A 40,494-nucleotide genomic window follows, 5' to 3' on the forward strand; every position below is an offset into this window, starting at 1 on the left:
ACCACCCCCGCGCCAGTGCTGGGTTTGCGTACCGCCAGTTATTGCACTGAAAACGAGGGGACCCCGTCTTCGGCTACAGCAAGCTCACGCTGGACATGTGCGACCTGGGCGAGCGCTGCGGCAAGCATCGCGTGGCGCGGTTGCTCAAACTCGAAGGCCTGCGCTCGTAGACGGGCTGCGGCCACAGGCCTGGGATGCGAGGGGGCAAGCCCGCAGTGGTTGCGCCAAATCACCTGCAGCGCCAGTCAAGGTAGCCGAGCCTAACCAGTCCTGGGTCACCGACATCACCTACATCCGAACCCACGAAGGCTGGCTGTACCTGGCGGCTGTGGTTGATCTGTTCTCGCGCCAAGTAGTGGGCTGGCCTATGGGCAGCCGCATTGACACGAGCCTAGTCCCTCGATGCACTGCTCATGGCACTATGGCACCGCCAGCCGCATGCGCCGATCATGGTCCATTCCGATCAGGACTGCCAGTTCTCCGGCCACGAGTGGCAGACCGTCCTGCGCGACCATAACCGGGTCAGCAGGAATCCCTGGTGGAAAGCATATTTCGTGGCAGGACGCGGCTTGATTACAAATCTGTCATATACAAATTTCGTCGGATTTTAATTGATGCAACTCAAGTAGACGAGGATTTGCGCCGTTAATCTACCCCAGCGGCGACGAAATTTATGGATCACTCCCAACCCGACAAACACACCGGGGCGCTCCTGCTAGCCAACCTTTCAACCGCGGATGGGGTACCGGGAAGCCCCCGCGCGAACCGGGCGCTGCATAACAGCAGATCACGAACGGATGCACATGCAAGACCATCGAAACCATCTCCTAACGCATCGCGCCCGTCTGCACCGCGAGGCCGACGCAGCGTTCGCGCAGTGGGCCGCCGGATACGGTGTGATCCAGCACTCACCACAGACACAGTTGCGCATCTTCGAGATGGCGCAGCTGCTGGTGGCGCAATGCCGGGCCGCTTCGCCAGCGGACGTCTATCACCTCCTACGCGCCGCAGACTGCGTCGCGTCGGCGGCCATGTGGCTGACAGTTCATATGACCTACGCCCAGCGGGTACGGTGGGACGGTGCCCCTCTGCAACCCGACGAGTACAAGCAAACGCCTGAGGGTCATACCGGTGGGTCGCTCAACATGGTGCCTGCCTACGCCGGCTACCTGGCGGCGAACTCGTTGACCGGCCATACGCGCGGCTGGATCATGGGGCAGGGCCACAGCGTCGCTGGCGTGGAGGCAGTGAATCTGCTGGTGGGCAACATGCTGCCGGTCCAGGCGCAGCGATACGACGTAAGCGATGCCGGCCTGACGCGCTTCGTGGGCGATTTCTATTCCTATGCCATCGGGCCCGATGGGCGGCCGGAATCCCCGCTGGGCAGCCATGTCAACGCTAGTACAGCCGGTGGCATCTCCGAGGGCGGCTATCTCGGGTTCGCCGAGCTGCAGTACGTCCACATCCCGCTGCCGGGCGAGCGCCTGGTGGCCTTCCTGAGCGACGGCGCCTTTGAGGAGCAACGGGGCAGCGACTGGGCGCCCCGCTGGTGGCGCGCCGAGGACAGCGGCCACGTGGCGCCGATCATGATCCTCAATGGCCGTCGCATCGAGCAGCGCAGCACACTGCAACAGCAGGGCGGCGTGCAGTGGCTGAAAGACCACCTGCGCCTGAACGGCTTTGACCCGATGGAGATCGACGGCACCGACCCGGCAGCTTTTGCCTGGGCGATCTTCACGATGGAGGATCGCCTCGATGCCTGCACCGAGGCCATCCGCACGGGTGCCGGCGGCTACCCGGTACCGTTGCACTACACCATTGCGGAAGCCCCGAAAGGCTACGGCTTTCCCGGCGCTGGTTCCAACGATGCGCACAACCTTCCGCTCGGTGCCAACCCCCGGGTTGACGCGGGGGCTCGCGCGCTCTTCGAAGAGGGGTCGAAGGCGTTGTGGGTCTCACGCGAAGACCTAAGCTCCGCCGCAGCGGTTTTGAATCGGCATGATGAGCAGCGTCGGGTGCGCGAACGGGATCACGCCTTCGCCACACGCAACGTGCCATTCCCGTCTCTTCCACCTCTTGCGTCGCTCGCGCCCGGTGAGCGCGAATGCTCGCCGATGGAGGGGATCGACCAGGCGTTCACGGCGCTGGTGGCCGCCAACCCGCAGCTGCGGGTGCGGGTTGGTAACCCGGACGAGCTGCGCAGCAACCGCATGGGCCGCACGCTCGACCTGCTCAAGCACCGCGTCGTGGCGCCGGAGCAGGGCGTGGCCGAGTCCATTAGCGGGTCCGTGGTCACCGCCCTCAACGAGGAGGCTGTGGTCAGTGCGGCCCTCGCCAACAAGGGGGGGCTCAATCTGGTCGTTTCCTATGAGGCCTTCGCAGCCAAGATGCTGGGCGCTCTTCGGCAGGAAATCTTGTTTGCCCGCCAACTTGCGGATGCAGGGCGTCCCCCCGGCTGGGTGTCGGTGGTGGTGGTGGCTACTTCTCACACGTGGGAGAACGGCAAGAACGAGCAGTCACACCAGGATCCTTCGTTCGGCGAGACGCTGCAGGGCGAGATGAGCGACGTCTCCCGTGTCCTGTACCCGCCGGACTGGAACACGGCCCAAGTCGCCTTGCAGGCCGCCTACCAGACGCACGGCCAGTTCTGGACGATGGTCGTGCCGAAGAGGGCGTTGCCGGTCTGGTTCTCTGCGCAAGAAGCTGCGCGTTTGGTGCGCGATGGCGCCCTGTGCATCCGACCCGCACCCCAGGCACGCATTCTGTTCACTGCTGTCGGTGCCTACCAGCTGGGTGAGGCTCTCAAGGCCGCCGAAAGGCTGGAGCAGCGCGGCGTCGCGGCTGCCGTGAACTACATCATCGAGCCCGGGCGTTTCCGCGTCGGTCGGGACGCCCGCGAGGCTGCGCACCAGAGTGCAGCGACCGGTGCACTTTTCCCTGCTACGCAGGATGTGCGCATCTTCCTCACGCATACACGTCCGGAAGCTCTGGTTGGTTTACTGCGGCCCCTTGACACCGGCGCGCAAACGACTCGCGTGCTCGGGTACGTGAGCCGCGGCGGGACGCTGGACGTTGCAGGCATGCTGTTCGCGAACCGAACGACATGGGCCCACGCGGTTTGTGCCGCATCGAAAGCGGCAGGTCTGGAAGTGGAACGGCTGCTCGACGCGCCGGAATTGCAGGCTGTCCGAGGCAGCGGCGATCCCCGGATCATCATGAGTTCTTACTGATCGAAAGGAACAATATGCGAATTACTTTCCTGGGTGCCGCGGGCACTGTCACCGGATCGAAATACCTGCTGGAGCACGGGGGCAAGCGCGTGCTGGTCGACTGCGGGCTGTTCCAGGGCTTGAAGCAGCTGCGGCTGCGCAACTGGGATGTCTTCCCGCTGCAGCCTGAGACGATCGATGCTGTCGTGCTCACCCACGCGCACATCGACCATAGTGGTTACCTGCCCGCACTGGCGCGCCAGGGGTTCAGAGGCCCGGTGTTTTGCACCGAAGCCACGCGCGACCTCTGCGCGTTGCTGCTGCCGGATTCGGGGCACCTGCAGGAGGAAGATGCGCTCTACGCCAATCGTCGCGGTTTCTCGAAGCACAGTCCGGCCCTGCCTCTTTACACGGAACAGGACGCCCGCAAGACCTTGCGCCTGTTCCAGCCTCAGCAGTTCGACGCCGAGTTCGAGCCGGTCGAGGGGCTGCGAATGCGTTTCTCGCTCGCCGGCCACATCCTTGGTGCCGCCAGCGTTCATGTGCAGTGGGGTTCAGGGTCGTTGCTGTTTTCGGGCGACCTTGGGCGCGACGAGGACGTCGTCATGCGGCCGCCGGAGTCACCGCCTGCGGCGGACTACGTCGTCATGGAATCGACCTATGGCGACCGATCGCATGAGAAGGAAGATCCCGCCACTGCTTTTGCAGAGGTGATCAACCGCACTGCAGCGCGCGGAGGTGTGGTCATCGTCCCCGCCTTTGCGGTCGGACGAGCGCAGTCACTCATGTACGTGCTGGCCACCCTGAAGCGCGAAGGCCGCATTCCAGACCTGCCGGCTTTCCTTAATAGCCCGATGGCCGCCGATACGACGGAGCTGTACCACAAACACCGTTCGCAGCACCGGTTGACGCCCGACCAGTGCCGGATGATGTGCACCGCAGCCAAGGTGGTGAACTCTGTGGAGGAGTCGCGCAAGCTGAACGACATGCGCTATCCCGCCGTCATCATTTCGGCCAGCGGCATGGCCACCGGCGGGCGCGTAGTGCACCACCTGAAGGCGATGGCACCGAACCCGCGCAACACCATCCTGCTGGCCGGCTATCAGGCTGCCGGGACACGTGGCGCAGCGCTCGTTAACGGCGCAAAGCAGATCAAGATTCACGGCGACTACGTTCCCGTTCGCGCGGAAGTCGCTAGCCTGGGCTCCTTGTCCGCACATGCTGACCGGGAGGAGCTGCTGCGCTGGGTGGGACGGATGCCGCAGCCGCCCAAGCGGGTGTTTGTCACCCACGGCGAGTCTGTCGCTGCCGACAGCTTACGCCTCGCCATCCAGGAACAGCATGGCGGGGCATGCACTGTCCCGGAGCATATGCAAGCCGTGGAGCTGGGATGAACGCGCTGGCTGCCCATCTGCCGCATGGCGCGGGGCTGATCGCACGCCGCGCGGGGATCCTCACGTACCAGTCGCCGGTTGTCTACATGCGGGTCGACTGCGAAATCTGCCGTTCGGAAGGGTTCGAGGCCCAGACGCGCGTGGAGATCGAATGGGATGGTCGAACGGTCATCGCCACTGTGCACCACGTGGCCGCTGAATGGCTAGGCCACGGAGAAGCGGGCCTGTCGGAGCCTGCCTGGCGGGCTCTCGGCCTCTCTGGGGGCGAGATGCTCGCTATCCGCCATCCCCCGGTGCTCGAATCCGAGCGGCATATCCGCGGCAAAACCTATGGTGCGCCGCTGGACTATGAGAAGCTCAAAACCATCATGCTCGATGTGGCAGCTGGCCGGTTGTCCGACCTGCACCTGGCGTCCTTCGTCACCGCCACGGCGGGTGGCCGGATGTCGCACGAGGAGACGGTCGCCCTCACCCGCGCCATGATCGACGTCGGCGAGCGGCTGCACTGGCCATTCTCGCCGGTGATGGACAAGCATTGCGTTGGGGGGCTGCCTGGCAACCGGACGACGCCGCTGGTGGTGGCCATCGTCACCGCCTGCGGTCTGGTCATGCCCAAGACGTCCTCCCGGGCCATTACCTCTCCGGCGGGTACCGCGGACACCATGGAAACCCTGGCGCCAGTCAACCTGGATCTGCAGGCCATGCGCCGGGTGGTCGAGAAGGTCGGCGGTTGCATCGTCTGGGGAGGCTCCGTGCAGCTGAGCCCGGCGGACGACGTGTTGATCCGTGTCTCGCGTCCGCTCGACCTCGATGGCGCCGCGCAACTGGTCGCCTCTGTGTTGTCTAAAAAGGCAGCGGCGGGGTCGGAGCGCGTGCTGATCGATATTCCGGTCGGCCCGACGGCCAAGGTTCGATCCGAACAAGCGGCAGATGAACTCGGCGACCTCCTGAAGCATGTCGGCGAGGCGGTAGGCTTGCAATTGCGTGTCGTCCGCACCGACGGCACGCAGCCTGTCGGTCGAGGCGTCGGTCCCGCCCTAGAGGCGCGGGATGTCCTCGCCGTCCTGCAAAGGGGCTCTGCAGCTCCGGCAGATCTGCGCGAGCGGGCGTTGCTGCTCGCCGGACACCTTCTGGAGATGGGCGGAAAAGCCGGCCCCGGTGCGGGCTATTTGCTTGCGCAGCAGGCGCTGGACAGCGGGCAGGCCTGGACCCAGTTTGTTGCCATCTGCGAGGCGCAGGGTGGCCTGCGCCAGCCGCCCGTGGCACCGCACATGCGACCGTGCCTTGCCGGTGTAGCGGGCGTGGTTACCGCCGTCGACAACCGGAAGCTGGCGATGGTTGCCAAGTTGGCAGGAGCGCCAGGGGCGCCGGCCGCAGGCATCACGCTGGAAGTGAAGCTCGGGGATCGGATCGCGCGCGGCCAGCCGCTGTTCCACGTTCATGCCCAGACCACCGGAGAGCTGGAGTACGCGCAGTCCTATGCAAACCGCCAGCAGGGGCTGGTCACCATCAAGGAAACAGCATGAACATGATCATTCTTCCCGCACCTGGCGCCGAGCAGGCGGCGGCCGATCTCGCGGTGCACCTGCAGGCCCTGGTCGGCCGAGTGGAGGCGCGTCACTTCCCCGACGGCGAGTCCTACCTGCGGCTGCACGACGATCTCTCTGGTAAGGACGTTGTGGTCGTTGCATCCCTGCGCGACCCAGATCCGCAGGCGCTGCGCCTGTGGTACCTGGCGCAGACCGCCCGTGAACTGGGCGCCAGCCGGGTCGGTATTGTTACTCCCTACTTGCCCTATATGCGCCAGGACAAGCGCTTCCAGCCAGGCGAGGCCGTAACTTCCGTGACCTTCGCTCGCTTCTTGTCGCAGGCGTTCGATTGGCTGGTGACGGTTGATCCGCACCTGCATCGCCGCGCCTCGCTCGACGAGGTGTACTCGATTCCGGCCGAGAACGTGGCCAGTGCACCTGCGATCGCGCGCTGGGTGGCCGCCCACGTCCCAGAGCCGGTGATCGTTGGCCCAGATTCAGAAAGCGAGCAGTGGGCCAGCGACGTAGCTGCTCGCGTCGGCTGTCCATTCATTGTCCTGTCCAAGCGCAGGCTCGGTGACCGTAGTGTCGAGATCAGCGTACCCAAGGTCGAGGCACACGCAGGCCGCCGTCCTGTGCTGATCGACGACATCATCTCCAGTGCACGCACGATGGCTGTGGCTGTGCGGCAGGTGCGATCGGTGTTCAAGAACGATCCCGTGTGCATCGGCGTGCATGCGGTGTTCGCCCTAGATGCAATGCAGCTGCTTGAGGACGCCGGCGCGGCCAGCGTGGTGACCTGCAATACGCTGCCGCATCCGAGCAACGGCATCGACGTAATGGGCGACGTGGCCCAGGCCGTTCGTGCGCGAGTAGGCAGCGTGTCGGGATAGCCGGATCAAGACGCTTATTTCAGCATGCACCGGTCAATTCATCACGCGCTTGGCGCGCATCGAACGCCCAGGCTTTTTCTTCGTGACAAGTTGGGCTTGGCTGCACGGGGTCTGATGGCTTGGGGGAGCTGCGGTACCGCTGACGGCGACCGTCTAGTCGCTCAGGAAACCTGGCGCGAACTGCGAGCGTGGGACCGGCTCAATGATGAGGCGCTCTACCCATTTCATCGACTGCTTAGACCCTCTTTCTCAATGCACCACACATCAAACTGCGAGCTGACCCCGTTCGAGCGTCTCAACCGCGATTGCTTCTGCCTTAGCCTGGATCCAGCGGCGCTGGCGGCCGCGCTCGACGCCGAGCTCGGCTCCCCGAGCTTGTCGCAGTTGGTGCGGGAGCGATGCCCTTACTTGTTTGCCGCGCAACCAGTCTTTGTCGCACGGCCCCCGCTGGAGCGCATGGCAAACGTCGTGCGGGCCATCGAGGCGGTAGTGGCACTCCCGGCGTACCGGGAACAGGTTCTGGCGGATGCCCCAGCCATTGCGCACATTGGCGCAGGTGGCGCGCAGGGTGTGTTCTTCGGCTATGACTTCCATCTGGATCGGGACCGTCTCGGCCTGATCGAAATTAACACGAATGCGGGTGGTGCGATGTTGAATGCAGTGCTGGCTCGCGCTCAGCGCCGCTGCTGCCAGGCTGTGCAGGCAATGGCACCCGACGGCGCCAGCGTCACAACATTCGAACAACGGCTTGTAAACATGTTTCGCCGTGAGTGGCGACTGGCGGGCCACTCTCGGCCGCTCGCGTCGATTGCAATCGTGGACGAGGCACCGCAGCAGCAATACCTGTATCCAGAATTCCTGCTATTCCGGCAGCTTTTCGAGCGCCATGGACTGCAGGCCGTCATTGCCGATCCGTCTGAACTGGCATGCCGCCACGGCAGGCTCTGGCACGGCGAGCTGGCTATAGACATGGTTTACAACCGAGTCACGGATTTCTATTTGGATCTGCCTGCTAACGCCGTGTTGCGGCAGGCGTGGCAAGAGCAGGCGGCAGTTCTCACGCCCCATCCCCAAGCGCACGCGCTCTACGCCGACAAACGACGTCTGGCGTTGTTCAGTGACGACGCTGCGCTGCGGGCCTTGGGCGTTGCGGACGACGACCGGCTGGTGCTGCTGGCGAACGTGCCGCGCACCGAAGTGGTCGATGCAGCGCATGGCGACAGGCTGTGGGCGGCGCGCCGGAGCCTGTTCTTCAAGCCAGCGGCGGGCTTCGGTAGCCGCGCCGCGTACCGGGGGGACAAGCTCACGCGCCGAGTCTGGGAGGAGATCATGGCGGGAGCCTATGTGGCACAGGCCTTTGTGCCTCCCGGCGAGCGCGTCATTCCGAATGAGGGAGGATCGCAGTCCATGAAGTTCGATTTGCGCGGCTATGCCTATGCGGGAGGCGTGCAGTGGGTCGCGGCACGCGTGTACCAAGGGCAAACCACGAACTTCCGCCAGCCGGGCAGCGGATTTGCTCCCGTTTACACCACGGTGGATGCATCCGGCCGCGGAATGGGCGAAGCGGACGGCGAATTTGCCTCTTACGTGTTCCTGCTCGACGAGGAGGGCGAGGTGCATGCCTTGCCGCATGTGTTGTATGTGGCGCTCGCCCGGGGTCAGGCCTTGGCACCGATGTTGGCGGACCGTACGCTGCGCCTAGCGGACTGGTATGTCCGGCTCCAGGCCGGCGGGGAACCGGGGGCGGTGGTCAACGAGACCTATGGGCTCGTTCGCTTCGACGGCGAGGGGCACTTCAATTTGGAGGTTGCCCCAGGGGACAGCGCGTGGCCGACTCCTGCGGAGCGTAGACGAATGCAGGAACTGCTGCTGTCGTGAGCAGGCATCGAACGGCGCCCCAAAATAACCGAGCGGAGTTGAAGCCGCTTGACCTTCCCACGATGGTAAGCCCGAATATGTCGTTTCGGGGGGCGGGCACAGCTGCTGCTCACAAGCCAGCCAAGAATATTTTTCGCAATATACAAACCGTAATCCAAGGAGCTTTCCATGACTTCCGCCAACATCCTCGCCGTTGCCCTGTTCACATTCTCCGCAAGTGCGTTCGCCCAAGCCACCCTGTCACACGGTGGTCCCGAGCCCCAGCCCAGGCAGCTGCAGGAGTCGGCGGTTTCCGAGCCGCATCAGCACCGCTACGTATATATCGGTAGGGACCGCATCAAGACCCACCTCGACCGCCCGGCCGATAGCTCGGGCTCGCCCGACCTGCAACCGCAAGATCAAGCGTCCCCGTCCGAATCGAAGGAATACGAGTACGTGACGATTGGGCGGGACCGGACCAGGGTCCGTGTGCCCCGTCGGGCTGAGCGGTCTGGCAGCAACGCTGAGGCGATGGGTATCTCGGGAGAAACATCTGCGCCAGCCGCGCCGCTTACCCGCGATGAGGACCTGAAGGGCGGCCCGAACTAAGCGGCCAAGCAGCAACCATAGTGGCGCAGCCGTTCGCGGAATAGGGTTCAGAGCGCCTGGAAAGCTGCCGCCGCCAAGCCGACGAGGGCTATCACCACATAGCCCGCCGCCACCCGGACACCCACCGCGCGGCCGGCAATGGTCCAGGCGAGGGTCGCCTTGGTGAGCATGTTGGCAGAGACGGCAAGTAGGATGGCGATGGCAGTAGTGGCAGCCGGGAGGTCGCCCTGCGCCAGCATCTGCACGCTGGAGACCAGGATGGCATCCACGTCAGCCAGACCGGAGACGAATGCGACGGCGTACACGCCGGCCGTGCCAAGGGCCTCGCGCGCGGCCCGGGCAGCCACGGCTACCACGCCGAGCACGACGCCGAATCCGAGCGCCGTGGGCAGGTCGAAGAGGCGGCGCGAGGCCTGCTGTGTGGCCGGACCGCTGGCTTGCCGGCGGCGCCATTGCCATCCCGCAAAGAGGAACGCCGCCGCGGCGAGCAGCACCAGGAACAGGCCCATGCGAGGCGCGAGACTGGGCTGCAGGACGGCGACGACCACGGCCATACGCAGGAACATCACGCCGCAGGCAGCGACGATCGCCGCGGCCACGGGCACATGCCAGCCTGGTTGGTTCCTTGCGGTCCGAGCAAGCGCCAGCGTCGCAGCGGTGGAAGACGCGAGGCCGCCCAGCAGTCCCGTCCAGAGCAACCCCTGTTGCTCCCCCTTGAGCCGCACCGCCACGTGGCCGAGCAGCGACAGCCCCGCGATCAGGACCACTGCGAACCACAGCTGGTAGGGGTTGAGGGCAGCGTAGGGCCCATAGCCCCGGTCCGGGAGCAGCGGCAGCACCACGGCGGTGAGCACGCCCATTTGCAGGAGGGCATTCAGTTCGGCCGGCTGGATCAGGCGCAGCCAGCGGTGCAGCACTGGTTTCAGATCGAGCAGCAACGCGACGACCACGGCCGCCCCCACGGCGAGGATGGCCTGACCGCTTGCGGCCAAAGCGCCCAGACAGAAGGTGGCCATTGCTGCGACAGCTGTCGTGATGCTGAGGGTGCCGGAGGCCTCCGATGCACGCCTGAAGGAAACGGCAAACAGCAGGACGATGCCGAGCAGGCCGGCGGCAAGAAGTAGCTCGGGGTTTGAGGAGAGCAGAGCGAGAAGCCCGCCCAGCAAGCCGATGAGGGCGAATGTTCGCAGCCCCGCGACGCGACCGCCCTCGGGCAAATCGCGGTCGCGCCAGCCGCGCTCCAGCCCCACCAGCAGCCCCACGCCGAGCGCGCCGCCCAACGCTTGTGCGGCGCTTCCAAGTTTGATGAGATCCGGGTTCATTGATGGTGAAGTGTCGGCTGCCATTGTCCAGGTTGCGCAGCACAGTCAGTCAATGTCACGCGAACGGGATTCAAGCACTGCCATTATCATCGCGCGCAGCCCCTCGTTTGGCCATGCACGCCTTGTCCCGCCTGTCGAAGATCAACATGGATCTAGAGGGCACTTGGGGTGGCTGGCTCAGATCGTTGGCATGGTGTGCATGCTTCCCACGATTTCACGGAGTTCCTTATCGATGTGCTTTTCAGCGACCGCCAGCCTGACAGCCGGTACTTTCCTCTTGGGCGTGGGCATGATGACCACGCGCATGGCCCGTACCGGTGGAGAGCGGGCTTATGCGGCGATCCCACTGCTGTTTGCCATCCAGCAGCTTACAGAAGGCGTGGTCTGGCTCAACTTCGGCTGGGGCATTGACGCGGTGACAGCAGCGGCGACACAGCTGTATTCCTTCTTCTCGCACGTGCTCTGGCCCGTATACGTGCCTGTTGTGGCATGGCTGATCGAGCCTGACCGCAACCGGCGACGCGTCCTGGCCGTCATCTGCCTCGCCGGGCTCGGGGTCGGGGCATACCTGCTGTACGCGATGTTTGCCTACCCCATCGTCGCCACCCCGGTTGGAGGCCATATCGACTACGCATCCCCACATTTCTACATCGCAGCCTCCATGGGCCTTTATCTGACGGCGACGACCGTAAGCCTGATTCTTTCAAGCCACCGCTGGGTCAAACTGTTCGGCGTGCTTTGCCTCGGGTCGGCCGTAGCGGCGTACGCCTTCTACGCCCACTGGTTCATCTCCGTCTGGTGCTTCTTCGCGGCGGCAATGAGCATCGTTGTTGCACTGCATCTGATCGCCGCGCGAGGCGAAACCTCTGCCTTGGTGGAGAACGCTCGATGACTGTTCGCCGTCGAGTCAGTTCAAAACCGGGGCGATTCAATCGCGTGGAGATGTTCCCGTTTACTTCTTGACCACTGTGACCTGGCCCTTCATGCCTGCGTCGTAGTGGCCCGGGTAGAGACAGGCAAACTTGACTTCGCCAGCCTTCGTGAACTGCCAGATGATCTCGCCTTGCTTGCCCGGGGCGAGAGACACCTTGCTGGGCTCGTCATGTTCCATATCCGGGAATTTCTTCATGGCCTCGTAGTGTTCCTTGATTTCGGCATCGGTCCCCAGGCTGAACTCGTGCTTGACCTGGCCGCTGTTCTTGATCACGAACTTGATGGTCTCGCCCTGTTTGACGGAAATTGCTGCAGGCGCATAGCGCATGGTGTCGGCCATGTCGACATGGATGGTGCGGCTGACCTTGCTGACCTTGCCGGGCTGACCAATGGCGGATTCATCGCTGCCGTGGCCACCGCCGTGGCTGCCAGCTGCAAAGCTGCTCAAAGATAGAGCAGCGAGGGCGGAAGCTGCGATCAACGAAAGAGTGCGTTTCATAGATACCTCGTGGAGTGAAATTGTGGAAATCGTTGTTAGTGCCCGCCATGGGACGAAGGCTTTTTGACTTTGACAACCGTGTCCGTTGCGGACCTGTTTTTGCGCGGCATGGACTGGCCTCCCTCGGCCTTGAAGCGTGCCGGCTCGGCCACGGGCCCGGTGTACTCGTAGGCAACAGTCCCCTGTGGATGTTTGTACCAGCCGGGGTTGGTGTAATCGCCCGGTTTTTGGTCTCGTCGGACCTTGACAACGCTGAACATTCCGCCCATCTCTACCGAGCCAAAAGGACCGTCACCGGTCATCATCGGGATCGTGTTGTCAGGAATCGGCATCTCCATTTCGGTCATGTCCCCCATCCCCCGCTCGCCCATCACCATGTAGTCCGGGATAAGGCTGTTGATTTTTTTCCCTACTTCACGGTGGTCCACACCGATCAACGTGGGAAGGTCGTGCCCCATGGCGTTCATCGTGTGGTGGCTCTTGTGGCAATGAAAAGCCCAATCGCCTTCCTCGTCGGCCAAAAACTCGATCTGGCGCATCTGGCCCACGGCCATATCGGTTGTCACCTCATACATGCGAGTGCTTTTTGGGGTAGGACCGCCATCAGTACCCGTGATCAGGAATTCGTGCCCATGCAGATGCATCGGATGGTTGGTCATCGTCAGATTGCCCATCCGAATGCGCACCTTGTCGTTCAGACGCACATTCAGGGAGTCGATACCGGGGAAGATGCGACTGTTCCAAGCCCAAATGTTGAAGTTGGTCATCTCTGCGACCTTGGGCGTAGCCGCCCCCGGCTCGATGTCGTACGCACTCAGAAGGAAGCAAAAGTCTCGTTGCACCTCATCAATGAGCGGATGCTTTGTCTTCGGGTGGGTGATCCAGAAACCCATCATGCCCATGGCCAGCTGCACCATTTCGTCGCCATGCGGGTGGTACATGAAAGTGCCCGGGCGCCGCGCCACGAACTCGTAGACAAAGGTCTTCCCGGCAGGAATGGCAGGCTGTGTGAGGCCTGTGACTCCGTCCATGCCATTGGGCAATCGTTGCCCGTGCCAGTGAACACTGGTGTGCTCGGGCAGCTTGTTGGTCACGAAGATGCGTACGCGGTCACCCTCTACAACCTCGATGGTCGGGCCAGGGCTCTGGCCGTTGTAACCCCAAAGGTGCGCCTTGAACCCGGGGGCCATTTCGCGCACCACAGGTTCTGCTACGAGATGGAATTCCTTGACACCTTGGTTCATGCGCCAAGGCAGCGTCCACCCGTTGAGCGTGACCACGGGGTTATACGGCCGCCCGGAATTGGGAACCAGGGGCGCCATGGTGTCGGGACCCGTCTGAAAAACCGGCTCTGGCAAAGCCGCCATCGCCACCCGGCTCACACTTGCTGCAGCCACGGCCCCGCCGGCAATGCCAGCAAAGCGGAAAAAGTCTCTTCTCGAACTCATTTAGATTTCCTTTGGGGATCAGTGACCTTGGCCAGACTCCGCAGCGGCTGGACCGCCGGAGACACCGGCGCTGATGGGCTTGCCGATGAGAGAGGCCTGAAGTGCGGCGTCCGCCTGCCAGAACTGTTGCTCGGCGTTCAGAGTCGCCATCACCGAGTTCACCTGGTCGCGGGAGTCGGCCAGCAACTCGAAGACGCTGATCAGCATCCCGTTGTAGCGAAGCTGGTTTTCTTCGGAGATGGTTTTTCTCAGTGGGATCACCTCGTCGCGGTGGTGGCGCGCGATGTCATACGCCGTGCGGTACGCGGAGTAGCTTTCACGCAGGTTCGACCCCGCCGCGCGAGCAGTCGCTTCCAAACGGTTGGCTGCTGCCAGGGTCTGAGCGTTCATGGCGCTGCGCCGCATGCCACCCCAGTCAAAGATCGGTAACTGCAGGCTGATCTCGAAGCCGCGCCGCGTTGAGTGGGTGTTCTCAGCAGCGTCGAAGACCGAGTCGCGCCGGACTCCCAGCTCGATATCCGTGAACGTCGCAATCGTGTTCCAGCCCTGGGCGCGGGCAGCTGCGTCATAGTCTGCCTTCGCGATTTGCAGGTCCAGGCGGCCTTTGGACGCCTGGCGGCCCGCGTCCGTTGGAGACAGTGGTTCCTTGGGCAGCGCGGGCAGGCGCTCAGGCAACTTGAGCTGCTGGGCTTGACCGTCGTCCAAGCCCAGCAATCGGACAAGTTGCTCACGGGCCGCCGTGACCTGGTGCTGAGCACTGGCCAGTTGGGTCGCTGTGTCGGCATAGAACGCCTGCTGGCGTGCGCGATCGAGCTTGTTGAAATTGCCCACCGCCTGCATGCGCTTGGCCAATTCGGCGCTGGCCTGGGCGCTGGCGAAAACTTGCTGTGTGTAGGTCAGGGTTTGTTGCGCCGCGACGGCGCGTACCCAGGACTGTCGCACCTGTGTGACTTGGTCCACCACATCGCTACTCAGGCGCAACTGGGCCTGCTTGATGCGCCGCTCGGCGATGCCTTTGCGCGTCGGCAAGGTCAGCAGGTCCAGCAGTCCGAAGGACAGCAGGCGCCCGATCTCCGTCTCATCACCCAGGCGCACGCGCTCAAGGTTCAAAATAGGGTTTGCAATGCGGCCGGACTGGGCTGCCGTTGAAGCGTCCGCCCAGTTTTGGGCCACGATGGCCTGCATGGACGGGCTATTGACCAGCGCGAGTTGCACGGCATCCGTTTGTCCGAGCGGCTTGGCCAGCAGATCCGAAGCGCGCTGGCGCAAGGCGTCACGCTCGTTCTGGCCACGGGCCAGGTTGAGCTGGCCATCCGTGAAACTGCTTGCCGCTGCGTTGGCGCTGGAGAGGTTTTGCTCCAGATTCACGCTGGCGCAGCCAGACAGCACCGCAATAGCGGCCACGGCGATCGCTATTTTTGCGCGGGGCAGGTGCAATAGGCGGCTCATTGTTTGCCCCCGTGGTGCGCGTCGTGGTCCCGGGCGGGTTGATCCAGCCCGGTCGTGGGTGCCGTCTGGCGCATCTCCTTGGCGTAGGCGCGCCATCCGCCAATCTCGCCCACCGTGTCGTTAGCCGCCTTCCAAGGCTGGACGGATTGATCTTTGTAGGCCTCGTAGTCCAGCAGTGTCGATCGGTACGAAAGCGGATAGTCCACCTTTTCGGTTTCGTCCTCTGGCATCTGTGCGAACGCAAGGGATGGCGCGGCTACCGCAACAGCCAACCAGTATCTTGAGATAAATCGTAAAAGCCGATGATTTTTCATAGTTTGCGATATGTTTTTGACTTGTGTCATTGTGCGAGCCCGTAGCTTTCAAAGACGGAACGGTTTCATTACATCTTTGTCATGCACAAGAAAGCTAGAGATCTGCTGGCGCGCCTCCTGCCAGACGCAGTGTGTTGATTTCCACGCAGAAGTGACCCACTAACCCCCAGGATTTCCATCTAAATCTGACCCACGTACTAACCCTAACCTGCTGCTTTGTTGAGCAGCAGGAGACCAGGAGTGATAGACGTGGCAACACTGAGTGTCATCAGGCGCTGGGCCCTGCGAGAGCAGCTGTCCATCAGGGAGATCGCCCGCCGCACGGGCCTCTCGCGCAACACCATCCGCAAGTACCTGCGCGCAGGCGAGGCCGAGCCGCACTATGCCAAGCGGGTCAGCCCTTCCAAGCTCGATCCCTTTGCCTTGAAGCTCTCGGGCTGGCTCAAGACGGAAGCTGGCCGATCCCGTAAGCAGCGGCGTACCGTCAAGCAGATATACGCCGATCTGCAGGCGCTGGGCTATACCGGCTCCTACAACCGGGTCGCGGCCTTTGTCCGCCTCTGGCAAGAACAACGCCTGGTGGCCCAGCAGACCACCGGCCGCGGCACCTTTGTGCCTTTGGCCTTCGGCCCCGGCGAGGCGTTCCAATTCGATTGGAGCGAGGACTGGGCAGTGCTCGCAGGTGTGCGCACCAAGCTGCAGGTGGCTCACTTCAAACTCAGTCACAGCAGGGCGTTCTACCTGCGCGCCTATCTTCTGCAGACGCACGAGATGCTGTTCGATACCCACAACCATGCGTTCGTCGTGCTGGGCGGTGTGCCCCGCCGAGGCATCTACGACAACATGCGCACCGCTGTAGACCGGGTGCGCCGTGGCAAGGAGCGCGACGTCAATGCGCGCTTTGCGGCCATGGTGAGTCACTTCCTGTTCGAGGCCGAGTTCTGCAACCCGGCCTCGGGCTGGGAGAAGGGCCAGGTGGAGAAGAACGTGCGCGATGCCCGCCATCGCCTGTGGCAGGTGGTGCCGCCATTCCCAAGCCTGCCCGATCTCAATGCCTGGCTTGAGGAGCGCTGCGTGGCGCTGTGGCACGAGATCGAGCATGGCAAGCTGGCTGGCACCGTCGCGGACGTCTGGGCCGAGGAGCGGGCAGCCTTGATGCCTGTGCCCCGGCCCTTCGATGGCTTTGTGGAGCACACCAAGCGCGTCTCACCCACCTGCTTGGTCCACTTCGAGCGCAATCGCTACAGCGTGCCGGCGCCGTATGCCAACCGGCCTGTGAGCCTGCGGGTCTACGCGGACCGCCTGGTGGTCGCTGCCGAAGGCCAGATCATCTGTGAACACCAGCGCCTGATCGAGCGCAACCACCATGGCGCTGGGCAGACCGTCTATGACTGGCGCCACTACCTGGCGGTGCTGCAGCGCAAGCCCGGGGCATTGCGCAATGGCGCTCCCTTCCAGGAACTGCCAGTGGCCTTCAAACGGCTGCAGACCGCCCTCTTGAAGCAGCCCGGTGGCGACCGGGAGATGGTGGAGGTGCTGGCACTGGTGCTGCATCACGACGAGCAGGCCGTGCTCGCCGCAGTGGAACTGGCCCTGGAGTCTGGGGCTGCCAGCAAGACCCATATCCTGAACGTGCTGCACCGGCTGCTGGACGGCAAGCCCGCTCCAGCACCGGTCACATCGCCCCAGGCCCTCAAGCTGTCTGTGGAACCCCAGGCCAACGTGCTTCGCTATGACCAATTGAGAGAGGTGCGCTATGCGTCATGACCCCGCCATCGCTTCCATCGTGATCATGCTGCGCGAGCTCAAGATGCACGGCATGGCCCAGGCAGTTGCGGAACTGGCTGAGCAAGGTGCGCCAGCCTTCGATGCAGCACAGCCCATCCTGTCCCAGTTGCTCAAGGCCGAGACCGCCGAGCGGGAGGTGCGCTCGGTGGCCTACCAGCTCAAGGTAGCCAGGTTCCCCGCATACAGGGACTTGGCAGGCTTCGACTTCAGTCACAGCGAAGTGAACGAAGCACTGGTGCGCCAGCTGCACCGCTGCGAATTCTTGGAGAACGCCAACAACGTGGTGCTGGTGGGCGGGCCGGGCACAGGCAAGACCCACATTGCCACAGCCCTCGGAGTGCAAGCCATTGAACACCATCACCGAAGGGTGCGGTTCTTCTCCACGGTAGAGTTGGTCAATGCGCTGGAAGAAGAGAAGGCCCAAGGCAAGACAGGGCAGATGGCCCACCGGCTTGCATATGTGGATCTGGTGATCCTGGATGAGCTGGGCTACCTGCCGTTCAGTGCATCAGGAGGCGCCTTGCTGTTCCACCTGCTGTCCAAACTCTACGAGCGCACCAGCGTCGTGATCACCACCAACCTGAGCTTCAGCGAGTGGGCCAGTGTGTTCGGGGATGCCAAGATGACCACGGCATTGCTCGACCGGCTCACGCATCACTGCCATATTCTTGAGACCGGCAATGACAGCTACCGGTTCAAGAATAGCTCCGCACAGCAACCACCACAGACCACCAAGAAGGAGAAGGCGACCAAGAACTTATCCACAACGTGAGCGTGAAGTTCACGAATCAGGGTGGGTCAAGATTCGATGGAAATGGTGGGTCAGCTTTGCATGGAAATCAACATCGCATTGCTGCCGAACTGCGCATTGATCCGCGCTTCGATGTGTCTGCAGAGATCACCAGGCGCACGCAGTTCCTCATGGACTACGCGCGCCGCGCCGGCGCAGGATCTTTTGTGCTGGGGATTAGCGGGGGGGTGGACTCGAGCGTCGCCGGGCGCCTGTGCCAGCTCGCGGCGGAGCAGTTACGCTCCTCGGGGATGCCAGTCCGCTTCATCGCGATGCGGCTGCCATATGGTGTGCAGGCCGACCATGCAGACGCCCAGCGCGCGTTGACCTTCATCGATCCGGATGAGACGCTAGCGATAGATATCAAGCCGGCAGCTGACGCAATGCTCGCGCAGCTGAAGGTCGGAGGCCTAACATTCAATGACCAGTGGCAGGCAGATTTCGTACTCGGCAACATCAAGGCGCGCCAGCGCATGATCGCCCAGTACGCTGTTGCAGGCGCTACTGGCGGGCTGGTGGTCGGTACTGACCACGCCGCTGAAGCGGTGATGGGCTTCTTCACCAAGTTTGGCGACGGGGGGTTCGACCTGAGTCCGTTGGGCGGTCTCACAAAGCGTCGCGTTCGATCAATGGCCTTGGCACTTGGAGGAGACGAGAAGCTAGCGTACAAAGTTCCCACTGCCGATTTAGAAACCATGCGGCCACTTCGCCCCGATGAGGCAGTGCTGGGCGTTAGTTACGACGCGATTGACGACTTTCTGGAATGCAGGGAGATCGCCCCGGCCAGTGCTGAGGCTATCCTGCAAACCTACCGCCGCACGGCCCACAAACGGGCGCTACCTGCCGTCCCGGCTTACCAGCGCGCGGCTTGAGTTCAGGCTGGTTCGGCCAAGCCGTTGAGAATGCCGCACTCGCGCGCCGTGCGGGCGGTGCAACAGGAGCGCCGCAGATCCGTCAGCTCGCGCTCAAGCTCCCTCAACTCCTTGATCTTGGCCCGCACCTGGGCGATATGGGAGTCCACCAGCGAATTCACCTCACTGCAATCGAGCTCAGGCCGATCCCGAAAACTCAACAATTGCCGGATCTCCCCCAAAGTCATGTCCTTGGCACGGCAGCGGCGGATGAAAAGCAAGCGTCGCAAATGGGCATCGTCATACAACCTGAAATTGCCTTCGCTGCGCGCAGGCTCTAGCAGCAAGCCCTCGGATTCGTAAAAGCGCACCGTCTGCACCAGGCAGTCCGCCCTTTTGGCCAGTTCACCGATCCGTAGCATGGTTGTCCTCCGTAAAGCTTGACTCTATACCAACTAGAGATTTTTTAATTAAGGCATGCGGGGAAATCCTCTGCCAACGAACAGTGAACTATTTATGAACAATGATATTTCCAATTCATGTGGATGCTCGGGCGGCAGTGGCCAACCGGCGAACTGCGCCGGAGAACAAGCCAGCACTGAGAGCACTGTTTTCCATGTAAGCAACATGGACTGCCGCAACGAGGAAGCGCTGGTGCGGCGTACGTTGGAGGGCATGACCGGCGTCGAGCGGCTGGAATTCGATCTCCCACAGCGCAAGCTGACCGTTTCGCACAGGTTGGTCACGGTCGAGAATCTGGAGCAAGCGCTGCACTCCGTGGGAATGAAGGCTAAGGCTCTCCGAGATGCCTCGGTGCTGACCACCTACCGCATCGAAAACATGGACTGTCCGAACGAGGAGAAACTCATCCGCTCGCACCTGGGCACGGTTGAGGGGGTCCAGGACCTGGGTTTTAACTTGGCTGAACGCACCTTGTCGGTGAAGCACCTCGCCGAGGCACGCGCGCAAATGGAGCAGGTCCTGGATTCCATTGGCATGCGTGCGCAAGAAAAGCCCGCCAGTCTCGCGAGGCCGGCGGCAACCGAGCCAATGGTCGAGTCCTCGATACAAAAGCCACTGCCGACCGTCCCGATTTCGGAGACGCCTGCCGGAGAGCGCGTGACGTACCGGATTGAGAACATGGATTGCCCAACGGAGGAAGCGTTGATCCGCAACCGCCTGAGCAAGGAGCCAGGCGTGACTGCCCTGGACTTCAACCTGATGCAACGGGTGCTGGGTGTGCAGCATACGCTGACCTCCACGCAGTCGATCGAGAAGGCGCTCGTTTCCATAGGCATGAAGGCCGAGCGGCAGGACCTGCAAACAGTCACTACACGGCTGCGCATCGCCAAGATGGACTGCCCGACGGAGGAAAGCCTGATCCGCGGCAAGCTGCAAGGCCTGCCGGGTGTGCAAGGCCTGGATTTCAACCTGATGCAGCGTACGCTCACAGTCCAGCACTCGCCTGACGCGATCCAGCCAGCCATCGAAGCCATCGAGTCCCTGGGCATGGAAACCGAGGTGCAGAAGACCGACGAGCCGCGCGATCCCCTGGTTCCAGCGCACAAGACTAGCTGGTTGCCGATGGCCGTATCCGGCATTGCGGCAGTGCTCGCTGAAGGCGTCTACTGGGTCAACGATGGGAACCATTGGGCCGTGATCGTGCTGGCCCTGGTCTCGATCTTCACTGGCGGCCTAAGCACCTACAAGAAGGGGTGGATCGCCCTGAAAAACCACAACCTGAACATGAACGCCCTGATGTCAATTGCGGTCACGGGCGGCATGGTGATCGGCCACTGGCCCGAGGCGGCCATGGTCATGTTCCTCTTTGCGCTGGCCGAGGTAATCGAGGCAAAGTCGCTGGACCGCGCGCGCAATGCGATTCGCGGACTGATGGACCTGGCACCAGAGACAGCAATCGTGAGGCAGGCTGACGGCTCGTGGGCAGAACTGCCAGCCAAGCAGATCGCCAAGGGCACGGTGGTCCGGGTGCGTCCAGGCGAGCGCATTGCGCTGGATGGTCTCATCACCTCAGGCCGCTCGGCCATCAATCAGGCCCCCATCACGGGTGAGAGCCTCCCCGTCGAGAAGGCGGAAGGCGACCAGGTGTTCGCGGGCACCATCAACGAGACCGGCTCCTTCGAGTACCAAGTGACCGCTGGCGCAAGCGACTCGACGCTTGCGCGCATCATCCATGCGGTTGAGTCGGCGCAGGGCAGCCGCGCGCCCACGCAGCGCTTCGTCGACCAATTCGCGCGGATCTACACCCCGGCAGTGTTCGTGGTGGCCGTGCTTGTCGCGGTCGTTCCACCGCTAGGCTTTGGCGGCGAGTGGTTCGACTGGATCTACAAGGCGCTGGTGCTGCTGGTGATCGCGTGCCCCTGCGCGCTGGTGATCTCAACCCCCGTCACGATCGTCAGCGGTCTCGCCGCAGCCGCCAGGCGCGGCATCCTTATCAAGGGTGGCGTGTATCTGGAGGGCGGGCGCAAACTCAAGGCCTTGGCGCTGGACAAGACCGGCACGCTCACCCATGGCAAGCCCGAGCAGACCGACTTCCTGCCGCTGATCGGCGATGCCCAGCAGGTAGCCGCCTGGGCTGCTAGCCTTGCTACGCGTTCAGACCATCCGGTGTCCCAAGCCATTGCCCGCAAGGCAAACCGGGACGGCGTCTCGCTGCACGAAGTCGACGACTTCTCGGCCCTGCCGGGGCGCGGCGTGCGTGGACGCATTGACGGCCGAATGCTGCAGATGGGCAATCACCGTCTCGCAAATGAGCTCGGCCTCAGCGAGGTTGCTTTGCAATCGCAGCTTCAAGGCCTTGAGCGCCAAGGCAAGACAGCCATCCTGCTGATGAATGAGAGCACCGTGCTCGGCATCTTCGCTGTCGCCGACACGGTGAAGGAAACCAGCCGTGAAGCCGTGGCCGACCTGCAAGCGCTCGGCGTGCGCACGCTGATGCTAACCGGGGACAATCAGTACACAGCTGACGCCATCGCGGCCCAGGTCGGGATCTCTGAAGCCCGTGGCGACCAATTGCCCGAAGACAAGCTCAAGACCATCGAGAGCCTTATCGGCGGTGAGGGCCAAGTCGGGATGGTGGGCGACGGCATCAACGATTCGCCGGCGCTCGCGCGTTCCGACATTGGCTTCGCCATGGGTGCGGCCGGTACCGACACTGCCATAGAAACGGCAGACGTCGCTCTGATGGACGACGACCTGCGCAAGATCCCGACGTTCATCCGCCTGTCGCGCACGACCGCCTCGATACTGACGCAGAACATCGTGCTGGCGTTGGGCATCAAGGCGGTCTTCCTCGCGCTGACGTTCACGGGCCATGCAACGATGTGGATGGCAGTGTTCGCGGACATGGGAGCCAGCATGCTCGTCGTCTTCAACGGCCTGCGCCTGCTCAAACTCAAGACGGCCTGACGCCTCATGCTGGCGCCTGACGACTTGACGCAGTGGACAAGACACTGGCTGTATGAATGGGGCGGCGCCAACATGGATCTCTTCCTGTCCATCCAACGTGCCCTGCCAAACGACTGGATCTTGTTGCACGAGATCTTGAGCGTAGTCGGCAGCTTCTGGGGCGCGCCGGGCGTAGTGGCACTGATGCTGGTTTGGCAGCGAATGCGTGGCCGGGAAGGATCAATTCCATTCGACGTGACGTTGTACAGATTTGCGCTTGGACTGGCGCTTGGATTCATTGGCGCAGCCATTTTCAAGGCGGTCTTCGCGCTGCCGCGTCCGTTCGTGCTCTTGGGCGATGCAGTCTACCGGGCCCACTCTGCACCTGACAGCCGATACACCATGCCCAGCGGCCACTCGGTCTACGCCGGGGTCCTAGCGGCAGCACTTTGGCCTGCGCTGGGCTTGGCGGGCAGGATTGGCTTGCTGTTGTTCGCAGCCGCAGTCGGGTGGTCGCGTATCGTACTGGGCGCGCATTTTCCGATGGACGTGATCGCAGGCCTTGTGTTGGGCGGGGCGTGCGCTGCGGCTGCGCACCCTTGGGCTCGGCGCTTGGCACGAAGTCTGCCGATCACAGGACCGAGATGGTAGATGACGCTTTTACTGGGCGCCGTCGGAGTCTGGCAGTGCTGCGCAAATGTGGCCGATCTGGTTCGCTTCGAACTTATCCTCCCTTTGGCGCTACCAGCACCAGCGAAGATAGCATCAGCCCCCCTCTCGCTCCTGCGATAGCTGTGCGTGAAGCCTTCAACCCAAGTTAACTTATATGAATCTCCCGCCGAAAAGAATGCAGTGGTATGCACTCGCAATCATTGTGTTTCTCGCCGATCAGGCTGCCAAGAGCTATATCGACGCGAGGACCCCATCAGGATGGTCGCATGAGGTCACTTCATTCTTCAATTTGGTTCATGTCCTCAATCCCGGCGCGGCGTTCAGTTTCCTCGCCGGCGCTGGTGGCTGGCAGCGGTGGTTCTTTCTCGCGATTGCCCTCGCGGTGTCAGCTTGGCTAGCGTTGCAGCTGTACAGCCCACTGCGGAAACTGGAAGGGCTTTCTTACAGTCTCATCCTTGGCGGCGCAGTGGGCAACGCATTCGACCGGGCGGTGCGGGGTCAAGTCATTGACTATCTGGACTTTCACCTGCGCGGATGGCACTGGCCTGCCTTCAATATCGCAGACATGGCCATCGTGGGGGGAGCAATGGCTCTGGTGCTTCTCTCGCTGATGAGCGGGGAACGTCCTGCCGCAGCGAAAGAGCCACGGTAAACCACGCGCGCCATGGATGGTTTATTCATGCTTGCCTCGGTCCCTCCACCAAGAAGGGGGCGCGAATCAAACCTCTCCCCAATTTTTTAAGTGTGTCCTTTCAAAACTGTAATGCTGCGGTCAGCGCCACGCGGGCGGCAGATTTCTAACCTTGTCTCCGTGGTGCAAAAAAGGTTGCATCTCCTGAATTCCCAAACGGGAGTTCAGTGCTCAAGGAGACCCCATGAAAGTTCGTTTCGCCCTCATCGCACTCGGCTTGGCGACCGCCGCTACGGCCTCCCTCGCTTCGACCGTGTATCACACCAGCCCTACCCAGGAAGAAGGTGTCTCTTTCGTGCCATCCCACCTGGGCAACGCTGTCAGCCGAGAAGACGTACAAAAGAACGTGCTCGTTGCCCAGCAAGATGGCTCATTGCACTGGATCAGCCGTGGCTACCCCGCCACCTATCCGCTGGTCAAAGCGCCCGTGTCAACGAAGAGCCGGCAGCAAGTTCTCGATGAACTGCAAGCGGCTCAAAAGCGCCCCGCCACTGCGAATGGGGTGCGCGACCTGGGCGGCGAGATCGGCTGGGTCGAAGCCCACCAAGCTCCATGAGTTGCTGAGGGCCTTCGGGCCTGGCACACGCCGTTCATTCCACCCTGCCTATCCAAGGCACCATTTTTCGCTTCCAAGCATTGACCTCAAGGACCAATATGAAACTCAAGACCACCCTCATCATTTTCGCGCTGAGCGCAGCCCCTGCATTCGCTTTCGATGCCAGCCATGGTGTCCAGTCCAAGACCCGCGAGGAGGTCAAAGCCGAGCTATCGCAAGCCCTGCGCAGCGGCGACATCATGGCCGGCGGGGAAATCGGCGCCAAAGTCAGTGAGCTCAGCGCCGGTGGCTACCAGTTGAAGACCCCGGTGCTGGGCAAGACCCGGGACCAGGTGCGGGCGGAACTGGAGCAGGCCGTTCGCAGCGGTGACATGCTTGCCGCCGGGGAATCCGGATCACGGTTCAATGAACTGCAGCCCAACCTGTATCCGTCCAAGATGGCGCAAGCCGGCAAGACACGCGAGCAGGTCAAGGAGGAACTGGCAGAGGCCATCCACACCGGGGACCTGATGGCCGCTGGCGAGGACGGCCGCAAGCTCAATGAAATCTACCCTGGCCAATACCACCAGCACCACGCGGGCTCGACGGCCGCGCACTCGGGCCACTCCAATGGTCGCGATCTCTGAACATCAGATCCTGAGCCCAGTCGCGCTGGGCTGGCCCACCCTCACGCTCCTTGCTGGTGGGCCCCAGCGCCGTTCACTCGTGCACGCCGGGCGCGACCGGTTAGGTATCTGAATCGACCCACTGGAGCTGGCCTGCGCTCTAATTCATCTCGCGTTTGACGAGGGCCGCCGAGCAATCCCAAACCTTGACGTAGACCGGCTCTCCAGCAACCACGGCTACATCTGCAGGCAGACGCGCAACGGTCCAGCGCGACCGACCCACCTCTCTCCACTGGACAATGGCGAACCGCTCTTGCGCACGATCTAACTGATCGGTCTTGCACCGGCGCTTGTAGAACGCCAGGTCCTGAGCAGTGGCTTCAATCCTGCTGATTTTTCCCACGCGCCAACCCTCCGCCCACGGCAGCGAGTTTTCATACACGGGGGTGGCGCAGCCGGCGGCGAGCAAGGCCACGACACACAGCGCTGGCAGGCGCAACCTGTTTGCGCAGCCCTGTGCAAAGCAGGAACCGAGGGTGGTCGTCCGAGCGGGATTCACACGGGTGCTTTCCAGTGATCCGCACCAGCATTCGAAGCGCTGGCCGCAGCCGTACCGCAGGCTTGGGTTTCCAACTGGATGGTGGTGTGGGTGATCTCGAATTGCTTCGCCAGCATCTGGTTGACGGCGTGCAGCATGGTGGCAGGGTCTGCCGCTTGCGGGTTGTAGACGACGTGAGCGCTCAGACTGGTCTTGGCGCTGCTGACCGCCCAGACATGCAGCTCATGCACAGACGCCACCCCTGGCAGGTCCAGAAGCGCACGCTTGAGCTGAGGCAGATCGATGCCTTCGGGGACGCCTTCGAGCAGGATGTTGAGCGTCTCTTTCAGGAGGATCCAGGTGCGCGGCAGCACCCACAAGCCGATGGCCACGGCAATGACGGTGTCGACCCAGTTCCACCCTGTGAACAGAATGACCAGCGCTCCCACGATGACACCAATCGAGCCGAGCAGGTCGCTCCAGACTTCAAGGTAGGCTCCTTTGACATTGAGGCTGGAATCCTTGCCTGAGGACAGAAGGCGCATGCTCACGAGGTTGACGATCGTGCCCAGTACAGCGATCACCAGCACCCCTGTGGTCTGAACTGCCGGCGGGTTGCTCCAGCGTTGCCACGCCTCATAGAGGATGTACGCCGCAACACCGAACAGGAGCAAGGCATTGAACGCGGCGGCCAGGATCTCAAATCGGTGGTAGCCAAAGGTGCGCCGGTCGTCGACAGCCCGGCGCCCGACCCGAATGGCCGCCAGCGCAATGGCCAACGCCGCCACGTCGGTGAACATGTGTGCGGCATCGGACAGCAGAGCCAGGCTGTTGAGCATGACGCCACCAATGACCTCTGCCAGCATGAAGCCGCCGGTGAGCATCAGCGCGTAGCGCAATGCGTTTTCGTTTCCCGCCGCTGGCAAGGCGTGGTCGGAACCTTTTCCCATGGTCTGTCTCCTCAGATTCAGTCTGGTGATGTCATCGACCGCGTTCAGTCCGCGGTCCTCGTCCGGCCTTGGCGCTCAATGACGTCGCCGATGCCGAGGCTTGCCCGTGGTTCGGCACTTCAAGCGCGTTATTTGCCGGTCCCTCAGTCTCTTGGCCAGTCTCCGGCTGTACTTGGTTCGAACGTCCATCGGGGGATGACGCTTGAGCCACATGTGCCGCAGCCGCCAGAACACAAACACAGAGACCAACAAGCTGATCCAGATCCAGAACAGCTTGGCGAAAAGCCCACCCTGGGCCGCCTGCATTGACATGGATCGCTCCTTTTTGCCTCTAAGGGCAAGGACATGCACAGCGCCGAGGGGCGGTCCGGACCCGCCACTGCGGGGTCGTTCGCATGGACTTGAGCGATGCTTCGGGCGGCGTTGGTGTTACTTCAGCGTGAAGCGGACCGAGGCGACCGACTTGCCGGCCTTCGAGACGGCGACCACGGCTTTGGTACCAGCGGGGACCTTGAAGCTACCCGCGGCTTCCAACTTGCCCTCACCGGCTTGGAGTTGAACCTCCTGCTTCTCGCTGCCGGCCAGCAGGGTGACCTTGGCGGTCATCCCCGCCACGGCAACGGGTTTTCCGTGGTCGCGCATGTAGAGCTGCAGCTTGTCGGCACTGGCGACGAATTCGTACTCGACGTCCTTGGCTTCCGCCACAGCACCACCGTGCATCGGTTTGACGTCGTGGCCGTGGTTGTCAGCCGCGATGGCTGCGCCAGAGATCGATACCGTGAGGGCGAGAATGAGGTGGGAGAGTTTCATGGCAGTTCCTTTGGGGTTGGAGAAAAGGGAAGGTCCCGCGATCAGCGGGACCGTCTTCGACTACACAGGCTTCGGTGCGTCCGGGTGGGAGGGCTCGGCAGACACGTCCTCGGCTTCTTCATCGGGCCTGTGGGCCAGCCGGTAAAGAATCGGCAGCACGAGCAGCGTGAGCAGCGTGGATGAAAGAATTCCACCGATCACCACAGTGGCCAGAGGACGCTGGACTTCCGCGCCGGTGCCTGTGGCGATGGCCATGGGAATGAAGCCCAGCGAGGCCACCAGGGCGGTCATCAGTACCGGGCGTAACCGAGTCAGGGCGCCATCCCGGATCGCTTCATCCAGGCCGACGCCGCCTTCCCTCAGGCTGCGGATGTAGGAAATCATCACCAGTCCGTTGAGCACCGCCACCCCGGACAGCGCAATAAAGCCAACGGCTGCGGAGATGGACATCGGGATGTCCCGAAGCCACAGGGCCAGAATGCCCCCTGTCAATGCGAATGGGATGCCGGTGAAGACCAGCAGACCATCCTTGGCATTGCCGAACATCGCGAACAGCAGCACGAAGACCAGCAGCAAGGAGACCGGCACAACGATCTGCAGGCGCTTGGTAGCCGACTGCAGGTTCTCAAAGGTGCCACCCCAGCTCGTCCAGTAGCCGGTGGGGATCTTGATCTGCGCCAGACCTTGCTCCGCCTCTGCCACGAAGGAGCCCACATCGCGCCCGCGCACGTTCGTGCTCACGACGATGCGGCGCTTGCCGTTTTCTCGGCTGACCTGGTTGGGGCCGGGTGCCAGCTCGAACGTTGCGACCTCACCCAGCGGGATGAAGTTCGTCTTGGCTTCCGTTGCACCGGCAGAGCGCGGCAGCGGTATGGGTAGCCGCTTCATGCCTTCCAGGTCGTTGCGAAGCGTCTCAGGCAGGCGAACGAGGATATCGAACCGGCGGTCTCCCTCGAACATGGTGCCGGCCTCACGACCACCAATGGCTGTGGCCACGGTGTCCTGGATGTCGGCAACGTTCAACCCGTAGCGCGCTGCCTTCTGGCGGTCAATGTTCACCGTGAGCATCGGAAGGCCCGTCGTCTGCTCGACCTTCACCTCAGAGGAGCCCTGGATCTTTTGCAGCATGGCGGAGACTTCTTCCGCGGACTTGTTCAACACGTCCATGTCGTCTCCGAAGATCTTCACTGCCACGTCGCTGCGCACCCCTGAGATCAGCTCGTTGAAGCGCAACTGAATGGGCTGGGAGAACTCGTAGTTGTTGCCGGGGATCTTGCCAATGACTTCCTGGATCGCAGCGAGCAGTTCATCACGGGTCTTTCGAGGCTCGGGCCATTCATCCATCGGCTTGAGCATGATGTACCCGTCAGAAATGTTCGGCGGCATGGGGTCCGATGCGATTTCCGCCGTCCCAGTTCTGGCGAAGATGCGCTCGATTTCGGGGAACTTCGCTTTCAGCGTCTTTTCGATCTGCTGCTGCATCGCCACCGACTGGGAAAGGCTGGTGCCCGGAATGCGCAGTGCCTGAATAGCGAAGTCGCCTTCATTGAGGTTGGGCACAAACTCGCTGCCCATGCGGGTCGCGATCAATCCGCACAGGACCACTGCAACCGCGGCAATGGTGAGAACCAGCGTCTTGGCGCCCATCACGCGATCAAGCATGGGGCCGTACAGGCGCTTGGCGTGGCCCAGCAGAAAGTTTTCCTTCTCGCTGACACGATTGCCGATGAAGAGGGCCACCGCTGCCGGGATGAAGGTTACCGACAGGATCATCGCGCCCACCAAGGCGGCGACCACCGTGAAGGCCATGGGGTGGAACATCTTCCCTTCAACGCCCGTCAGCGCAAAGATAGGCAGGTACACCACCATGATGATGAGCTGTCCGAACAGCAATGGGCGGCGTGACTCCTGGGATGCCAGGAACACTTCATGAAAGCGCTCTGCCCGGGTCAGCGGCCGGCCGTGGTGCGCCTGCGCATGGGCGAGCCGCCGAACGCAGTTCTCCACGATCACCACAGCGCCGTCAATGATGATGCCGAAGTCCAGGGCCCCCAGGCTCATCAGATTGGCACTCACCTTGTAGTGGACCATCCCGGTGAACGTGAAGAGCATCGACAAGGGGATGACCATTGCCGTGATGACTGCGGCCCGGATATTGCCCAGAAAGAGGAACAGGATCACGATCACCAGTACCGCGCCTTCCAGCAGGTTCTTCTTGACGGTATTGATGGCCTTGTCGACGAGCACGGTACGGTCATAGACCGTCACCGCGTGCACGCCCTCTGGGAGGCTCTTGTTGACCTCCAGCATCTTCTTGTCCACTGCCTGCGAGACGGTCCGGCTGTTTTCTCCGATCAGCATGAACACCGTGCCGAGAACCACCTCGCGCCCGTTGTCAGTTGCGGCACCCGTTCGCAGTTCCCGGCCAATGCCCACCTCGGCCACGTCGCGCACGCGCACAGGGACACCGTTGGCACTGCTCAGGATCACGTTGCCAATGTCCTCCAGCGACTTGACCTGTCCAGGGGCACGAATCAGGTACTGCTCGCCGCGCTTTTCGATATACCCAGCGCCCACGTTGCCGTTGTTGCGGTCCAGTGCCGTGACGACGTCTTGCAGCGTCACGCCCAGCGAGGCAAGTCGTTCCGGGATGGGGGCGATCTGATACTCCTTGGCAAAGCCGCCAATGGAGTTGATTTCGGTCACGCCAGGAACGTTTCGCAGCTGCGGCTTGATGATCCAGTCCTGGATCTCGCGCAGGTCGGTCGGGGTGTAGGGACTTCCATCGGGCTTCCTGGCCCCATCCTTGGTTTCGACGGTCCACAGATAGATCTCGCCCAAACCGGTTGAGATGGGCCCCAGGGCTGGCGTGATGCCGGCGGGCAGCCGGTCTCTGGCTTCCTGGATGCGCTCATTGACCAACTGGCGCGCGAAATAGATGTCGGTTCCGTCTTTGAAAATGACGGTCACTTGCGACAGTCCGTACCGTGACAGCGACCTGGTCTGCTCCAGGTTCGGCAGGCCGGCCATGACTGTCTCGATGGGATACGTGACCCGCTGCTCGGTCTCCAGAGGCGAATAACCGGCGGCCTGGGTGTTGATCTGAACCTGGACGTTGGTGATGTCGGGGACCGCGTCGATGGGCAGCTTCTGGTAGCTGAAGACGCCCAGCGCCGCCATGCCCAGGGCCGCCAGCAGCACCAGCCATCGCTGCTCGATCGAGAATCGGATGAGTTTTTCAAACATGTATGCGCTCCGGGATCAGTGCGTGTGTTCGGCAGATCCCTTGCCGAGTTCGGACTTCACGACGAAGCTGCCTGTCGAGGCGTAGGGCATGCCGGGCTTGAGGCCCGACAGGACCTCGATGCGCTTGCCATCGCTTCGGCCCAGCTTCACAGGTTGGGCGATGAAGCCGCCGTCGACCTTGAGGAAGACCACGGGCTTTTCTCCGACGTTCTGGACTGCGTCGGCCGAGATGGTCACAGGCGCTGCCGTTTCTTCGGACACCACCTCGACATTGACGAACAGGCCGGGGCGCCAGGCGCCCTTGGGGTTATCAAGAACGACGCGGGCCTTGGCGGTACGGGTCTGCTCACCGATCAACGCGCCCACGAAAGCGACAGTGCCCGTGGCGGAGGCATCGAAGGCGGTGGCCTTGATGGTGACTTTCTCGCCCACCCGCACCGACGGCAGATCCTTTGCAGGAACATTGATCTCAGCCCACACCGTGGAAAGGTCCGAGATGGTGAACACCGCCGCATCTTCCTTGACGGCCTCGCCAAGACTCAGGTGCTTCTCGATGACGATGCCGTCAAAGGGCGCGCGCAGTTCGATACGGTTTAGTCCGGACACGGACGAGGTGGACAGGCCCAGCGCACTGAGCTTCTGATTGGCGTTGGCGACAGCGACCTCCGCTTCGCTCAACGCCTGCCTGGCCTGCAGGTAGTCCTGTTCGGCAGAGACCTTTTGCTCCCACAGCTTCTTTTCCCGCTCGTAGGTGGTCTTGGCCAGCGCCAGGCGCTTTTGCGCCGTCTGCAGCTCGCTGCGCTGCTCCGAAGCGGTCGGGCTCGCGATGGCGGCCAGAACCTGCCCCTTTTTGACGACCTGGCCCAGGCTGGCGCTGACACTCTCCACCACACCCGCCAGACGGGGAACCACGTGCGAAGTCCGGTCCTCGTTCAGCCGGATTTCGCCGGGCAAAAGCAGCGCCGTCTTGATGTTGGCTGCCGACGCAGAGTCCACCGTAATGGAGGCGGCCTTGATCTGGGCATCGGTCAGTTCGATCTTTCCCTCTTCCTTGCTCATCACGAACATGAAAGGTTCGGTGGCCGTCTGCGCAATGATCTCGATGTCGAACGCGTGGGGTTCGGCCACGATCTCGCGGCTGACCAGGCTGTCCTTTTCTGCGGCAAACGTCAGCTTCTGCTTGTCGTCTGTCGGGCGTGTCACTGTTGCCGTGACCGTTGCCGCGGTCAGGGGGAGCGGCTTGTCCTTGTCGGACAGCCAGATCCGCAGCCGAGGCTCGCCACCGTCTTCGGACAGCAACGCTTCCAGGCTGAAGTCGCCTTCCTTGAACACGGTACCGCCGTGGGGGCCCTTGGCCTGGCTCTTTTCATGGTGCTCGCCATCGGCGTGGCCTTTGTCGTCGTCGTGGCCTTTTTCACCGCCCTTGCCGTGGTGTTCTCCATCACCGTGCCCCTTGGCCTCGGTATGGCTGCCGTGGCCGTGGCCATCGCCCTCGGCAGCGACTGCTTTGGGCTTGCCGCCGCCTTGCAGGATGAAGGCTCCGGCCCCGACCCCTAGCGCGAGGACAACGGCAATAGCGATGAGATGCTTTTTGCTGATGGTGGATGTGCTGGTGTTCATGGTCATGCTCAGTTGTGCGTTGCGATCAAGCCGGAAACCGTGCTGGCCCCGAGCAGGCGGTCGACATCCGCCGCCGCGCGGTGTGCCTCGCCCAGGGCTTTGAGGTACTGGGATTTGGCGGTGAAGTAGGTGCGCTGGGCATCGAGCACCTCCAGGAAGTTGAACTTTCCGTTCTCGAAGCCAATGGTGGCCGCGTCGTATGCCGACTTCGCGCCGGGCAGGACGTCCTGTTGCAGCGACTGGATCTCCGCAGTGATGGTCGAAAGGCGTTCGCGCGCCTGCGCCACTTCGCTGTGCAGGCGCACCGTGGCCCCTTGCAACTCGTCACGGGCCTTGTCCTCAAGCTTGAGCGCTTCCAGCAGGTTGCCCTGGTTGCGGTCAAACACAGGCAGAGGCACGGAGACACCAAACAGCAGGACGTTGCGTTGGGTCTCGTTGCTGCGCTGCATGCCGACGCTGACGGTGACATCGGGCACGCGCTTGCTTTGCTCCAGTTCAGTCAGGGCCTGGCGCCGATCCACCTCGATCCGGGCGAGGACAACGCCTGGCGAAGAAGATATCAAGGGCTGAAGATCGGCGAGGGGCGGTACCGCGGGAAGGTTGTCGGCTTTGCCCTCGAGGACGGTGAACGGCGCGTTGATCTGTCCCACCAGCGCAAACAGGCGAGACAGTGCATTGCGTTGTTCGCTGGCTGCCTGGGCGAGCTCGACGCGAACGCCGGCTTCCGCAACGCGGGCCTTGGACTCTTCCACAGGTGACACCTTGCCAGCGGCTACGCGCTTGGCCACGGTATCCGTCGACGACTTGGCCAATGCCACGCTGTCTTTGGCGAGCGCCAATCGCTCCTGCGCCGTCAGGACATCGAAGTAGGCTGCGGCCACATTGGCCCGCACGGTCGCCTTCAGCTCAGCGAGCTGGGCCGCCGCCTGCTCGCGTGACTTTTCGGCCGCTTTGGTACGCGCTGCACGCTTTCCCCCCAATTCCACGGGAAGGTTGAGCTGCCAGCTTTGCGTACGTGTTTTGGACCGTGCGTCCTCCAGCGAGTAGGCAAGCTCGGGATTGGGGCGTGAACGCCCTTGAAGAATCTGCCCCTCTGTTGCCTCCAACTGGCGCGTAGCGGCAGCCACCTCTGGATTCCCTTCCAAGGCCAACTCGATGGCCTTGGCCAGCGACAGAGGCCCAGCGGGAGACACCGCGGCAGTCTGGGGATCCTGTGCTCCAACGACTGGATCTTGCGACGTGCCCTGAGAAAAGGCCCCGCCCGAGAAGGTCAGCAATATGGCCGCGGCACCTGCCGCGAGCCTGAATTTAGTGCGGCCGCGCCATGCGTGCGGCTTTCCTTGAAGGTAAATACCCTTGAACATCCGATTCTCCAGTGGTTTCAAAACACGAGGGAATCGGCGGGGTGGCAACCGTGCAGCTGCCTGGCAAATCGTCAGTCAATGCAGCCGCGACAAGCGCAACTGCATCCGCCAGGAGGCGGACACGAAGGACTGAAAGAAGGAGAGATGCCCCCGCCGATCAGGCGAGGACGGGCCACTGTGGGCGGTCGGGGGGGGTGGGCGTTACAGCCGCCAAGCGCTCACCTGACGGTGAGTCCACACGGCTGTCATGGCAGATGCGATGTTTTGCACAAGACCAGTTGAGGGCCCCGATGCCAGCACCATGGCAAACCGAGCAGTCGACATCGGACATGTCTGCGCCTTGGCCGGTCTTGTCGGCTTGGCCGATCCCGCTTTTGGCTTCGTGCTTGTGTTCGTGATGCCCCAGATGCTGCGCCTGGGCGGTCGAGTTCTCGTGCATGCAATAAGCAGCCACCGCGGACCAGCTGAACTGGAACGGGAGCAATGCAAGCATAAAAACGACGATCAGGCGGCGCATTTTTTGAGTCTAGCACGCGGTCCGGAAAACTTCGTGTGACGATCAGCCGCCCGAGCCGTACAGTTCCTGGATGCGCTGTTTTTCAGCGGCTGACATGTTCAGATATTCCTGCTGCACCTGCTCACGCGTCTTGGAGCCGCCCGTTGCCTTGACAGGCAGTGCACCACCCCGTGACAGGATCGCCAGCGTACCGTCCTTGCGCGCGACGTCGACCGACCGGAGCACGTCGCCACGGGACATGTTGCTTTGCACGTGGTCGGGATGGGTGGTCATTCCCACTTCACCGCCGGCGGGATGGTAGAGCGCCGAAGCAGATGCCAGGCCTGGGGCCGCAATGGCAAGGGCAAGGGCAATCAGGGAGAGTGGGAGGGGTTTGCGAACGGTCATGGTGTGGTCCCTTGATTCGGATGAGCCAGCGGCGACTTGCCCGGGCTATGCCTTTCGACACGGTGGGACTGTAGAAATCGGCGCGCGACAAGGCGCCAACAGCCAGATGACAAATTCGTAATCTACGAACAGGAGGCATTCTTCGAGAATGGCACCATGAAAATTCTGCTCATCGAAGACGAAGTCAAGCTGGCGGAGTACCTGCGCAAGGGCCTCGGAGAGGTCGGCTATGTGGTGGACGTCGCCCACAACGGCGTGGACGGCCTGCACATGGCCCTTGAAGGCGGCCACGATCTGCTGGTGTTGGACGCGATGCTCCCAGGGATCGACGGCTTCAGCCTGCTGACGGCCTTTCGCAAGACCAGGCAGACCCCTGTCTTGATGCTCACAGCCAGGGTCAGTGTCGAGGATCGGGTGCTCGGACTTCAGACGGGTGCCGATGACTATCTGGTCAAGCCCTTTGCGTTTTCCGAGTTGAGCGCCCGCATCCAGGTTCTGCTCAGGCGTAGCCACGGAGCACGGGACACGGCAGAGCCCACGCAACTGCGTTTGGCCGACCTGGAGATCGACCTGGTGCGGCGCAAGGCGACACGAGGCGGTCAGCGCTTGGAGTTGACTGCCAAAGAGTTCCTGCTGCTGACCCTTTTTCTGAGAAGGAAGGGAGAAGTGCTGTCTCGCACGGAGATCGCCGAGCAGGTCTGGGACATGAACTTCGACAGCGATACCAACGTGGTGGAGGTCGCCATACGGCGCCTGCGTACCAAGATCGATGTGCCCTTTGACACCGCGCTTCTGCACACCATCCGCGGTATGGGGTACGTCATGGAAGAGCGCAACGGATGAAGGCCCTGGTCCAACATCGCTCATTGCGCCAGCGGTTGTCGTGGTGGCTGGCACTTCAGAGCTTTGCCGGGCTCGGGCTGGTCTGTCTGGCCGTCTACCTGGTGACCGAATTCAACTTCCGAGATCGACAGGAGGAAACGCTGGCGCAAAAGGAAAACGTCATCCGGCACTTGCTGGCGGACGGCAAGGAGCACGGGGATTCGGAAGACCTTGCTCACAAGCTCGATGATTTCCTGGTGGGGCACGGAGATCTTTCGCTTGAAGTAGCGCAGGCCGATGGGGCCGTCCTCTACGCCCATACCCGCAACCAGAATGAAAAGACGGTCTGGCGCCAGCGGCAGTTCGAAGTGGCGCAGTCTGCAGGCCAGACACCCTCAAAGAGTCTGCGCGTCCAGCTGTCGCTGGACATCCAGACCGACAACCAGTTGCTGCACCGGCTTGCAGTCACATTGCTGGTGGCAGCCATTGGCGGGGCCGTCGTGGTTTCGCTAGGCGGCTTCTCCCTGGTCAACCTGGGCCTGGCGCCCGTTCGAAGACTGGCCAGCCAGACGCGCGCCGTTTCGGCGGACAACCTCCACCAGCGGCTCGATGGCGCGGAGCAGCCCCTTGAACTCGTGCCGCTGATCGACCAGTTCAATGCACTCCTGGCTCGCATTGAAAAGGCCTACTCCCAGATGGAGGGCTTCAATGCGGACGTGGCGCACGAGTTGTGCACGCCTTTGGCCACGCTCATTGCCAACAATGAACTGGCGCTGCGGCGCCCCGAGCAGGCGGATATTCGCGAGGTGCTGGCGTCCAATCTGGAGGAGCTGCATCGCCTGACCGGTATCGTCAACGACATGCTGTTCCTGTCCCAGGCGGATCGGGGCGTGGGAGCGCGTCGCGTGCCCGTGGCAAGCCTGGCATCGGTGGCAGCCGACGTGCTGGACTACCACGAGGCGGCGCTGGCCGAGGCGGGTCTCACCGCGAAAGTAGTCGGCGATGCGCATGGCACCTTCGACGTGCCGTTGTTGCGCCGGGCTTTGTCCAACCTGCTGGGAAACGCAACCCGCTACGCGAGCACTGGCTCCATCGTGCAGATCAACTTGAGAACTGTTGACGAGGACCGCGTGCTGATCAGCGTCACCAACTACGGCAACACCATCGATCCCGAAATACTTCCCCAGCTGTTTGACCGGTTTTTCCGGGCAGATCCTGCTCGCAGCCATGGGCAGAGCAACCATGGCCTGGGCCTGGCCATCGTGGGCGCGATTGCCCGCATGCACCAGGGCAAGCCGGTGGCCAGGTCAGAGAACGGAGTGACAAGTGTCGGGATAGAGATTCGCGCTCACTGAAAATCAGCGTCGTTTGTTGGCCCGCTGCCTCGGAGCCACGCCAATATCATGATGAGCACCTGGCGGGTGGGCTTCGCTGGGCTGCATGTGATTGTGTTGAAGTGCCGCATTGGCCAAGCCGCCCAAGATGCCGCACTCACCGGCGGGATGGCCTGGTGAGTACTGTTGTTGCAAGCTGCGCAATTCCGACTCCAGTGCCTGGAGTTCCCGGATGCGAGAGACCACGTGCCCGATGTGCTCCCGAAGAAGCGCGTCCACTGCGCCGCAGTTTTCATCCGGAGCGTCCTTGAAATGCAACAGCACCCGGATCTCATCGAGCGTCATGTCCAGGCAGCGGCAATGGCGGATGAAGGCCAGGCGCTCGACATGGCTGCTGTCGTAGACCCTGTAGTTGCTTTCTGTGCGCATCGCGATCGGCAGCAGGTTCTCGCGCTCGTAGTAGCGGATGGTCTCTGTCTGCGTGCCTGTGGCCTTGGCAAGTTCGCCGATTTTCATGAAGCGTCCTTCGCAAAATCTGGTTTACGTAGGACAAGGCGGCGACGTCTCGAAAGTCGCTTGACTTTAAGGTCACTACAGGGTTTCCAATTAGGCCATGAAAACAGAAACCAGCACTTCCTCCAGCGTTGTTGACACCTGCTGCTCCTCGGGCTGCTCCAGTACCGTTGCCTCGGCTTCTGCCGCCGCAAGCAGCCCAGGCCAGGGCACGCTGTTCCGAATCCCCACCATGGACTGCAGCGCCGAGGAGTCGGAGATCCGGCGGGCGCTGGAACCTCTGGAGGGAATCAGGTCCTTGGGTTTTCAGCTCGGCGCGCGCACGCTGAAGATCGATGCGGACGATCGCGCCTTGCCCCTGGCGCTGGATGCTATCCGCAAGGCGGGCTTCGATCCACAGCCGGTCGCCACTGCGGCAAGCACCCAGGGTGGCCAGGGCCGGGTGTTTCGCATTGCGACCATGGACTGCAGTGCCGAGGAGGCGGAGATTCGCCGGGCGCTGGAGCCTCTGGATGGAATCCACTCGCTGGGTTTTCAGCTTGGCGCACGGACGCTAAAGATCGACGCTGAGGAAAGCACCTACCCGTTGGCACTCGACGCCATCCGGAAAGCGGGCTTCGATCCGCAGCCTGTGGCCGGTTCTGACGGCGGACAGGCGGGTGCATCAGCCGACGACCACGACCAAGGACATGGTTTTGCAGGCGGCATTTCCCGGTTGGTGGCTGCGCTGGTGTTCGCGACTGGGGCTGAGGTCCTTTCCTTCTTTGCACCCGACCAGATGGCCTGGAAGGTGGCCGGCATGGCCATCGCTGCCGTGGCCATCTGGCTGGCGGGTATCGACACCTACAAAAAAGGCATTGCGGCACTGCTGCGCGGCAAGCTCAACATCAATGCGCTGATGTCGGTGGCCGTCACGGGCGCATTCCTCATCGGTCAGTGGCCTGAGGCTGCCATGGTGATGGCCCTGTACGCGATTGCTGAACTCATCGAGGCCAAAGCCGTGGACCGGGCCCGCAACGCCATCAAGGGCTTGCTGGAACTGGCCCCAGAAGAGGCACTGGTTCTGGGAGCAAATGGGTCGTGGTCTGCTACACCGGTGGCTTCGGTGGCCATTGGAGCAACCGTGCGCATCAAGCCAGGCGAACGGGTGCCGCTGGACGGCAAGGTGACCAAGGGCAACGGGGCCATCAACCAGGCGCCGGTGACTGGCGAGAGCATTCCCGTGGACAAGGCGCCTGGCGACCAGGTGTTCGCGGGGACCATCAACGAGACTGGTGAACTGGAGTTTGAGGTTACTGCCTTGTCCAGCAACACCACCCTGGCCAGGATCATCCAGGCCGTGGAGCAGGCGCAGGGCACGCGTGCACCGACGCAGCGCTTCGTCGACCGCTTCGCCTCGATCTACACCCCTGCTGTCTTCGCCATTGCCGTGGCGGTAGCGGTGCTGACCCCTTTCCTGATGGGCCTGACTTGGCTGGAGGCGCTATATAAGGCCTTGGTGCTGCTAGTGATCGCCTGTCCGTGTGCTCTGGTCATTTCCACGCCCGTCACAGTGGTCAGCGGATTGGCCGCGGGAGCGCGCCGCGGGATCCTGATCAAGGGCGGAACCTACCTGGAAGACGCCCGGCTCCTGAAAGCCGTTGCGCTGGACAAGACGGGCACCATCACCGAGGGCAAACCCAAGCTGGTGAAGTGGCAGGTATGGGGCGCTGGCGATGAGGGCGCTATCCAGCAGATGGCCGCCAGCCTGGCGGCCCGTTCCGATCACCCCGTTTCCAAGGCGATTGTTCAGGGACTGGAGGCACAAGGCCCCGAGGCTGAGAACTTCAAGGCCTTGCCCGGGCGCGGTGTCGAGGGCGTGGTCAATGGTGCGCGCCTGGTGCTGGGCAATCACCGGCTGATTCACGAGCAGGGCTTGTGCGGACCGGACCTGGAGGCGGAGCTGGCCATCCACGAAAAGCAAGGCCGCACGGTCACCCTCCTGGCAGACGACTCGCGGGTTCTGGCGCTCTTCGCGGTAGCGGACACCATCCGCGAGACCTCAAAGCAGGCCATCGTCGATCTCAAGGCACTGGGAGTGACCTCGGTGATGCTGACCGGCGACAACACGGCCACTGCAAAGGCCATCGCAGCACAGGCCGGCATTGATGATGCCCGCGGGGATCTGCTGCCCGAAGCCAAGCTTGATGCCATCAAGGAGATGCAAAAGCGCTATGGCGCCACCGGTATGACCGGCGATGGCATCAATGACGCGCCGGCGCTGGCGCAGGCCGACATCGGCTTTGCCATGGGCGGTGCGGGGACTGACACGGCGATGGAAGCGGCCGACGTGGTCATCATGAACGATGACCTGCAGCGCGTCGCCGAGACCGTGCGCCTGTCCAAGCGCACCCATGCCGTTCTCTGGCAGAACATCACCTTGGCGCTGGGTATCAAGAGCGTTTTTCTGGTGATGGCGGTGGTGGGCACTGCGACCATGTGGATGGCCGTTTTTGCGGACATGGGGGCCAGCTTGCTGGTGGTGGGCAATGGACTGCGCCTGCTTCGCGGCACGCGGGTCGAGCCTGCCGCGAAGACCCAGCCTGCGCAGCCCAAGGAGCATGCCCATTCCCACTAGCGATTGCCCGGGACGCACGATGCCTATTTGCCCGCCTTGGAGACCTCCTGGGCTACCAGCTCAGCCAGTTGCTTGGCGCCAAAGCTGGGCAACGGCCGCCCATTCACAAAGAAGGTCGGGGTCTTGTCGACCTTGAGGGCAGTCAGGTCCTGCACATCCTGCTGCAGCATCGCTTCCAGCGTGGGCGATGCTATGTCGGCCCGAGCTCTCGCCATGTCCAGACCTGCCTGCTCGGCCGCACTGTAGGCCAATGCCAGATTGGGATTTCCATGGTCTGCCCACTGTGGCTGTGCCGCCAGCAGGGACTCCAAGACCACGAGGTACCTGTCCTGCAGCCGCGCGGACTCCAGCAGCTTGACCACCTCGCCCGAGCCCTGGTGGAACGGTGCATACCGGATGACCAACCGTACCTGGGAGGGATACCGCTGCATGAGATCTTTCACGACCGGATAGAAAGCGCGGCAGGTCTCACATGCGGGATCGAAGAATTCGACAATGGTCACGGGCGCCTCTCGGGGGCCGATGACTGGCGAATGCATGCGCACCAGCCGCTCAGACTGCCCGGCGGCATGCTGCTCTTGGTTGCTGGTCACATGGCTCTGGTAGAGACTCGCACCGACCGCGAAGGCTGCAAGTGCGACGCCCAGCACGAGGGCGATGATGTATTTGCGGTGGATCATTTGGCTGTTTTGCGCAGATAAAGACAGAGTGAAACGGCGATGACAATGAACGCCGCCAAGGAAAGCCAGGGCAGTTCAATGCCATAGAAAAAGTCGAGCTTCTGATCGGCGCAGGACACGCCTACAGCGCATGGAACCCATGCCCTGGGAACCAGGCCTGCAGCCAGAAGGCTGTGGTAGCCCGCTACGGCCGCGCCTGCAAGCGCCAGGGGCGGGGTCCCCTCGTTTTCAGTGCAATAACTGGCGGTACGCAAACCCAGCACTGGCGCGGGGGTGGTG

General features: G+C 62.6%; 34 protein-coding genes and 2 pseudogenes. 19 read left to right on the plus strand and 17 right to left on the minus strand.

The window, feature by feature from the left end; genetic code table 11:
* Window positions 1–65: 65 nt before the first annotated feature.
* The 7 genes and pseudogenes from ACYVOC_RS07015 to ACYVOC_RS07045 all read left to right on the plus strand — a co-directional run.
* A pseudogene (locus tag ACYVOC_RS07015) lies at window positions 66–527 on the plus strand (IS3 family transposase); the annotation flags it as partial.
* A gap of 270 nt (window positions 528–797) precedes the next feature.
* Entirely contained in the window at window positions 798–3,230 is a 2,433-nt protein-coding gene (locus ACYVOC_RS07020) for a phosphoketolase family protein (protein WP_233521178.1), read from the plus strand.
* Window positions 3,231–3,244: 14 nt separating this feature from the next.
* Entirely contained in the window at window positions 3,245–4,603 is a 1,359-nt protein-coding gene (locus ACYVOC_RS07025) for an MBL fold metallo-hydrolase (RefSeq protein WP_116005342.1), read from the plus strand.
* The gene (locus ACYVOC_RS07030) at window positions 4,600–6,129 is read left to right on the plus strand and encodes a thymidine phosphorylase family protein (RefSeq protein WP_116005341.1); all 1,530 of its coding nucleotides are present in this window, start codon (window positions 4,600–4,602) and stop codon (window positions 6,127–6,129) included. Before ACYVOC_RS07025 ends, ACYVOC_RS07030 begins: the two co-directional genes overlap by 4 nt.
* The gene (locus tag ACYVOC_RS07035) at window positions 6,126–7,025 is read left to right on the plus strand and encodes a ribose-phosphate pyrophosphokinase (protein WP_116005340.1); all 900 of its coding nucleotides are present in this window, start codon (window positions 6,126–6,128) and stop codon (window positions 7,023–7,025) included. Before ACYVOC_RS07030 ends, ACYVOC_RS07035 begins: the two co-directional genes overlap by 4 nt.
* Before the next feature lie 252 nt (window positions 7,026–7,277).
* Window positions 7,278–8,903 (plus strand): hypothetical protein, encoded by a 1,626-nt coding sequence (locus ACYVOC_RS07040; RefSeq protein ID WP_116005339.1) that lies wholly within the window; start codon window positions 7,278–7,280, stop codon window positions 8,901–8,903.
* A 168-nt stretch (window positions 8,904–9,071) separates the two neighbouring features.
* Window positions 9,072–9,491, plus strand: a complete 420-nt coding sequence (locus ACYVOC_RS07045) for a hypothetical protein (RefSeq protein ID WP_116005338.1) — start codon at window positions 9,072–9,074, stop codon at window positions 9,489–9,491.
* A 47-nt stretch (window positions 9,492–9,538) separates the two neighbouring features.
* On the opposite strand, the gene ACYVOC_RS07050 is transcribed toward ACYVOC_RS07045, so the two are convergent.
* Window positions 9,539–10,813, minus strand: coding sequence for an MgtC/SapB family protein (locus tag ACYVOC_RS07050; RefSeq protein ID WP_116005337.1), 1,275 nt, complete (start codon window positions 10,811–10,813; stop codon window positions 9,539–9,541).
* 232 nt (window positions 10,814–11,045) lie between these two features.
* On the opposite strand from ACYVOC_RS07050, the gene ACYVOC_RS07055 reads away from it, so the two are divergent.
* Entirely contained in the window at window positions 11,046–11,705 is a 660-nt protein-coding gene (locus tag ACYVOC_RS07055) for a DUF6629 family protein (protein ID WP_116005336.1), read from the plus strand.
* A gap of 60 nt (window positions 11,706–11,765) precedes the next feature.
* Here the strand turns inward: ACYVOC_RS07055 and ACYVOC_RS07060 are convergent, their stop codons facing one another.
* From ACYVOC_RS07060 to ACYVOC_RS07075, 4 genes are read right to left on the minus strand one after another with little or no spacing between them, the layout of a single operon-like run.
* Window positions 11,766–12,245 (minus strand): cupredoxin domain-containing protein, encoded by a 480-nt coding sequence (locus tag ACYVOC_RS07060; RefSeq protein ID WP_116005335.1) that lies wholly within the window; start codon window positions 12,243–12,245, stop codon window positions 11,766–11,768.
* A 35-nt stretch (window positions 12,246–12,280) separates the two neighbouring features.
* Window positions 12,281–13,693, minus strand: a complete 1,413-nt coding sequence (locus ACYVOC_RS07065) for a multicopper oxidase family protein (RefSeq protein ID WP_116005334.1) — start codon at window positions 13,691–13,693, stop codon at window positions 12,281–12,283.
* An 18-nt stretch (window positions 13,694–13,711) separates the two neighbouring features.
* Window positions 13,712–15,142 (minus strand): TolC family protein, encoded by a 1,431-nt coding sequence (locus tag ACYVOC_RS07070; RefSeq protein ID WP_116005333.1) that lies wholly within the window; start codon window positions 15,140–15,142, stop codon window positions 13,712–13,714.
* Window positions 15,139–15,372, minus strand: a complete 234-nt coding sequence (locus ACYVOC_RS07075) for a hypothetical protein (RefSeq protein ID WP_347708426.1) — start codon at window positions 15,370–15,372, stop codon at window positions 15,139–15,141. The genes ACYVOC_RS07070 and ACYVOC_RS07075 overlap by 4 nt, the downstream gene beginning before the upstream one ends.
* Before the next feature lie 324 nt (window positions 15,373–15,696).
* Here ACYVOC_RS07075 and istA point away from each other — a divergent pair, with 324 nt between their 5' ends.
* The 3 genes from istA to nadE are packed head-to-tail and all read left to right on the plus strand — an operon-like array spanning window position 15,697 to window position 18,906.
* Window positions 15,697–17,223 carry an IS21 family transposase gene (gene istA / locus ACYVOC_RS07080; protein WP_116005332.1) on the plus strand — a complete coding sequence of 509 codons (1,527 nt, stop codon included), beginning with the start codon at window positions 15,697–15,699 and terminating at the stop codon, window positions 17,221–17,223.
* Window positions 17,213–18,016: an IS21-like element ISThsp10 family helper ATPase IstB gene (istB, locus tag ACYVOC_RS07085; protein WP_116005331.1), complete on the plus strand. Its 804-nt coding sequence runs from the start codon at window positions 17,213–17,215 to the stop codon at window positions 18,014–18,016. Before istA ends, istB begins: the two co-directional genes overlap by 11 nt.
* A 56-nt stretch (window positions 18,017–18,072) precedes the next feature.
* Window positions 18,073–18,906 carry an ammonia-dependent NAD(+) synthetase gene (gene nadE, locus ACYVOC_RS07090; RefSeq protein WP_116005330.1) on the plus strand — a complete coding sequence of 278 codons (834 nt, stop codon included), beginning with the start codon at window positions 18,073–18,075 and terminating at the stop codon, window positions 18,904–18,906.
* Between the two features lie 2 nt (window positions 18,907–18,908).
* Here the strand turns inward: nadE and cadR (ACYVOC_RS07095) are convergent, their stop codons facing one another.
* Window positions 18,909–19,307 (minus strand): Cd(II)/Pb(II)-responsive transcriptional regulator, encoded by a 399-nt coding sequence (gene cadR / locus ACYVOC_RS07095; RefSeq protein ID WP_116005329.1) that lies wholly within the window; start codon window positions 19,305–19,307, stop codon window positions 18,909–18,911.
* 94 nt (window positions 19,308–19,401) lie between these two features.
* Here cadR (ACYVOC_RS07095) and ACYVOC_RS07100 point away from each other — a divergent pair, with 94 nt between their 5' ends.
* The 5 genes from ACYVOC_RS07100 (at window position 19,402) to ACYVOC_RS07120 (ending at window position 24,838) form a co-directional block, all read left to right on the plus strand.
* Window positions 19,402–22,314, plus strand: coding sequence for a heavy metal translocating P-type ATPase (locus tag ACYVOC_RS07100; protein ID WP_116005328.1), 2,913 nt, complete (start codon window positions 19,402–19,404; stop codon window positions 22,312–22,314).
* Between the two features lie 6 nt (window positions 22,315–22,320).
* On the plus strand, window positions 22,321–22,944 hold the full coding sequence (locus tag ACYVOC_RS07105) for a phosphatase PAP2 family protein (RefSeq protein ID WP_116005327.1): 624 nt from the start codon (window positions 22,321–22,323) through the stop codon (window positions 22,942–22,944).
* 175 nt (window positions 22,945–23,119) lie between these two features.
* The gene (gene lspA / locus ACYVOC_RS07110; protein WP_116005326.1) at window positions 23,120–23,617 is read left to right on the plus strand and encodes a signal peptidase II; all 498 of its coding nucleotides are present in this window, start codon (window positions 23,120–23,122) and stop codon (window positions 23,615–23,617) included.
* 223 nt (window positions 23,618–23,840) lie between these two features.
* Window positions 23,841–24,212 (plus strand): hypothetical protein, encoded by a 372-nt coding sequence (locus ACYVOC_RS07115; protein WP_116005325.1) that lies wholly within the window; start codon window positions 23,841–23,843, stop codon window positions 24,210–24,212.
* A gap of 98 nt (window positions 24,213–24,310) precedes the next feature.
* A complete protein-coding gene (locus tag ACYVOC_RS07120) occupies window positions 24,311–24,838 on the plus strand; it encodes a DUF4148 domain-containing protein (protein WP_116005324.1) in 528 nt (175 codons plus the stop codon).
* Window positions 24,839–24,977: 139 nt separating this feature from the next.
* On the opposite strand, the gene ACYVOC_RS07125 is transcribed toward ACYVOC_RS07120, so the two are convergent.
* The 8 genes from ACYVOC_RS07125 to ACYVOC_RS07160 all read right to left on the minus strand — a co-directional run bounded on the left by ACYVOC_RS07125 (window position 24,978) and on the right by ACYVOC_RS07160 (window position 34,249).
* Complete coding sequence (locus ACYVOC_RS07125) at window positions 24,978–25,292, minus strand: hypothetical protein (protein WP_116701318.1); 315 nt, start codon at window positions 25,290–25,292, stop codon at window positions 24,978–24,980.
* An 80-nt stretch (window positions 25,293–25,372) separates the two neighbouring features.
* Complete coding sequence (locus ACYVOC_RS07130; RefSeq protein WP_116005322.1) at window positions 25,373–26,305, minus strand: cation diffusion facilitator family transporter; 933 nt, start codon at window positions 26,303–26,305, stop codon at window positions 25,373–25,375.
* Between the two features lie 429 nt (window positions 26,306–26,734).
* Entirely contained in the window at window positions 26,735–27,115 is a 381-nt protein-coding gene (locus ACYVOC_RS07135) for a hypothetical protein (protein WP_116005321.1), read from the minus strand.
* Window positions 27,116–27,175: 60 nt separating this feature from the next.
* Window positions 27,176–30,361: a CusA/CzcA family heavy metal efflux RND transporter gene (locus tag ACYVOC_RS07140; protein WP_116005320.1), complete on the minus strand. Its 3,186-nt coding sequence runs from the start codon at window positions 30,359–30,361 to the stop codon at window positions 27,176–27,178.
* 15 nt (window positions 30,362–30,376) lie between these two features.
* Entirely contained in the window at window positions 30,377–31,987 is a 1,611-nt protein-coding gene (locus ACYVOC_RS07145; protein ID WP_116005319.1) for an efflux RND transporter periplasmic adaptor subunit, read from the minus strand.
* A gap of 2 nt (window positions 31,988–31,989) precedes the next feature.
* On the minus strand, window positions 31,990–33,345 hold the full coding sequence (locus ACYVOC_RS07150) for a TolC family protein (protein ID WP_116005318.1): 1,356 nt from the start codon (window positions 33,343–33,345) through the stop codon (window positions 31,990–31,992).
* A gap of 157 nt (window positions 33,346–33,502) precedes the next feature.
* The gene (gene czcI / locus ACYVOC_RS07155) at window positions 33,503–33,862 is read right to left on the minus strand and encodes a cation efflux protein, CzcI family (protein ID WP_116005317.1); all 360 of its coding nucleotides are present in this window, start codon (window positions 33,860–33,862) and stop codon (window positions 33,503–33,505) included.
* A 42-nt stretch (window positions 33,863–33,904) separates the two neighbouring features.
* Window positions 33,905–34,249: a DUF4148 domain-containing protein gene (locus ACYVOC_RS07160; RefSeq protein ID WP_116005316.1), complete on the minus strand. Its 345-nt coding sequence runs from the start codon at window positions 34,247–34,249 to the stop codon at window positions 33,905–33,907.
* Between the two features lie 156 nt (window positions 34,250–34,405).
* Between ACYVOC_RS07160 and ACYVOC_RS07165 the strand changes: the two genes are divergently transcribed.
* Together ACYVOC_RS07165 and ACYVOC_RS07170 are read left to right on the plus strand one after the other, a co-directional pair.
* Window positions 34,406–35,092 carry a heavy metal response regulator transcription factor gene (locus ACYVOC_RS07165; RefSeq protein WP_116005315.1) on the plus strand — a complete coding sequence of 229 codons (687 nt, stop codon included), beginning with the start codon at window positions 34,406–34,408 and terminating at the stop codon, window positions 35,090–35,092.
* Window positions 35,089–36,426: a heavy metal sensor histidine kinase gene (locus ACYVOC_RS07170; protein ID WP_116005314.1), complete on the plus strand. Its 1,338-nt coding sequence runs from the start codon at window positions 35,089–35,091 to the stop codon at window positions 36,424–36,426. Before ACYVOC_RS07165 ends, ACYVOC_RS07170 begins: the two co-directional genes overlap by 4 nt.
* A 3-nt stretch (window positions 36,427–36,429) precedes the next feature.
* Here the strand turns inward: ACYVOC_RS07170 and cadR (ACYVOC_RS07175) are convergent, their stop codons facing one another.
* Window positions 36,430–36,921: a Cd(II)/Pb(II)-responsive transcriptional regulator gene (gene cadR / locus ACYVOC_RS07175; RefSeq protein WP_116005313.1), complete on the minus strand. Its 492-nt coding sequence runs from the start codon at window positions 36,919–36,921 to the stop codon at window positions 36,430–36,432.
* 97 nt (window positions 36,922–37,018) lie between these two features.
* Between cadR (ACYVOC_RS07175) and ACYVOC_RS07180 the strand changes: the two genes are divergently transcribed.
* Window positions 37,019–39,535, plus strand: a complete 2,517-nt coding sequence (locus tag ACYVOC_RS07180) for a heavy metal translocating P-type ATPase (RefSeq protein ID WP_255415518.1) — start codon at window positions 37,019–37,021, stop codon at window positions 39,533–39,535.
* Window positions 39,536–39,558: 23 nt separating this feature from the next.
* On the opposite strand, the gene ACYVOC_RS07185 is transcribed toward ACYVOC_RS07180, so the two are convergent.
* Together ACYVOC_RS07185 and ACYVOC_RS07190 are read right to left on the minus strand one after the other, a co-directional pair.
* Window positions 39,559–40,215, minus strand: coding sequence for a DsbA family protein (locus ACYVOC_RS07185; protein WP_116005311.1), 657 nt, complete (start codon window positions 40,213–40,215; stop codon window positions 39,559–39,561).
* Window positions 40,212–40,494 (minus strand): annotated as a pseudogene (locus ACYVOC_RS07190) (disulfide bond formation protein B); the annotation flags it as partial. The gene ACYVOC_RS07185 and the pseudogene ACYVOC_RS07190, both read right to left, overlap by 4 nt.

It is taken from the genome of Simplicispira piscis, from assembly GCF_054783455.1.

Bases quoted from the DNA above. Each gene is read 5' to 3' on its own strand.
- ACYVOC_RS07020 (WP_233521178.1), top strand. From the start codon at position 798: ATGCACATGCAAGACCATCGAAACCATCTCCTAACGCATCGCGCCCGT.
- ACYVOC_RS07025 (WP_116005342.1), top strand. From the start codon at position 3,245: ATGCGAATTACTTTCCTGGGTGCCGCGGGCACTGTCACCGGATCGAAA.
- ACYVOC_RS07030 (WP_116005341.1), top strand. From the start codon at position 4,600: ATGAACGCGCTGGCTGCCCATCTGCCGCATGGCGCGGGGCTGATCGCA.
- ACYVOC_RS07035 (WP_116005340.1), top strand. From the start codon at position 6,126: ATGAACATGATCATTCTTCCCGCACCTGGCGCCGAGCAGGCGGCGGCC.
- ACYVOC_RS07040 (WP_116005339.1), top strand. From the start codon at position 7,278: ATGCACCACACATCAAACTGCGAGCTGACCCCGTTCGAGCGTCTCAAC.
- ACYVOC_RS07045 (WP_116005338.1), top strand. From the start codon at position 9,072: ATGACTTCCGCCAACATCCTCGCCGTTGCCCTGTTCACATTCTCCGCA.
- ACYVOC_RS07050 (WP_116005337.1), bottom strand. From the start codon at position 10,813: ATGAACCCGGATCTCATCAAACTTGGAAGCGCCGCACAAGCGTTGGGC.
- ACYVOC_RS07055 (WP_116005336.1), top strand. From the start codon at position 11,046: ATGTGCTTTTCAGCGACCGCCAGCCTGACAGCCGGTACTTTCCTCTTG.
- ACYVOC_RS07060 (WP_116005335.1), bottom strand. From the start codon at position 12,245: ATGAAACGCACTCTTTCGTTGATCGCAGCTTCCGCCCTCGCTGCTCTA.
- ACYVOC_RS07065 (WP_116005334.1), bottom strand. From the start codon at position 13,693: ATGAGTTCGAGAAGAGACTTTTTCCGCTTTGCTGGCATTGCCGGCGGG.
- ACYVOC_RS07070 (WP_116005333.1), bottom strand. From the start codon at position 15,142: ATGAGCCGCCTATTGCACCTGCCCCGCGCAAAAATAGCGATCGCCGTG.
- ACYVOC_RS07075 (WP_347708426.1), bottom strand. From the start codon at position 15,372: ATGCCAGAGGACGAAACCGAAAAGGTGGACTATCCGCTTTCGTACCGA.
- istB (WP_116005331.1), top strand. From the start codon at position 17,213: ATGCGTCATGACCCCGCCATCGCTTCCATCGTGATCATGCTGCGCGAG.
- cadR (WP_116005329.1), bottom strand. From the start codon at position 19,307: ATGCTACGGATCGGTGAACTGGCCAAAAGGGCGGACTGCCTGGTGCAG.
- ACYVOC_RS07100 (WP_116005328.1), top strand. From the start codon at position 19,402: ATGAACAATGATATTTCCAATTCATGTGGATGCTCGGGCGGCAGTGGC.
- ACYVOC_RS07105 (WP_116005327.1), top strand. From the start codon at position 22,321: ATGCTGGCGCCTGACGACTTGACGCAGTGGACAAGACACTGGCTGTAT.
- lspA (WP_116005326.1), top strand. From the start codon at position 23,120: ATGAATCTCCCGCCGAAAAGAATGCAGTGGTATGCACTCGCAATCATT.
- ACYVOC_RS07115 (WP_116005325.1), top strand. From the start codon at position 23,841: ATGAAAGTTCGTTTCGCCCTCATCGCACTCGGCTTGGCGACCGCCGCT.
- ACYVOC_RS07120 (WP_116005324.1), top strand. From the start codon at position 24,311: ATGAAACTCAAGACCACCCTCATCATTTTCGCGCTGAGCGCAGCCCCT.
- ACYVOC_RS07130 (WP_116005322.1), bottom strand. From the start codon at position 26,305: ATGGGAAAAGGTTCCGACCACGCCTTGCCAGCGGCGGGAAACGAAAAC.
- ACYVOC_RS07135 (WP_116005321.1), bottom strand. From the start codon at position 27,115: ATGAAACTCTCCCACCTCATTCTCGCCCTCACGGTATCGATCTCTGGC.
- ACYVOC_RS07140 (WP_116005320.1), bottom strand. From the start codon at position 30,361: ATGTTTGAAAAACTCATCCGATTCTCGATCGAGCAGCGATGGCTGGTG.
- ACYVOC_RS07145 (WP_116005319.1), bottom strand. From the start codon at position 31,987: ATGACCATGAACACCAGCACATCCACCATCAGCAAAAAGCATCTCATC.
- ACYVOC_RS07150 (WP_116005318.1), bottom strand. From the start codon at position 33,345: ATGTTCAAGGGTATTTACCTTCAAGGAAAGCCGCACGCATGGCGCGGC.
- czcI (WP_116005317.1), bottom strand. From the start codon at position 33,862: ATGCGCCGCCTGATCGTCGTTTTTATGCTTGCATTGCTCCCGTTCCAG.
- ACYVOC_RS07160 (WP_116005316.1), bottom strand. From the start codon at position 34,249: ATGACCGTTCGCAAACCCCTCCCACTCTCCCTGATTGCCCTTGCCCTT.
- ACYVOC_RS07165 (WP_116005315.1), top strand. From the start codon at position 34,406: ATGAAAATTCTGCTCATCGAAGACGAAGTCAAGCTGGCGGAGTACCTG.
- ACYVOC_RS07170 (WP_116005314.1), top strand. From the start codon at position 35,089: ATGAAGGCCCTGGTCCAACATCGCTCATTGCGCCAGCGGTTGTCGTGG.
- cadR (WP_116005313.1), bottom strand. From the start codon at position 36,921: ATGAAAATCGGCGAACTTGCCAAGGCCACAGGCACGCAGACAGAGACC.
- ACYVOC_RS07180 (WP_255415518.1), top strand. From the start codon at position 37,019: ATGAAAACAGAAACCAGCACTTCCTCCAGCGTTGTTGACACCTGCTGC.
- ACYVOC_RS07185 (WP_116005311.1), bottom strand. From the start codon at position 40,215: ATGATCCACCGCAAATACATCATCGCCCTCGTGCTGGGCGTCGCACTT.